The 57,671-nt window shown below is 36.0% G+C and carries 59 protein-coding genes and 1 other RNA gene (2 of these 60 only partly in view); 27 read left to right on the top strand and 33 right to left on the bottom strand.

Features of this window, described 5'->3' with window-relative positions; all coding sequences use genetic code 11:
• Positions 1-1,963 carry the 3' portion of a DNA mismatch repair protein MutS gene (gene mutS, locus FLS47_RS04890; RefSeq protein WP_149913266.1) on the top strand. Its footprint begins 644 nt before the window's first position, so only the last 1,963 of its 2,607 coding nucleotides appear in the window; the start codon falls outside the window, past its left edge; its stop codon occupies positions 1,961-1,963.
• Here the strand turns inward: mutS and FLS47_RS04885 are convergent.
• Positions 1,960-3,084 carry a hypothetical protein gene (locus FLS47_RS04885; RefSeq protein WP_149913265.1) on the bottom strand — a complete coding sequence of 375 codons (1,125 nt, stop codon included), beginning with the start codon at positions 3,082-3,084 and terminating at the stop codon, positions 1,960-1,962. The two genes, mutS and FLS47_RS04885, sit on opposite strands and share 4 nt — an antisense overlap.
• A 72-nt stretch (positions 3,085-3,156) precedes the next feature.
• Here FLS47_RS04885 and FLS47_RS04880 point away from each other — a divergent pair, with 72 nt between their 5' ends.
• Positions 3,157-3,864: a tRNA1(Val) (adenine(37)-N6)-methyltransferase gene (locus FLS47_RS04880; protein WP_149913264.1), complete on the top strand. Its 708-nt coding sequence runs from the start codon at positions 3,157-3,159 to the stop codon at positions 3,862-3,864.
• Positions 3,865-3,868: 4 nt separating this feature from the next.
• Entirely contained in the window at positions 3,869-4,363 is a 495-nt protein-coding gene (locus FLS47_RS04875; protein WP_149913263.1) for a metallophosphoesterase family protein, read from the top strand.
• A gap of 1 nt (position 4,364) precedes the next feature.
• Here FLS47_RS04875 and FLS47_RS04870 read toward each other — a convergent pair whose 3' ends face one another.
• A complete protein-coding gene (locus tag FLS47_RS04870; protein ID WP_149913262.1) occupies positions 4,365-4,700 on the bottom strand; it encodes a MerR family transcriptional regulator in 336 nt (111 codons plus the stop codon).
• 100 nt (positions 4,701-4,800) lie between these two features.
• On the opposite strand from FLS47_RS04870, the gene FLS47_RS04865 reads away from it, so the two are divergent.
• Together FLS47_RS04865 and FLS47_RS04860 are read left to right on the top strand one after the other, a co-directional pair.
• Entirely contained in the window at positions 4,801-5,145 is a 345-nt protein-coding gene (locus tag FLS47_RS04865) for a hypothetical protein (protein ID WP_223225130.1), read from the top strand.
• A gap of 47 nt (positions 5,146-5,192) precedes the next feature.
• Positions 5,193-5,921 (top strand): AAA family ATPase, encoded by a 729-nt coding sequence (locus tag FLS47_RS04860; RefSeq protein ID WP_149913261.1) that lies wholly within the window; start codon positions 5,193-5,195, stop codon positions 5,919-5,921.
• Between the two features lie 44 nt (positions 5,922-5,965).
• Here the strand turns inward: FLS47_RS04860 and accD are convergent, their stop codons facing one another.
• The 5 genes from accD to dprA all read right to left on the bottom strand — a co-directional run bounded on the left by accD (position 5,966) and on the right by dprA (position 9,982).
• A complete protein-coding gene (gene accD, locus FLS47_RS04855) occupies positions 5,966-6,808 on the bottom strand; it encodes an acetyl-CoA carboxylase, carboxyltransferase subunit beta (RefSeq protein ID WP_149913260.1) in 843 nt (280 codons plus the stop codon).
• 111 nt (positions 6,809-6,919) lie between these two features.
• Positions 6,920-7,017: signal recognition particle sRNA small type (gene ffs / locus FLS47_RS04850), an RNA gene on the bottom strand.
• Between the two features lie 82 nt (positions 7,018-7,099).
• A complete protein-coding gene (locus FLS47_RS04845) occupies positions 7,100-7,327 on the bottom strand; it encodes a DUF6814 family protein (protein ID WP_149913259.1) in 228 nt (75 codons plus the stop codon).
• A 2-nt stretch (positions 7,328-7,329) separates the two neighbouring features.
• Positions 7,330-8,868, bottom strand: coding sequence for an MFS transporter (locus FLS47_RS04840; RefSeq protein WP_149913258.1), 1,539 nt, complete (start codon positions 8,866-8,868; stop codon positions 7,330-7,332).
• A 16-nt stretch (positions 8,869-8,884) separates the two neighbouring features.
• Positions 8,885-9,982, bottom strand: a complete 1,098-nt coding sequence (gene dprA, locus FLS47_RS04835) for a DNA-processing protein DprA (RefSeq protein WP_149913257.1) — start codon at positions 9,980-9,982, stop codon at positions 8,885-8,887.
• Between the two features lie 102 nt (positions 9,983-10,084).
• On the opposite strand from dprA, the gene FLS47_RS04830 reads away from it, so the two are divergent.
• Positions 10,085-10,318, top strand: a complete 234-nt coding sequence (locus FLS47_RS04830; RefSeq protein ID WP_149913256.1) for a hypothetical protein — start codon at positions 10,085-10,087, stop codon at positions 10,316-10,318.
• Positions 10,319-10,462: 144 nt separating this feature from the next.
• Positions 10,463-10,960 carry a hypothetical protein gene (locus FLS47_RS04825; protein WP_149913255.1) on the top strand — a complete coding sequence of 166 codons (498 nt, stop codon included), beginning with the start codon at positions 10,463-10,465 and terminating at the stop codon, positions 10,958-10,960.
• 32 nt (positions 10,961-10,992) lie between these two features.
• On the opposite strand, the gene rsmG is transcribed toward FLS47_RS04825, so the two are convergent.
• Positions 10,993-11,628, bottom strand: coding sequence for a 16S rRNA (guanine(527)-N(7))-methyltransferase RsmG (rsmG, locus tag FLS47_RS04820; RefSeq protein WP_149913254.1), 636 nt, complete (start codon positions 11,626-11,628; stop codon positions 10,993-10,995).
• 50 nt (positions 11,629-11,678) lie between these two features.
• Entirely contained in the window at positions 11,679-12,818 is a 1,140-nt protein-coding gene (locus FLS47_RS04815) for a glycosyltransferase (RefSeq protein ID WP_223225129.1), read from the bottom strand.
• 127 nt (positions 12,819-12,945) lie between these two features.
• On the opposite strand from FLS47_RS04815, the gene tgt reads away from it, so the two are divergent.
• Genes tgt through FLS47_RS04800 form a run of 3 tightly spaced genes read left to right on the top strand, consistent with a single transcriptional unit; the run spans position 12,946 to position 16,100 of the window.
• A complete protein-coding gene (tgt, locus tag FLS47_RS04810; RefSeq protein WP_149913253.1) occupies positions 12,946-14,076 on the top strand; it encodes a tRNA guanosine(34) transglycosylase Tgt in 1,131 nt (376 codons plus the stop codon).
• 40 nt (positions 14,077-14,116) lie between these two features.
• Entirely contained in the window at positions 14,117-15,199 is a 1,083-nt protein-coding gene (locus FLS47_RS04805) for an LptF/LptG family permease (RefSeq protein ID WP_149913252.1), read from the top strand.
• A 7-nt stretch (positions 15,200-15,206) separates the two neighbouring features.
• Complete coding sequence (locus FLS47_RS04800; protein ID WP_149913251.1) at positions 15,207-16,100, top strand: DMT family transporter; 894 nt, start codon at positions 15,207-15,209, stop codon at positions 16,098-16,100.
• A 38-nt stretch (positions 16,101-16,138) separates the two neighbouring features.
• Here the strand turns inward: FLS47_RS04800 and mnhG are convergent, their stop codons facing one another.
• From mnhG to FLS47_RS04760, 8 genes are all read right to left on the bottom strand, one after another.
• On the bottom strand, positions 16,139-16,564 hold the full coding sequence (mnhG, locus tag FLS47_RS04795; protein WP_149913250.1) for a monovalent cation/H(+) antiporter subunit G: 426 nt from the start codon (positions 16,562-16,564) through the stop codon (positions 16,139-16,141).
• Positions 16,557-16,829 carry a monovalent cation/H+ antiporter complex subunit F gene (locus tag FLS47_RS04790; protein ID WP_149913249.1) on the bottom strand — a complete coding sequence of 91 codons (273 nt, stop codon included), beginning with the start codon at positions 16,827-16,829 and terminating at the stop codon, positions 16,557-16,559. The genes mnhG and FLS47_RS04790 overlap by 8 nt, the downstream gene beginning before the upstream one ends.
• Complete coding sequence (locus FLS47_RS04785) at positions 16,826-17,302, bottom strand: Na+/H+ antiporter subunit E (protein WP_149913248.1); 477 nt, start codon at positions 17,300-17,302, stop codon at positions 16,826-16,828. The genes FLS47_RS04790 and FLS47_RS04785 overlap by 4 nt, the downstream gene beginning before the upstream one ends.
• Positions 17,303-17,306: 4 nt before the next feature.
• Entirely contained in the window at positions 17,307-18,815 is a 1,509-nt protein-coding gene (locus FLS47_RS04780; protein WP_149913247.1) for a proton-conducting transporter transmembrane domain-containing protein, read from the bottom strand.
• Positions 18,812-19,168, bottom strand: coding sequence for a Na+/H+ antiporter subunit C (locus FLS47_RS04775; RefSeq protein WP_149913246.1), 357 nt, complete (start codon positions 19,166-19,168; stop codon positions 18,812-18,814). Before FLS47_RS04775 ends, FLS47_RS04780 begins: the two co-directional genes overlap by 4 nt.
• Positions 19,168-19,593: a Na+/H+ antiporter subunit B gene (locus FLS47_RS04770; RefSeq protein WP_149913245.1), complete on the bottom strand. Its 426-nt coding sequence runs from the start codon at positions 19,591-19,593 to the stop codon at positions 19,168-19,170. The genes FLS47_RS04775 and FLS47_RS04770 overlap by 1 nt, the downstream gene beginning before the upstream one ends.
• 1 nt (position 19,594) lies before the next feature.
• Positions 19,595-21,910, bottom strand: a complete 2,316-nt coding sequence (locus FLS47_RS04765; protein ID WP_149913244.1) for a putative monovalent cation/H+ antiporter subunit A — start codon at positions 21,908-21,910, stop codon at positions 19,595-19,597.
• A gap of 98 nt (positions 21,911-22,008) precedes the next feature.
• Positions 22,009-22,626, bottom strand: a complete 618-nt coding sequence (locus FLS47_RS04760) for an alpha/beta hydrolase (RefSeq protein ID WP_149913243.1) — start codon at positions 22,624-22,626, stop codon at positions 22,009-22,011.
• Positions 22,627-22,724: 98 nt separating this feature from the next.
• Here FLS47_RS04760 and FLS47_RS04755 point away from each other — a divergent pair, with 98 nt between their 5' ends.
• The gene (locus tag FLS47_RS04755) at positions 22,725-24,260 is read left to right on the top strand and encodes an IS1634 family transposase (protein WP_149913242.1); all 1,536 of its coding nucleotides are present in this window, start codon (positions 22,725-22,727) and stop codon (positions 24,258-24,260) included.
• Here the strand turns inward: FLS47_RS04755 and FLS47_RS04750 are convergent.
• The gene (locus tag FLS47_RS04750) at positions 24,237-24,635 is read right to left on the bottom strand and encodes an alpha/beta hydrolase family protein (RefSeq protein ID WP_149913241.1); all 399 of its coding nucleotides are present in this window, start codon (positions 24,633-24,635) and stop codon (positions 24,237-24,239) included. The two genes, FLS47_RS04755 and FLS47_RS04750, sit on opposite strands and share 24 nt — an antisense overlap.
• Before the next feature lie 283 nt (positions 24,636-24,918).
• Positions 24,919-26,835, bottom strand: coding sequence for an acetate--CoA ligase (gene acs / locus FLS47_RS04745; protein ID WP_149913240.1), 1,917 nt, complete (start codon positions 26,833-26,835; stop codon positions 24,919-24,921).
• A gap of 188 nt (positions 26,836-27,023) precedes the next feature.
• Here acs and FLS47_RS04740 point away from each other — a divergent pair, with 188 nt between their 5' ends.
• Entirely contained in the window at positions 27,024-27,908 is an 885-nt protein-coding gene (locus FLS47_RS04740; RefSeq protein WP_149913239.1) for a UbiA prenyltransferase family protein, read from the top strand.
• Here the strand turns inward: FLS47_RS04740 and FLS47_RS04735 are convergent.
• Genes FLS47_RS04735 through rsmA form a run of 3 tightly spaced genes read right to left on the bottom strand, consistent with a single transcriptional unit; the run spans position 27,870 to position 30,749 of the window.
• Positions 27,870-28,799, bottom strand: coding sequence for an NAD(P)-dependent oxidoreductase (locus FLS47_RS04735; protein ID WP_149913238.1), 930 nt, complete (start codon positions 28,797-28,799; stop codon positions 27,870-27,872). The genes FLS47_RS04740 and FLS47_RS04735 overlap by 39 nt on opposite strands.
• A 4-nt stretch (positions 28,800-28,803) precedes the next feature.
• Complete coding sequence (locus FLS47_RS04730) at positions 28,804-29,967, bottom strand: FAD-dependent monooxygenase (protein ID WP_149913237.1); 1,164 nt, start codon at positions 29,965-29,967, stop codon at positions 28,804-28,806.
• A gap of 2 nt (positions 29,968-29,969) precedes the next feature.
• Entirely contained in the window at positions 29,970-30,749 is a 780-nt protein-coding gene (gene rsmA, locus FLS47_RS04725; RefSeq protein WP_149913236.1) for a 16S rRNA (adenine(1518)-N(6)/adenine(1519)-N(6))-dimethyltransferase RsmA, read from the bottom strand.
• Between the two features lie 391 nt (positions 30,750-31,140).
• Between rsmA and pdxA the strand changes: the two genes are divergently transcribed.
• The 6 genes from pdxA (at position 31,141) to FLS47_RS04695 (ending at position 36,273) form a co-directional block, all read left to right on the top strand.
• Entirely contained in the window at positions 31,141-32,196 is a 1,056-nt protein-coding gene (gene pdxA, locus FLS47_RS04720) for a 4-hydroxythreonine-4-phosphate dehydrogenase PdxA (RefSeq protein ID WP_149913235.1), read from the top strand.
• 97 nt (positions 32,197-32,293) lie between these two features.
• The gene (locus tag FLS47_RS04715) at positions 32,294-33,724 is read left to right on the top strand and encodes a CCA tRNA nucleotidyltransferase (RefSeq protein ID WP_149913234.1); all 1,431 of its coding nucleotides are present in this window, start codon (positions 32,294-32,296) and stop codon (positions 33,722-33,724) included.
• A 50-nt stretch (positions 33,725-33,774) separates the two neighbouring features.
• A complete protein-coding gene (locus FLS47_RS04710; protein WP_149913233.1) occupies positions 33,775-34,365 on the top strand; it encodes an IS1096 element passenger TnpR family protein in 591 nt (196 codons plus the stop codon).
• Positions 34,366-34,368: 3 nt separating this feature from the next.
• Positions 34,369-35,289 (top strand): tRNA (adenosine(37)-N6)-dimethylallyltransferase MiaA, encoded by a 921-nt coding sequence (gene miaA / locus FLS47_RS04705; protein ID WP_149913232.1) that lies wholly within the window; start codon positions 34,369-34,371, stop codon positions 35,287-35,289.
• Positions 35,290-35,440: 151 nt separating this feature from the next.
• Positions 35,441-35,731, top strand: coding sequence for a mechanosensitive ion channel family protein (locus tag FLS47_RS04700; RefSeq protein WP_149913231.1), 291 nt, complete (start codon positions 35,441-35,443; stop codon positions 35,729-35,731).
• Positions 35,732-35,760: 29 nt separating this feature from the next.
• The gene (locus FLS47_RS04695; RefSeq protein WP_262713852.1) at positions 35,761-36,273 is read left to right on the top strand and encodes a mechanosensitive ion channel family protein; all 513 of its coding nucleotides are present in this window, start codon (positions 35,761-35,763) and stop codon (positions 36,271-36,273) included.
• A 78-nt stretch (positions 36,274-36,351) separates the two neighbouring features.
• Here the strand turns inward: FLS47_RS04695 and FLS47_RS04690 are convergent, their stop codons facing one another.
• Together FLS47_RS04690 and FLS47_RS04685 are read right to left on the bottom strand one after the other, a co-directional pair.
• The gene (locus FLS47_RS04690; RefSeq protein ID WP_149913229.1) at positions 36,352-36,777 is read right to left on the bottom strand and encodes a nuclear transport factor 2 family protein; all 426 of its coding nucleotides are present in this window, start codon (positions 36,775-36,777) and stop codon (positions 36,352-36,354) included.
• Between the two features lie 207 nt (positions 36,778-36,984).
• Entirely contained in the window at positions 36,985-38,052 is a 1,068-nt protein-coding gene (locus FLS47_RS04685; protein WP_149913228.1) for a branched-chain amino acid aminotransferase, read from the bottom strand.
• A 156-nt stretch (positions 38,053-38,208) separates the two neighbouring features.
• Between FLS47_RS04685 and FLS47_RS04680 the strand changes: the two genes are divergently transcribed.
• On the top strand, positions 38,209-39,972 hold the full coding sequence (locus FLS47_RS04680) for an OmpA family protein (RefSeq protein WP_188347353.1): 1,764 nt from the start codon (positions 38,209-38,211) through the stop codon (positions 39,970-39,972).
• Positions 39,973-40,084: 112 nt separating this feature from the next.
• Here the strand turns inward: FLS47_RS04680 and FLS47_RS04675 are convergent, their stop codons facing one another.
• Together FLS47_RS04675 and FLS47_RS04670 are read right to left on the bottom strand one after the other, a co-directional pair.
• Positions 40,085-42,625 carry a CHAT domain-containing protein gene (locus tag FLS47_RS04675; protein ID WP_149913227.1) on the bottom strand — a complete coding sequence of 847 codons (2,541 nt, stop codon included), beginning with the start codon at positions 42,623-42,625 and terminating at the stop codon, positions 40,085-40,087.
• 5 nt (positions 42,626-42,630) lie between these two features.
• Entirely contained in the window at positions 42,631-44,643 is a 2,013-nt protein-coding gene (locus tag FLS47_RS04670) for a DUF7849 domain-containing protein (RefSeq protein ID WP_149913226.1), read from the bottom strand.
• Between the two features lie 69 nt (positions 44,644-44,712).
• Between FLS47_RS04670 and FLS47_RS04665 the strand changes: the two genes are divergently transcribed.
• Both FLS47_RS04665 and FLS47_RS04660 read left to right on the top strand, forming a co-directional pair.
• Entirely contained in the window at positions 44,713-45,267 is a 555-nt protein-coding gene (locus FLS47_RS04665; RefSeq protein WP_149913225.1) for an RNA polymerase sigma factor, read from the top strand.
• Positions 45,268-45,279: 12 nt separating this feature from the next.
• Positions 45,280-45,996, top strand: coding sequence for a hypothetical protein (locus tag FLS47_RS04660; RefSeq protein WP_149913224.1), 717 nt, complete (start codon positions 45,280-45,282; stop codon positions 45,994-45,996).
• On the opposite strand, the gene FLS47_RS04655 is transcribed toward FLS47_RS04660, so the two are convergent.
• From FLS47_RS04655 to recJ, 3 genes are read right to left on the bottom strand one after another with little or no spacing between them, the layout of a single operon-like run.
• On the bottom strand, positions 45,993-47,510 hold the full coding sequence (locus FLS47_RS04655) for a GH3 auxin-responsive promoter family protein (RefSeq protein ID WP_149913223.1): 1,518 nt from the start codon (positions 47,508-47,510) through the stop codon (positions 45,993-45,995). The two genes, FLS47_RS04660 and FLS47_RS04655, sit on opposite strands and share 4 nt — an antisense overlap.
• 26 nt (positions 47,511-47,536) lie before the next feature.
• Complete coding sequence (gene lptB / locus FLS47_RS04650) at positions 47,537-48,271, bottom strand: LPS export ABC transporter ATP-binding protein (protein ID WP_149913222.1); 735 nt, start codon at positions 48,269-48,271, stop codon at positions 47,537-47,539.
• Between the two features lie 31 nt (positions 48,272-48,302).
• Positions 48,303-50,003: a single-stranded-DNA-specific exonuclease RecJ gene (recJ, locus tag FLS47_RS04645; protein ID WP_149913221.1), complete on the bottom strand. Its 1,701-nt coding sequence runs from the start codon at positions 50,001-50,003 to the stop codon at positions 48,303-48,305.
• 116 nt (positions 50,004-50,119) lie between these two features.
• Between recJ and FLS47_RS04640 the strand changes: the two genes are divergently transcribed.
• Genes FLS47_RS04640 through FLS47_RS04630 form a run of 3 tightly spaced genes read left to right on the top strand, consistent with a single transcriptional unit; the run spans position 50,120 to position 52,747 of the window.
• On the top strand, positions 50,120-50,902 hold the full coding sequence (locus tag FLS47_RS04640; protein ID WP_149913220.1) for an MBL fold metallo-hydrolase: 783 nt from the start codon (positions 50,120-50,122) through the stop codon (positions 50,900-50,902).
• Between the two features lie 56 nt (positions 50,903-50,958).
• Positions 50,959-51,438, top strand: a complete 480-nt coding sequence (locus FLS47_RS04635) for a cation:proton antiporter regulatory subunit (RefSeq protein ID WP_149913219.1) — start codon at positions 50,959-50,961, stop codon at positions 51,436-51,438.
• A gap of 4 nt (positions 51,439-51,442) precedes the next feature.
• The gene (locus FLS47_RS04630; RefSeq protein WP_149913218.1) at positions 51,443-52,747 is read left to right on the top strand and encodes a cation:proton antiporter; all 1,305 of its coding nucleotides are present in this window, start codon (positions 51,443-51,445) and stop codon (positions 52,745-52,747) included.
• Here the strand turns inward: FLS47_RS04630 and FLS47_RS04625 are convergent.
• Together FLS47_RS04625 and FLS47_RS04620 are read right to left on the bottom strand one after the other, a co-directional pair.
• Positions 52,744-53,076: a metal-sulfur cluster assembly factor gene (locus tag FLS47_RS04625; RefSeq protein ID WP_149913217.1), complete on the bottom strand. Its 333-nt coding sequence runs from the start codon at positions 53,074-53,076 to the stop codon at positions 52,744-52,746. The two genes, FLS47_RS04630 and FLS47_RS04625, sit on opposite strands and share 4 nt — an antisense overlap.
• Before the next feature lie 5 nt (positions 53,077-53,081).
• A complete protein-coding gene (locus tag FLS47_RS04620) occupies positions 53,082-54,242 on the bottom strand; it encodes a glycosyltransferase family 4 protein (protein ID WP_149913216.1) in 1,161 nt (386 codons plus the stop codon).
• A gap of 87 nt (positions 54,243-54,329) precedes the next feature.
• On the opposite strand from FLS47_RS04620, the gene FLS47_RS04615 reads away from it, so the two are divergent.
• Positions 54,330-55,328 (top strand): polyprenyl synthetase family protein, encoded by a 999-nt coding sequence (locus tag FLS47_RS04615; RefSeq protein WP_223225128.1) that lies wholly within the window; start codon positions 54,330-54,332, stop codon positions 55,326-55,328.
• 75 nt (positions 55,329-55,403) lie between these two features.
• Positions 55,404-56,195: a nitrilase family protein gene (locus tag FLS47_RS04610; RefSeq protein ID WP_149913214.1), complete on the top strand. Its 792-nt coding sequence runs from the start codon at positions 55,404-55,406 to the stop codon at positions 56,193-56,195.
• Positions 56,196-56,242: 47 nt separating this feature from the next.
• Here FLS47_RS04610 and FLS47_RS04605 read toward each other — a convergent pair whose 3' ends face one another.
• Entirely contained in the window at positions 56,243-56,620 is a 378-nt protein-coding gene (locus FLS47_RS04605) for a hypothetical protein (protein WP_149913213.1), read from the bottom strand.
• A gap of 107 nt (positions 56,621-56,727) precedes the next feature.
• Between FLS47_RS04605 and FLS47_RS04600 the strand changes: the two genes are divergently transcribed.
• Positions 56,728-57,168, top strand: coding sequence for a MarR family winged helix-turn-helix transcriptional regulator (locus tag FLS47_RS04600; protein ID WP_149913212.1), 441 nt, complete (start codon positions 56,728-56,730; stop codon positions 57,166-57,168).
• 38 nt (positions 57,169-57,206) lie between these two features.
• Here FLS47_RS04600 and FLS47_RS04595 read toward each other — a convergent pair whose 3' ends face one another.
• A protein-coding gene (locus FLS47_RS04595) for an FMN-binding glutamate synthase family protein (protein ID WP_149913211.1) crosses the window boundary here: on the bottom strand, positions 57,207-57,671 show its 3' end. The gene runs 1,095 nt beyond the window's last position; 465 of the gene's 1,560 nt are visible here — the last part of the coding sequence; its start codon lies off the right edge, out of view — the gene reads right to left on this strand; it ends in the stop codon at positions 57,207-57,209.

Here is a 57,671-nt window from a genome sequence, read left to right as displayed (position 1 = left end):
TGAAGTTAATTCCTTCAAAGGTTTTGGTATTGATCGAATGCTAGTTGGTATAGTGGCGGCAGGTGTTGCATTGCATTATTTGAATGAAACAGAACACCGAAATCTGCAACATATTTCCCGTATTTCAAGAATTGAGGAAGATCGCTATATGTGGCTGGATCGATTTACGATTCGAAATTTAGAATTGATTGGCTCAGCCAATGAGAATGCGATTACTTTGTCGGATGTGTTGGATGATACATCATCGCCGATGGGAGCGCGCTTGCTGAAACGATGGATTGTCATGCCACTGAAAGACCGCAAGTCTATTCAAGAGCGATTAAATGTGGTGGAGTATTTTTATAAAAATACAGAACTGCGCGAAGATTTGATTCGAGAAATCAAACAAGTAGGTGATTTAGAGCGATTAATTTCAAAAATTGGTTTGTTGAAAGCCAATCCTCGTGAAATTACGCAGTTGAAGCGCTCGTTATATGCTATTGAAAAACTTAAACTGTTAACAAATGTAGCTGAATCAGAATCATTACGTATGATTTCAGAGCAGTTAAATACTTGTACGATTATCCGTGAAAAAATTGAACATACGATTCATGCAGAACCACCCGTATTATTGAATAAGGGAAATGTAATTGCAGATGGCGTAGATGCAGATTTGGATAAGTTGAGAAAAGTTGCCTTTGGTGGAAAAGGATATTTGTTAGAAATCCAAAAGCGTGAAGCTGAAGCAACAGGTATTCCTTCCTTAAAAATAGCATTCAATAATGTGTTTGGCTATTACCTTGAAGTGACCAATACGCACAAAGATAAAGTTCCTGAAGGCTGGATTCGTAAGCAAACGCTAGTTAATGCAGAGCGTTATATTACTGAAGAACTAAAGGAATATGAAGATCAAATTTTAGGTGCTGAAGAAAAAATTCAAGTCATTGAAAATAGAATTTATGGCGAATTATTAATATCCATATCGGAATACATAAAGCCTATTCAGCTCGATGCACAGTTAATTGCAAAATTAGATGTGCTCTTGAATTTTGCCACTATCGCGCAGAAAAATTATTATGTCAAGCCCGAAATTTCAGATTCTAAAATTTTGGATATTAAAGGTGGTCGTCATCCTGTGATTGAGCGAAACTTACCAATAGGTGAGGATTACATCACGAATGATACGTATTTGGATCCTGATACACAGCAAATCATAATAATCACAGGTCCAAATATGGCGGGTAAGTCAGCTTTACTTCGTCAAACTGGTTTGATTGTCTTGATGGCGCAAATTGGATCTTTTGTACCTGCAAAGGAAGCTTCTATTGGCTTGGTGGATAAGATATTTACGCGTGTTGGTGCTTCGGATAATCTGTCTTCTGGTGAATCTACATTTATGGTGGAGATGAATGAGACGGCAAGTATTATGAACAATTTATCTGATCGTTCTTTGATACTTTTGGATGAAATTGGCCGTGGTACGAGCACATATGATGGTATTTCCATTGCTTGGGCTATAGCCGAATTTTTGCACAATCATCCTTCTGCACGAGCGAAGACCTTATTTGCTACGCACTATCATGAATTGAATGAGCTGAATAATTCGATGCCACGCATCAAAAATTTCAATGTCACTGTAAAAGAGTTGAACAACAAAGTGATCTTCTTACGCAAGTTAATGCCTGGAGGTTCAGAGCATAGCTTTGGTATTCATGTGGCTAAATTGGCAGGTATGCCACCTAAATTAATAGGTCGTGCTTCGGAAATATTGAAGCGTCTAGAACAAGAGCGTACAGGCGGTGAGAAAATCAAAGACAATATGCGCAAAATTCAAAAACAAGCGCATCAATTGCAAATGTTTGCAATTGATGACCCAGTTTTGGAAAAAATTCGCGACATGTTGAATAATCTGGATGTGAATACATTGACACCAGTCGAAGCATTGATGAAATTAGACGAAATTCAGCGTGTATTAAAAAGCTAGAAACGTACAAAAAACTCTAGCGAAGCATATTTGGATGGGATAGGTGATTGCAAGCGGCTATCCCATTGGTAAGGAATTAAGTGTAAATTGCTTTCAAATCCAAAATAAAGATTATCGTATACATGCCTCATAAAAGTAATTCCGATAGTAGAGTGCAGGGTATTTACATTACGTAGTCTTAGAGTTTCAGTTTCATTGCCTTCATCGTCTTCTCCATATTCTTTTTCGGATAATCCTGTCCATATAAAACCCAGCCCAAGATTTACTTTTGGTAAAATAATAAATTTATTCTTATCCAATAATTTATATCCCGCTCCTATGGATATGACATGACTGGTAATAGCGTCTACTTCCCTTATGTTGTCTTTATATCTAAAATCAAATACACGAGACTTGGGGTGAACTCTAAATTTATAGTGTAGGTCAAGAATAAAGTTATTAGAAAATGGACCCATATAAGAAACACCCCCTGTAACAGATTTTCCAAAAAAGTCATTTTCACCAAGAGGCATAAATACCCCTGTATGCAAACCAAATGTAGATTTATATTTGTTCTCAGCCTCTTTAGAACGCATTTCTACTTTTTTCTTCTCGATGTATTGTGCTTCAGTTATACTAGTATACATCTCAATATCATCTTTGAATAAATACAATAAAGCTTTTTCTTCGATATCAATATCATTATAGCCTGGAGAATTTAAAATGGATGAGGCTTTGATTTTTAAGAGTGAATCTACGGGATGTCTCATTGGGATATATTCATAATTTTTCTTGTGCGCAAGAAAAATTTCTTGATGGTCTGAAAGATAGGAGTCGTCCCAACGAATTATAAGTATCCGATCAAATCTATTACGAAGATATTTTTGACGATTTTCTTTTGAGTTTTCTCTGTTTATGATTTGGTAAATAATACGCGTTCGTAGGGTGAACTCCGAAAGGCCACAGGTCGCTTCGATTGTGTTGAGCTTGTTGTCGATTTCCTGATAGTCATTCTTTTTCAAGAGTTGAGGTAATTTTTCTACCGTTATGGTTATAATATTTTCACAGGCATTTTGACCATAAATTACTGGAATGGATGTAATTGAAAAAAGTATGTATGCAAGGATGATTTGTAATTTCATATTGGTTATTTTATACTAAAGTATGCATTAAATTCAAGTTCTTAAATTGTAAATTGGCTACCTTTGTTAGACATGGGATCAGTATTTAGGTTTAAAGAGTTTGAAATAAATCAGGAAGGATGTGCGATGAAAATCAATACGGATGGTGTATTGCTGGGTGCGTATGTGCAAGTAAATAACCCTTATCGCATATTGGATATAGGAACTGGAACGGGTGTAATTGCGCTAATGTTAGCTCAGCGTTTTCAGGATGCAAATATCGACGCTGTCGAAATTGATATAGAAGCATACCAGACTTCGTTGAACAATTTTAAACATTCCCCTTTTGCTTCGCGTATTCAAGGAAATTTAGGATCTTTCGAAGATTTGCAAAAGGCTAATAAATATGATTTAATTGTAAGTAATCCTCCTTTTTATACCAATTCATTGCATAATCCGGATGCACGAAAAAAAATAGCTCGACACGCAGATTTTGATTTTTTTAAAAATCTTATAGATTTTGCTAACGCAAATTTATCGGACAATGGTCAGTTGGATCTGATTCTACCAAATGAATTAGCCGAATACGTCATTAATGAAGGTAAGCGTCAGGGATTGCATTTGATCAAATTGGTTGCTATAAAATCCTTTTCGGATTCGGAAGTTATTAGAAATATAATCTCACTTAGTAGACAAACAACAGAAGCATTTAAGAAGGAAGAGTTTGTGATTTACCAAGAAAAGGGTGTTTATTCGGAAGCATACCGAACAATATTAAAACCATTCTTTTTAGCTTTTTAACACTATGAAAAAAATAGGATTGATTTCCGATACACACAGCTATTTGGATGATGCGGTTTTTACCCATTTCAAGGATTGTGATGAAGTCTGGCATGCAGGAGATTTTGGTTCGTACGATATAGTCGAGAAATTAGAAGCGTTCAAACCTTTTCGAGGTGTGTATGGCAATATTGATGATAAAACTATTCAGTTTCACTGTCACGAACATTTACGGTTCGAATGTGAAGGGGTAGATGTGTGGATGACACATATAGGAGGCTATCCAGGGCGATATTCTTCATTAATAAAAGCTGAGATTATCAAAAATCCACCGAAACTTTTTATCTGTGGACATTCACATATTTTGAAAGTACAGTACGACCAAAAATTGCAATTATTACACCTTAACCCTGGCGCTGCTGGAAAGCACGGTTGGCACAAAGTCAGAACATTAATGCGTTTTGAGCTAAATGCTGGAAAAATCGAAAATTTGGAGGTGATTGAATTAGCAAATAGATAGCCTACAAACTATCGCGTACTTCAATCAAAAAAGATTTCAGACGCTCAAGAGAATCTACTACACGTTGGTTCTCTTTTGCTTCGGATTTATTTGTTTTCAAATATTCACGAGCACCTTGTAATGTATAGCCTTTGTCTTTCACCAGATTAAAGATGATTTTCAAGTTTGCAATATCCTCTTGCGTGAAAAGACGATTACCTTTTTTATTCTTCTTAGGTTGAAGAATATCAAATTCACGTTCATAAAAACGAACTTGAGAAGCGTTCACACCGAACATTTCAGTCACTTCTCCCATTGTATAGTACAATTTATTTATTTCTCGTTCTTTGTAAGGCATACCCGCACGTGTTTTACTTAAAGATAACAAATATACAACCTATGTAGCAAATAATAAAGTTAGGAATAATTGTTGTACATTTTCATCTATAATTGAGTTCATGAAAGGTAAAGTATTTGTAAGTAAGTTTTGGACTAAAGTCTTTTCATTTGGTAAGGCTGAAGCGATTACGATTTTTCCTTTTATTTTTTTAAGAAGAGCAGGGTTGAAAGTTGATAATGTTTTGCTTAACCACGAGCGAATTCACTTGATTCAAGCCTTGGAATTGGCAGTTATTCCTTTTTATTTCTGGTATTTAGCAGAATTTATTGTTCGTTATTTCCAACACAGAAACTTTGATAAAGCTTATCGTAATATTTCTTTTGAGCGTGAAGCTTATGCGAATCAGAATAAAATTAACTATTTAAAACAAAGAAAACTTTGGAGTTTTTGGAGATACATATAGTGGAATAATATTTTGTAGCTATATTTAAATCATATCGTTTTTAAATAATGATTTATATATCCAAAATAAGAAACCTAAAACCGAAAAGGGAACGAAAGGCTTATCCTTATAATATTAAGGCTCTTCGCAACCTTACTGAATTAGAATTTACGAACCCTATTACTTTCATAGTGGGCGAGAATGGTATGGGCAAATCTACATTAGTAGAAGCCATAGCTATTCAAGCAGGATTTAATCCTGAAGGAGGAAGTCGAAATTTTAATTTCGAAACGATGAATTCCCATTCCGCATTATTTGAAGATTTAAAGATTACACGTACAGCGTGGCGAAATAAGGATGGTTATTTTCTGCGCGCAGAAAGTTTTTATAACGTAGCGAGTGAGGTGAGTAGACTATATGGTGATAGTGGCGGTTATTTAGAAAGAGCATATGGACATTCTCTGCACCATTGTTCTCATGGGGAAAGTTTTATGGCATTATTGCACAATAGATTCTGGGGTGATGGATTATATATTTTAGATGAACCTGAATCGGCACTTTCCTTATCTCGGCAAATGAATATGATGGTACGGTTTAAGGAGTTGTTATCACAAAAATCTCAGTTTATCATTGCAACACACTCGCCAATCTTGTTGGCATATCCCGGAGCTGAAATTTGGCAATTGGATGAAAAAGGAATCCAAAAAGTAGCTTATGAAGATACTGACCAATTCCGTCTTACTAAGTTTTTTCTGAATAATCCCGAACGAATATTGAAAGAGTTAGATTTATTATAAAAGACAAAAGGTCATTCAATTCGAATGACCTTTGTTGTAAGTTGTTATTTTACCAACTTCAAGAAAGTGGAAACTTTTTCTTTCAGTTGTCTTCTATCTACGATAAAATCTAGGAAACCATGTTCTAATACGAATTCCGAAGTTTGGAAACCTTTCGGAAGATCTTTCTTAATCGTTTCTTTGATGACACGAGGTCCTGCAAAACCAATTAAAGCACCTGGTTCAGCGATATTGATATCGCCTAACATCGCATATGAAGCTGTTACACCGCCTGTAGTAGGGTCAGTCAATAAACAGATATAAGGTAATTTAGCTTGGCTCAACAAAGCTAATTTAGCTGAAGTTTTAGCCATTTGCATCAACGAGAATGCAGCTTCCATCATACGCGCGCCACCTGATTTTGAAATCAACATAAATGGCAATTTATGTTCCAAGCAATAATCTATTGATCGAGCGATTTTCTCGCCGACTACCGAACCCATCGAACCACCGATGAAGTTGAAGTCCATACAAGCAATCACGATTTCGTGTCCATTCAATTTACCATGTCCCGAGCGCAAAGCATCTTTTAGACCTGTTTTCTTTTGACTTTCTACCAATCGCTCATGATAAGGCTTGCTATCAATAAACTGTAAAGGGTCACCAGCTGTCAAATTAGGGAATAATTCTGTAAACTGATTGTCGTCAAATAAAATAGAGAAATATGCTGCAGAACCAATGCGGATGTGGTAATCACAATATTGACACACGTATTTGTTCTCGATTTGTTCTAGATTTAAAAGAGGTTTTTTACACGAAGGACATTTGTCCCACATCCCATCAGGAGCCTCTTTTTTATTTGCTGTTGCAGTATTAATTCCTGCTTTATTTCTTTTAAACCAACTCATATAATCGTGTTTGTTCGAACTACAAATAAACGAAAAGATATGCTAAAAGTAAAACTAAAAGGCTAAAAGTGATGAAGGATTTTGGGGAAGTAGAAAAGTATAGAAACAAAAAGTGGGCAAGCTCCCTTTATCGCACCGCTCAACCTAATACCCTTGCTATGTTCCCATCCTGGGGGAGTCAAAGGGAGCTGGTCGTAAAGGACTTACCCACCACAAAAGTAGGAAAAATTTGAGATTTTCAAAAGTAAATCGCTCTTATCTTCCTATCATGCTGATGTTCAGTTGGAAAAATTACATTTTGTTGTCGTCGAATTCGCCTTTTAGGGCAAAGTATCCAAAAACTCCCAATCCAATGGAGACTATTGGTGTCAAAACAAACACAATTATAATCCCAAAAACTAGATCTTCTTGGAGACCTGTCTGCAGTTTAGGGAATCCAAATTGTACAATGCAGAAATAAGCTGTCAAAATGGCTAATATAATCCAAACTATTCCTAATATCTTTTTTATAGATTCCATTTTTATTGATTTTTAGCGTAAATATTCTTGTTAATGTACAATGCGCCGATAATAAAACATACGGCTGATATAATTATTGGATACCATAATCCCGCTAAATAATATTCAGCATCGTTCATGGTTTGTGCGTTAGTAGCTAGATATGTGGATATTGCAGGTAATAATCCTCCAAATACACCATTACCAATGTGATAAGGAAGCGACATCGAGGTATAGCGAATTTTCACTGGGAATATTTCTACCAAGAATGCAGCAATTGGGCCATACACTAACGTAATGTATATGATTTGAATAAAAATTAGTAGAATTAAGAATACATAGTTTATTCCAGATAGATGAACTGTAGTTTTTTGTTGAACAATAGGATGCCCATGTAAATCTTTTTTGATTTCACTTTCTGGTTGATTGGTAATGATTTCTTTCGTGATTGTACCGTCGTTATATACACGCTGTGTAATGATTTGCGAAACTAGTTTATCATCTTTTTCTATCGTCTCTTCTCTTACTTCTTTTTGATCAACGAGTTCTATCTTATTTTCAATATTTGTCAATTGATACATTTGCTCATAGATTGGACGATATGTCAAGAGCGCTACCGCCATCCCAGTTAGCATAATCCATTTGCGACCAACTTTATCTGATAGCCATCCGAATACAATAAAAAATGGCGTTCCGCAAAGGAGTGCAATTCCTAATATCATATCCGCTTGATCCGTATGCAAATGCATGACGGTTTTCATGAAACTCATAGAATAAAACTGACCTGTATACCATACCACACCTTGTCCCATCGCTGCGCCAAATAAAGCCAACAACACGAATTTAAGGTTGTATTTATTACCAAAGCTTTCTTTTAGTGGATTTTTAGAAGTTTTTCCTTCTGCTTTCACTTTCTTGAATTCAGGTGATTCATCCATATTTTTACGAATTAAATAGGAAACATACACCATTGCAATAGATAATAGGAAGGGTACACGCCATCCCCATTCGTCAAATTGCTCTTCGCTCATCAAAGTTCGGGTGATAAGAATAACAATTAAGGATACAAATAATCCAAATGTTGCTGTTGTCTGAATCCAAGAAGTCCAATACCCACGTTGGCCTTTAGGACTATGCTCAGCGACATAAGTCGCTGCACCACCATATTCACCTCCCAAAGCTAGACCTTGGAGTAATCTTAGTACAAGAACTAGTACGGGTGCCCAAAAACCGATCGTTTCATAACTTGGTATACAGCCAATAAGAAAAGTAGCCCCACCCATCAGTAGTAGTGTGACCATAAAAGTGTATTTTCTTCCAATAATATCACCTAGGCGGCCAAAAAATAATGCGCCAAATGGTCTTACTACAAATCCTGCTGCAAAAGTTGCTAAGGTCGAAAGAAAGGCTGCTGTAGGATTGTCAGCAGGGAAAAATTTGGTTGAAATTACGATAGATAAACTACCAAAGATAAAAAAGTCATACCACTCAATGAGCGTTCCGAGAGAGGAAGCCCCAATAACTTTCCAAATGCCTTTGGTTTGTTGTGTTTCTGTTGTCATAGATGTTTATACAAGGTTAGATTAATTTATATGTTTTTCCAGGTAAAGAGACGATAAGTGATTTCATCTCCATTTCGAGCAAAACTATTGCTAGCTTGCTTTGTGGCCAATCGCAATATAGACTGATGTCGTCGATGCTTGCTTGACCATTTTCTTTTATGTGATCGTAGACTTTCTTCTCATCCTTGGTCATGTTTTCAGGGATAAGCTTCAATTGTTTAGCAGTTTTATTTTTATCCTCTTTTTCCCAATTCATCAAATACGCTAAATCATCTGTATTTCTGATTAGGTGCGCGCGATTTGTTTTAATTAGATAGTTGCAGCCGGCAGAATATTCTTGGTCAATTCCTCCCGGAAAAGCACATACATCGCGATTGTACGTGTTGGCAATTTCAGCAGTTATCAATGCTCCTCCTTTGAGTGCTGCTTCTACGACTATTGTCACATCTGCCAATCCCGCAATAATGCGATTGCGCATGGGGAAGTTTTGTCTATCAGGATTTGTTCCTGACGGAAATTCTGTTAATAATCCGCCATTTTCTAGCATGCGAGAAGCTAATTCTCGGTGGGTAGACGGATAAATTCTGTCTAGTCCATGCCCTAAAATACCAATTTTAGGAATTTGATTTTTTAAGGATTCACGGTGTGCAAAACTATCAATTCCATAGGCTAGACCACTGATAACTTGTACATCATAGGGCTTGAGTTGTTGAATAAACTCTTCACAAATTCGTTTGCCGTAGGATGTAGAGTTGCGTGTGCCCACTATGCTGATTGCTCTTGTCGGGTTTAGCGAGGCTGCACCTTTATAATAAAGTAGGATAGGAGCATCATCGCAATTTTTTAAACGCTTTGGATAGTTTTTATCTTCTATCCAAGCGATTTTGATTCCATGCTTTTGGATAAAATTGTCCTCATCTTCAGCTTCTTGGAGATAAGATTTGGAAACAATGTTTTCTGCTAAGACTTCCCCAATGGTTGGCATGGCTAAAAGCTGTTTTTTAGAACTTCTGAAAATTTCTTCGACGGATCCATTATATGCCAATAGAATACGGCTCAATTTTGGGCCAATACCTTTGATTTTGGTCAATGCGATTTTCTCAAGAATGTTCATAACTGGTGCGCTAAATATAAGGATTAGTTTTTTTTTATTCCAAACCTTTGACTCTTTTTCTTAACAGGAGTATTACCTTTGTCTATTTAAATTATATTAGTTATGGAAATGCAAGAACCATTTGATATAGAGGTTGGAGAAATCGTTTATTCTGTTTTTCCAGATGAAAAAGATACCTATACAATTTTCAAAGACGGTAAAGAATATGTTCAGATAATAAAAGATACCGATACCACTTGGCTGAAGTTACATCCAGAAACAGGTCTACCTCTTTTTGGGATGGACGAAGAGGTGAATATGATCGGTGTTGAGATATCTAAGGAGTTGGGTGGTTAATTAAAGTTAAATAACTAGAAGTCAGTTTATACGGGGTGTATCTTTAACAGATGCAACCCGTTTTTTATGAAGGCTATCGTTATAACTTCTGTTACTTTTTGCTTACTCTTTTTGAGTAGTTTCAAGCCAAATGGTATTTCAATTATGAAATATTCATTTCAGGACACTGTAAAGAGAGACACGTTAGAAATCGATACTGTAGGGATTAACAAAGGTCTTACGCCAGATCAGAATTATGAAGCTCGTAAGAAGCAATATCGCACCGCCTATATGTGGGGAGATAATAAAAATCCAGTAGGAATAAATCCTCTTGGCGGCATAGCTATTAATATTAACAAAGTATATAGCCATTTCACTAAAAAAGGAAAAAATTCTCGAAGACTGATGAAATTATTCAAAAATGAGTACGACATTGATAGAGCGGAAGTTTTGTGGAAACCTTTAACAGTAAAACTGACTGATTTGAGAGGGGATTCTCTATTCTATTTTCAAATGTATTTTCTTCCAGAACCTAATTTTTTAGAAAATGCTTCTTATTATGAGAAAGTAGAATATGTAGTAAAATGTATGCGTATCTATCGGGATTCAACAGAAAAGATTCATCAAACAATGAAATTGCCGAAATGGGAACATGTAAAATAACAATAGCTTCTTAAAAAGAAGCTATTGTTATTTTACATCGGTATGTAGACCAAATATTTTGTATCGAAGAAATCTTCTTTAAAGTACGAAGACAGGGGATGCAATTCAGCTTTTAGTTTAGATTCTTTTATTTCTTCTTTTAGGTCTCCACCTTTCAGGTAAAATATACCATTTGGAATTCCGTTTTTATCCTTCTTCTCGAATTTATTGCGAATCCACGGCGTGAAATCTGCCAAGCGTGTAACAGCTCTCGAAACCACAAAATCATATTTTTCGTCCAACTGTTCTGCACGAATATGATCAGCTTCCACGTTTGTCAAACCAATTGCGGCAGCAACTTCGCGAACAACCTTAATTTTCTTTCCAATAGAATCTACCAAGTGAAACTGCACTTCTGGAAACATAATCGCCAACGGAATACCTGGGAAACCTCCTCCCGTACCAACATCTAGAATACGGGTTCCTGGTGTGAATTCTTGAACAAACTTAGCTATACCCAAAGAGTGTAAAATGTGTTTTAAATAAAGACTATCGATGTCTTTACGCGATATCACATTGATTTGGTCATTCCAAAAAGGGTATACTTCAGCCAATTTGCTAAACTGCTCTTTTTGTTTTTCCGTAAGACGTGGGAAATAATTGAATATAATATCTACTGATGGATTCACGATTCCTTAATTTAATTTTGAATATTTAATAGCTTACTAAAGAAAAGCTATTACCAAGATTTTTGTTTCTTTTTACGATTAAAAACCCCGTTGAGACAGATGTAAAAATAATAAAAGACATCTAAAACGAGAAGCCAAACTAGCAAATCTCGCACTGCTAATTTTTTGTAAATCGACGAAAAGACGATTAATTGGCAAATATAGCGTAAAAAAAAGATACTGACACCAATATACCACAGTGAAGGAAATAAAGCGATACAAACTATTAGCATAACATAAAAAGCAAATGCCGAAATCAATTGTATGCCTAACATACGCTGATGCGATTTTTTGTAGATAACCGAAGCTCCTGCATGACGCGCTTTTTGTTTGTAATAACTTTTCCAAGTTTCTTTTGGATTAGAATAGATATGCGTATCGGGATGGATAGCAATATTCACGTTGTGACGTGTCGCATTTTGATTGACAAATAAATCATCATCCCCCGATTTGATATGCATATGTGCATTGAACCCCTTTCCTTTAAAGAATAAAGATTTGAGGTATGATAAATTACGTCCAACACCCATGTAGGCGTCGCGTTTGAGTGCGTAGGAGAGATAACTCATCGCGGTGTGGGCGGTTTCAAAACGAATTAATTTATTGAGAAATCCTGTTTTTTTGAAATAAGGAGAATAACCTAAAACGATTTCTTTTCCTTCAGCATAAGCTCCAGCAATCTCTTTTAACCATTGATTACTTTGTGGTTCACAATCTGCATCCGTCATGATCAATACTTCATGTTTAGCAGCTTTAATACCTAATGTAAGAGCAAATTTCTTTGAATTTTTAAGACGAATATGTTCTTTGATGTCGACTACAATAAGGTGGCTATATAGCCGTTTGAAATCTTCCAAAATCCATTTGGTTTCGTCTGTTGAATAGTCATTCACAACGATAACTTCAAAATCTGGGTAGTCTTGCGTTAGGATGCTTGGCAAGAATTGTTTTAGATTTTGTTCTTCATTATGTGCGCAAATGACTACAGATACTGGTGCGTTAATCGGACTCTCTTTGTGCGATTTTATTTTATATATTGCTAACTTGCTGTATACAAATAATATATAATACAGTTGGATAAGGAAAAGTATGCCTAGAATAGCGTATAAAACGTAAGAAATTTCGATGTTTTGTAAATCAATATTCATCATGGAGATTCAAAGATAGAACGTTATTTGCTAAAAGTATCAGAAAAGCGTTAAGAATTACTAATAAAATTCAACCTATGAGGTAGGCTAAGAATTTTATAGTATTTTTGCACCTGATTTTAATACAAATATGAAATTTACGCTTAAAGCTCAAGATAAACTTTCCAGTGCACGTGCAGGGGTATTAGAGACAGCTCACGGAACGATAGAAACTCCAATTTTTATGCCTGTGGGGACGGCTGGAACAGTTAAAGCTGTACATCAACATGAATTAGTCAACGATATTCAAGCCCAAATTATTCTGGGCAATACATATCATTTGTATTTGAGACCAGGGTTGGATGTAATTCAAAAAGCTGGAGGACTGCATAAGTTTAATGGATGGGATAAGCCTATTTTAACGGATTCTGGTGGTTATCAAGTTTATTCCTTGACAGAAGTACGTAAAATTCGTGAAGAAGGAGTAACATTTCGTTCGCATGTAGATGGATCAAAACATTTATTTACACCAGAGAATGTAATGGATACGCAACGTGTCATCGGTGCGGATATTATTATGGCATTCGATGAGTGTACACCATATCCGTGTGATTACAATTACGCGCGTCGTTCATTGGATATGACACACCGTTGGTTGAAGCGTTGTTGCGATCGTTTTGATAACACAGATCCATTGTACGGTTACGATCAGACATTGTTTCCGATTGTTCAAGGTTCGGTATATAAAGATTTGCGTGCGAAATCAGCAGATGTAATCGCTTCATTTGAGCGCGAGGGTAATGCTATTGGCGGTCTTTCGGTGGGTGAACCTGCTGAAGAGATGTATGCGATGACCGAAGTTGTGACGAATATTCTTCCTAAAGAGAAACCGCGTTATTTGATGGGGGTAGGTACGCCAATCAACATTTTAGAAAATATCGCATTAGGTATTGATATGTTTGATTGTGTGATGCCGACACGTAATGCACGTAATGGAATGCTTTTCACCCAAAATGGTATTATTAATATCAAAAATGAAAAGTGGAAAGATGATTTTTCGCCAATCGAAGCAGAAAGCGACTTGATGATGGATCAAGTATATACAAAAGCTTATTTGAGACATCTTATTCGTTCGCAAGAAATATTAGGTGCACAAATTGCATCTTTACACAATTTGCATTTTTACTTGTGGTTGGTTAAGCAAGCACGTGCGAAAATCATGGAAGGCACATTCTATGATTGGAAAGAGAAAATGGTGAAAATATTAGGACAACGTCTGTAAATATTTTTAGTTTTCAATATTTACTATTTACTTTGAATCAATGAATCTCATAGATCGCTATATCTTCAAGAAGTACATGACTACCTTTGTCTTTACGGTAGCTATATTCATTGTCGTTATCGTGATATTTGATATTTCGGAGAAATTGGATGATTTCCTCAAAAACAAGGCATCTTTTGCAGATGTTTTGTTGCGTTATTATGCATTAGGATCTGTTCCCTTTTTCTTGAATATGTTGACGCCGCTTATCAACTTTATTGCAGTGATATTTTTCACTTCTAAGATGGCGGATCAAACGGAGATAGTTCCAATCTTGAATGGTGGAATGAGTTTCAATCGGATGTTGCGTCCATATCTTTATGGTGCTGCAATCATCTTTGGATTTACACTAGTTTCCAATCTCTGGATTCTTCCGGCAACCAATCGTATCAAGGTGAATTTTGAAAATGTCTATGTCAAACCGCATAAAGTAAGTACAAATACGACTTCTACGCACATGCAGATCGACAGCAATACCTATGTGTTCATTGAGAATTTTGATACCAAAACAGCTGTGGGGTATAATTTCGTATTGGAGAAGTTTGATGGTATTGAAATGACGGAGAAATTGATGGCAGATCGTGTGGTTTGGGATTCTACGTTGAGTAAATGGCGAATTGAAAATTATACCAATCGTATTATCACAGGACTGAAGGAGAAGATGGAGAAAGGCGATAAGAGAGACACCACATTGGATATGCTTCCTCGTGATTTTGAGATCTATGAGAATGCCTTTACGGCGATGACCACGAAGGAACTGAATGAGCGAATTGAAAAGGAAGAAACTCGGGGTACGGGATTGATGACGGACATGTTGTTGGAAAAATACAAACGTTGGATTAGTCCATTTGCTGCATTTATATTGACACTAATGGGGGTTGCATTGTCATCCAAAAAAGTACGTGGAGGTATTGGTTTAAGTTTGGGAATTGGTATTGGGTTGAGTTTTACCTTTTTAGTATTGAATCAGTTTACCACAATGTTTGCTTTGAAAGGCGGTTTTCCACCATTACTAGCCGTCCTGACACCAAGCATTATATTTTTAGTGTTAACGATTATTCTGCTCAAAAAAGCTCCAAAATAATTTATCTATGAATTTTTTTACGCGCAATCGTAATTTGTTTATTTTACATTTTACGGTGCTTATCTGGGGATTTACTGGTGTCCTTGGATCTTTAATTTCTACACCCGCACTTCAATTGGTATGGTATCGCGTTCTTATCGCTGCTATTACATTGATTGGTTATCATTTTATCATTCGAAAAAAGATGATAGTCCCGACTAAGGATATCTTAAAGTTTATGGGGGTGGGCTTACTAGTTGGCTTGCATTGGGTATTGTTTTTTCAAGCAATTAAAGTGTCGACGGTTTCCGTTACACTGGTTACTTTATCATCTTTGACACTGTTCACCTCGATTCTTGAACCATTATTTTATCGTCGAAAATTGTCTATTGGTGATATTATCGTGGGAATTGTGATCATTTTTGGTATTTATCTAATTTTCAAATTCGAATTTCAATATTGGTTGGGCATATCATTAGGACTTTGCGCAGCACTGTGCGCAAGTATTTTTTCTATTCTAAATGGAAAAATGGTGCAAAAAACGAGTCCCAGCATTATTACACAATATGAAATGATCGGTGCTTTTATAGGCGTATCAATAGTTTTGTTGGTTACAGGACAATTTGATGAGCACATGATTTTGTCAAGTAAAGACTTTTTCTACTTGTTTATATTGGGTAGTATTTGTACAGCGCTTGCGTATGTATTAGGTGTGGCCGTCATGAAAGAATTGTCTGCTTTCACGGTAGCTTTAGTGACCAATTTAGAACCTGTTTACGGGATTGTACTTGCGTTCTTTTTTATTGGTAGTACAGAGAAAATGAGTGTTGGATTTTACGCTGGGGCGATCATTATATTGAGTGCTGTATTTGTTTATCCTACGTTAAAAACTAAAATTCAAAACTTAAGAGCTGCAGTATAAATAGTAAATAGAAAAGTCAAACTTTAAGTTTGACTTTTCTATTTAGTTTCTTCTTCGGTATCGGCGATTTGATCGGGCTCATCTCCGCATATTTCAGCCATATTTACTTGTTTTTCATTTTTCAACTCATGAGTTTCCTTGTCATACATGCCATTCAACTCATCAATAATTGTCTCTTTCCACAATGGCGTACCTGTGAAGTATGCTGCACGACCTATCATATGCGCAGCAATTGGCGAGGTGATAATTAAGAAAAAAGTTATGGCAATGGCTTTAGTACTTACTGAAATGTCAGGAAATATTATCGCAGCACATAACAGGAGTAAACCTACGCCCATCGTTGCTGCCTTTACCGTAACAGAGAGTCTCAGGTAAAAATCTGGCATACGCAGAATACCCAAAGACGCAAAAAATATAGACAAAGCACCTATTGTGCTTAAAATACCAATTATAATATCAATCATCTTCTCTTTTTTCAATGTAAAACGAAAAGGCTACTGTTCCCAAAAATGCAATAAGCGCCAACATTATCGCAACATCCAATAATACTTTCTGGTTAGAACGTATTGTGAAAATCGTAATAATTCCTATACCAATCGTAATTATCAAATCCAGCGCAATTACACGATCCACTACTTTAGGACCTTTGATTAGTCTTATGAATACCAGAATAACTGAAATCGTCAGTACGGGCAGTATAAAATAATCGAAATATGCTTCTAATGTCATCGTATTGCCTCCAATAATCTACGTTCAAGTCCGGTTTTCATATCCCTCACAAATTTCTCTGGATTATTCAAATACATCACATGGATGTACATTGTCCTTTTGTCATCACTAATATCCACAATTAACGTTCCTGGTGTCAGTGAGATCATTGTAGATAGTAAATTGATTTCTGTATCGGTTTTCGCATTCAGCGGGAATTTTACAATTCCAGGCTTCATAAAATATTTAGGTGTCATTACATCATACGCAACTTGTACATTTGCTTTGATCATTTCCCAAATAAAATAAAACACAAAACTAATAATACGCGGCACTTTGTAGAAGTAACTTCTATCGCCATCCGTACGATTCATGATCCAAAGAATCCCAAATCCTAGCATAAAACCAAAAACAAAATTGGTATAATACATGGATCCCGTTAGTGCTACCCAAATGAACGATAGCAGTAAGTTCATCAAAAACTGTTTAATCATACTACTAATTTTGTTTACCTAATACTGCCTCAACATAAGCTGAAGTGTCTATCAATTGATCCGAAATCTTATCGACCAATTGAACTATAACCTCCGCATTTAAACCTACGTAAATCGTGATTGCACCCAACAAGCCAATAGGCAATACCAATAATATTTTTCTGACTAAAGGCATGGGTTCGAATTTATCTTCGATTTCAGCACCTACCGGAATATCTTTCCAAAATACCTCTGACCACATTCGTGCAATGACGAATAATGTCACAAAACTACCCAATACTAATGCAGCAATAAACGCATACTCTTCTAAATTAAACGCTTCTTTGAATAAAAATATTTTGGGCCAGAATCCCGATAATGGCGGAATGCCTACCAAAGAAAATAGTATAAGGGCGATAAGTAAGGAGATTTTAGGGTATTGCGCATAAATTCCTCCTAACACTTTCATATCCATTGTGCCACGCATTTGACGAATCAATCCAGCTATCAAAAACATGTTTGTTTTTACTAAGATATCGTGGAACAAATAAAATATAGTTCCCATCAATGCTACTTTAGTAAACATACCTATCCCTCCGAGCATAAAACCAATATGACAAACGATAAGGTACGAAAACAAACGTCTAATATTAAGCTTGATTAAAGCGCCCAAACTTCCTGTTATTATTGTTAATACGGCTAATACCATTAACAAATTGCGAGTGAATTCATCTGGTATAAAGATCAAACTGAATACACGCAACATAGCATAGATTCCGACTTTGGTTAACAAACCCCCAAAGGTAGCAGCTACCGCTGAAGGAGGTGTATGGTATGAAGAAGGAAGCCAATAATATAATGGGAATACGGCTGATTTAATACCAAAACCCATTAAAAAGAATGTAGACGTAATACCAATCAAGAATTGGTTGTCGACCAATTTAATCTTTTGCGACAGGTCCGCCATATTCAATGATCCCGTTATTCCGTATAAAATACCGATTCCTGTTAAGAAAAATGTGGAGGCTAATATGTTAAGAGCCATATATTTTACGGCGCCTTCAAGCTGTGTTTTACGGCCTCCTAAAGTCATTAAAACGAAAGAAGATATGATAATGACCTCAAACCACACGTATAAATTGAATATATCACCTGTTAAAAACGCACCGTTCAAACCCATTACCAAGAAATGGAAAATAGGGAAATAGCCATAGAGCATTCGCTGTCTATTGATTCCTGTTGAAGAAAATAACGATACCGCCAATCCCGCAATTGAGGTTATTAATACCAATGTACTGCTTAATAAATCGGCGACAAAGACAATTCCAAATGGAGCATCCCAGTTGGAAGCATTTAATGTCAGGATGCCTTGATCGTAAACTTTTGACAACAAACGTATAGAAACAAGTACACCTAGAAATGAACCTATTCCACTGATGAAACGCTGTGTAACTGTTTTTCGCCATGTAATTAATTGTAAGATGGCGGTGAATAAATGTATAAATACCGGACCTAAAATGTGGTTATCAATCATATATCTTCCTCCTCCGGTGTATTTAAATCGTCCAAATCATCTGAATCAACCAAAGCATAGACTCTTTTGAGTAATACAATAGCAAATGCTGTCAAAGCGAAACTAATTACAATCGCCGTCAATATTAAGGCTTGAGGAATCGGATCTGCATAATTATCTTGAAACATTTTAGCAGCTTCATCGATCACAGGAGGCTTTCCTTTAGTAATACCTCCCAATAAAAAGATGAGGATATTAGCTCCTGTTCCCAAAAACATAATTCCCAACAAGAGTTTCACCATACTTCTTCGCAGAATGAGGTAGACTCCAGCGGAATACAATAAACCTATTAATATGATAAGTAATAACTCCATTAATTTTTCTCTTCTAAATTATTAAGGGAAATGGTAAATAGGATCGTCAAGACCACACCAATAACTACCAAATACACCCCTAAATCAAAAAATATAGACGACCCAATCATTCCTATAAAAGGAATTGGCTCTTCAAACCACAATCCTGTCATTGGCGGATAGCCTAATAATAAGGGTATGGTTACGCTCAATGCTGAGGTGCCTAATCCTATTGGGATCAATGATAGCGGTTTTCTTTTTAAAATTTTCATTGTTGACTCCGTACCATTTGCGAAACTATGTAACACAAAAGCAATAGACGCAACGAGCCCACCGACAAATCCTCCACCAGGATAATAGTGTCCACGCAACAATAAGAACACAGAAAACAAAAGTAAAATCGGGAGCAAGTATTTTGTTGCAGATTGTAATATAGGACTCTTCATATTATTCTTTCTCCGTAGATTTTAAGCGTAAACGAATCAAACTATACACTCCAATTGCTGCTATACTCAATACTACAGTTTCGAACATCGTGTCAACTCCTCTAAAGTCTACTAATATTACATTAACAACGTTTTTACCTTTTGCTAATAAATAAGCATTTTCTCCATAGAAATCTGATATCTCTGCAGAAATAGGTTCTGACCATACTTTCAAAGCAACTAACGATAAAATAATACCGAAGCCCGCTGCTACAAAAGCATCTCTCACCAATACCGCTTTACTTGTTAAATTGATGAATGGAGGAAGTTTATACAATACCAATACAAAAAGTACAGTACTTAATGTGTCGATTGTAAATTGAGTCATCGCTAAATCTGGTGCACTGTAAATCACAAATATCAAACAGATACAATAACCGATGACACTCATCGCTACTACAGCTGTCAATCGGGATGGGGTAGTGACCACAATATACACCGCACCAATTAATATAATAACAATTGCTATCTCATACCAATCTGGATAGGTTAGTGTCCAAATATCGAGTTTGATAGGTCCGCTCAACCAAAGTCTATATGCGATTAATGCTTCCGCAAAAAGAATAATTTTCAGATGATACGATCTCAAATACCCATTGTGAAATAGATTTGTATACCATTCGGAAAATCTTAATATATCATTCGCGTAGCCCGTAATAACACGTTGAGGGGAGATGCTATTTAATTTCTCAACAGCTTGTAGCCTTGACAAACTAGGTTTGTTAATCCAATATACTAATGCACCTATCGCAAGCGTTATAAGACTTAATATTAAAACCGTGTTAAACCCATGCCATACTTTTAAGTGTGATTCTGTGTCTTGTCCCCAAATAGCATTTGCAGCAGCAGTTGTAAGGTAATCACCAGCAAATGCAGGTAAAATCCCGAAGAAAACGCCACCTATAGCCAATATCAGTGGTGGAATCCACATTGCTTTGTATGGTAAATGGACTTTCTCAAACTCTTGAGGAAGAGCACCGACAAATGGTTTTATACCTGCCATAAAACCGGCAGCCACCAAACCAATATTGGTTACTACAGCCAAGCCTGTCAAAATCCAAACCCATTCTGGTAGGCTATAATGTAAAGTAGCTTCGTAAATTAGATCTTTGCCAATAAATCCAAACGTAATAAAGGGTAATCCAGCACTTGATAATGCTGCAAGAATTCCAGCTAACGCCACAGGTGCAAGTACTTTCCGAAGTCCCGAGAGTACGGTAATATCGCGTGTATGTGTTTCGTGATCAACAATACCCGTCACCATGAATAAAGTTGCTTTGTAAAGTGCGTGTGCTAAAATAAAAACAGCTACTGCGACCATCGCTTCTTTTGTGCCCAAACCCAATAAAAAGGTCAATACGCCCAAGGCTGATATCGTCGAATAAGCCAAAATAGCTTTCATATCAATTCTGAATAGCGATTGAATAGCCGCATAAAGCATCGTTATTCCACCAACTACGATTAAGGTTGTATTCCAATAGGGGTGGTCTCCCAAAATCGGAGTAAATCTTGCCAGTATAAAAATACCGGCTTTTACCATCGTTGCAGAATGTAAGTATGCCGATACTGGAGTTGGTGCTTTCATCGCTCCTGGCAACCAGAAATGGAATGGGAATTGTGCTGATTTAGTAAAAGCCCCAACAAACAATAATCCGATTATTAAAGGATATAATTGATGATTTAATATAACGTCGCGATGGTCGATTAGTTCTGAAATAGTATAAGTTCCGGCAACATTTCCCAACAGCACAAGTGCTAGCAGCAATAAAAATCCTCCAAAACCTGTAATTCCTAACGCTGTTAATGCACTTTTTCGTGAATCGGCACTATCGTTATTGAATCCTATTAAGAAAAACGAACTGATACTGGTGAGTTCCCAAAATACAAATAACAATAAAATATTGTCGGAAAGAACTACGCCCAACATAGCGGACATAAATAGCATCAAGTAACCAAAGAATCGATCAAAGTAGGCGTGTCCCTTAAGATAAGCGCGCCCATAAAAGAAAATACAAGCACCAATTCCTGTTATTAATAGGGCGAATAATAGGGATAATCCATCCAGATTAAAGTCAAAATTTACACCTAGGCTTGGTACCCAATTTATTTGTTGCACCAATGTACTACCACTAGAGATCAAAGGGATTTGGTAAGCAAAATAGAGAAATAAAAGTGTAGGAAGTATGGGGAGTAAAATACTCCATTTGGCTTTAAATTGCCTTCCAAAAAAAACTAAAACAAGTGAAAATATTAATCCTGATAATACTGTTAATAGCATTTACAAATTATTATGGATTTACGAATTCCATAAAAATAGTAAAATTACGTGGTTTTTGAAGCGTTAAATTGTCGATTTTTGAATTTTTGTGTCTTAAATTACCAATATTTATTAATAAACTTTAAAAGTTTTGGATACAAATCTGCCAAGTCTGAATCGAAAAGAATATGGAAAGAATTTGGATATCCATGGTATTCAGAAGGAATAGATAATTGTTTGAGTTTATCATCCAAGTCTTTGGAATGGTCTTTGGGAACTACAGGGTCTAAGGCGCCATGAAATGAAATTGTTGGTTTTCCATTGCTTAAATTTATGCTAGCATATGGGCTGAAAGAGCTGTATAAATCCTGATTCCATGGTTTCCCAAAAAGTGGATAAAGTAAATCTTCTACGCTAATGAATAATCCCAAATTGTAAGAATCATACCATTCCTTTGCGTCAAGTCGTGATGGTACGAAATAATTTCCAACAGAACGGATAACTTTCGATGTATCATATTTATACGCATACATCATGGATAGATGTGCGCCAGAACTCGCACCTACCAATGCTATTTTATTGCTTATATTAAATTTTGTGGTGTTTTCTAAAATAAACGAAATAGCCTTACTTACATCAGTAATTTGGTCTTCTATAAAAACGGATTGTCCATCGATGTAACGGTAATTTATGTTAGCAATTGCAATCGTTGGATCTAGTTCCTGACTTTGACACATTTAATTATGTATTTTCTTAATTCATTGAAAAATAAGGTTTTATAATATTTATTGTTGATTTTTTGGGTGACCCAGCTGCAAATATTATATATTGTATAATGTTTGTTCGTAAAAAAAATAATGCAAGTGGTGTAATCAGCATTCAAATTTTAGAAAAACGTAATGGGAAATCTCATTTAGTAAAAACTATTGGTAGTAGTAGCGATTCTGATGAAGTTGAATTACTATTTCAAAAAGGAAAACAATGGATTAAACGCTATAAAGGAGAAATTGATTTATTTGACCAATCGAATATTGATGAGTTAGAAGAGAATGCAGTCAATGATTTCTTATCAAACATCGAAAGTGTACTTATCAATGGCACTCAACTTCTCTTGGAAAAAGTGTATAATTCAATCGGTTTTAATGATTTATGCGACGACATTTTAAAGCATCTAGTTACAGCTCGATTAAGCCAGCCCTTAAGCAAATCAGGCACAGTAGCTTATTTAAAGGCTCATTTTGATGAGGATATCCATTATCAAAAGATATATAGATATATGGATAAGCTATATAATAGCAGACAAGATGAAATTCAAAGAATTAGTGTAGAACATACACGCAAAATATTAGGTGGAAGTATCGGTTTACTGTTTTATGATGTTACAACATTATATTTCGAAACAGATCATGGAGATGATTTAAGAGAAAAGGGATTTTCTAAGGACGGAAAACATGCACAACCCCAGATAGTATTGGGGTTATTAGTAAGCCGAGATGGTTATCCACTTTCTTATTCGATTTTTAATGGATCACAATACGAAGGAAGAACTATGATTCCCATTGTGGATGATTTCATTCGCAAGAACAATTTAGATGATTTTGTTATTGTTGCCGACTCAGGTTTATTGAACAAGCGAAATTTAACTCTTCTGGAAGCATCTGGTTATAAATATATCTTAGGAGGGCGGATAAAAAGTGTATCGGATAAGGAGAAGGAATGGATATTATCATTAGAGAGAAAAGAAGGTGTATTTCACGAGCGCACAGTAAATAATCATCGAATAATTATAGGATATTCAGAAAAGCGAGCAAAAAAAGATCATTATAATAGAGAAAAAGGTATAAATAGGCTAAAAAAGGAGTTTGGTAGAGGCAAACTAACCAAAGACCATGTTAATAAAAAAGGCTACAATAAATTCTTAGAACTATCAAATGATATAAATGTCAAAATTAACGAAGAGAAGATTAAGGAAGATGAAAAGTGGGATGGACTAAAAAGTTATATTACCAATACAGATCTCCCCGCTACTGAGGTTTATGAACAATATTGTGGATTATGGGTTATAGAACGTGCTTTTCGAGTAACTAAAGGAACAATCGAATTACGACCGATGTTTCATTTTACACCCAGAAGAATTGAAGCACATGTAGCTATATGTTTTGTAGCTTACAAAGTATATAAAGAGTTAGAAAGAATAATTAAAGTAAAAAAAATTGACCTTAGCGTTGACAAGGTTATAGAAATAGCGAAAACAATTACAACCATTAAAATAAGGTTACCAAATAAGAATAAAACGCTAAAGAAAACTTTATTGATAACACCATTGCAACAAAAAATTGCATCATTACTAGATGAAAATATAAGTCATTGATTTGGGTGACCCAGTGTCAAAGTCAGGAGAATCATACCATTCCTTTGCGTCAAGTCGTGATGGTACGAAATAATTTCCAACAGAACGGATAACTTTCGATGTATCATATTTATACGCATACATCATGGATAGATGTGCGCCAGAACTCGCACCTACCAATGCTATTTTATTGCTTATATTAAATTTTGTGGTGTTTTCTAAAATAAACGAAATAGCCTTACTTACATCAGTAATTTGGTCTTCTATAAAAACGGATTGTCCATCGATGTAACGGTAATTTATGTTAGCAATTGCAATCGTTGGATCTAGTTCTCTTATGGCAGCGATTGATTCGTTCAATTCTGATTTATCACCACTAATCCATGCTCCCTCCATGTATCATTACAATAACTTTAGTATTGATATTCCTATTCTCAGGTAAGTACAAATCTAACTTGAGACGATTATGATCCCCATAAGATGTGTCTTTGATTTCTTTATAACTTGTTTCAACAAATGGTGCGTCATAATCATCATCTTTACATGAAGAAATTAGAAATACGATAAAGAGAAGATAAAAGATTTTTTGCATACTAGGTATAATGTACACGAATATACATTATTTTAATAAAAGTTTATAAATCAAAAGGATAGCTTTTGGCTATCCTCTCTGTTTTATTTATTTTTTTAAATTTTGAGCTCCTTCAATAATTTTTTCAACCACTGTAGGGTCTTGTAATGTAGAAGTATCTCCCAAACTTCCCAAATCATTTTCAGCTACTTTGCGCAAAATTCTACGCATGATCTTACCCGAACGCGTTTTTGGTAAATCGGATACGAATTGGATAATATCAGGTTTTGCGATAGCGCCAATCAAACGTGTCACTGTTTGCAAAATATCTTGACGTGTTTTCTCTGCATCGATGTGATGATTTGCAATAACATAGGCATATATTCCTTGACCTTTTACTGGGTGCGGATATCCTACAATCGCAGATTCTACAACATCGGAGTGCATATTAATCGCATTTTCAACTTCAGCTGTACCAATACGGTGTCCAGAAACATTCAATACATCATCTACACGACCAGTAATACGGTAGTAGCCTTCAGGACTACGGTAGCAACCATCCCCTGTGAAATACATGTTTTCGTATGTAGAGAAATAAGTTTGTTTACAACGCTCGTGGTCACCCCAAGTAGTGCGCAACATGCCTGGCCAAGGGAATTTGATGCAAAGATTTCCAGAAACATCATTTCCTTCAATCTCTTTTCCATTTTCATCCATCAAACACGGTTGTACACCCGGAAGAGGTAATAATGCATAGCCTGGTACTTCTGGAGTCACACCTGCAATAGGAGTAATTAAATGACCACCATTTTCTGTTTGCCACCATGTATCTGCTATTGGACACTTTCCTTTACCAACTTTGTCTTTGTACCAATGCCAAGCTTCTTCATTGATCGGTTCGCCCACTGAGCCCAATACGCGCAATGAAGATAAATCTTTTGAATCTAAATATTCATCACCAAATGCCATCAACGAACGAATAGCTGTTGGCGCAGTATATAAAATATTTACCTTGTATTTGTCTACGATATCCCAATATCTCCCCGCATCTGGGAAAGTTGGAATACCTTCAAACATCAATGAAGTAGCCCCCTGTGAAAGTGGTCCGTATACTATATAACTATGTCCTGTAATCCAACCTATGTCAGCAGTACAGAAATAAACTTCACCCTGTTGATATTGGAACGTATTAGCAAATGTATAGCCCGTGTAAACCATGTAGCCAGCAGTAGTGTGCACAACACCCTTAGGTTTGCCAGTCGAGCCAGAGGTATAAAGAATGAATAACGTATCTTCAGCATCCATTTCTTCAGCAGGACATGCAGGGTTTCCTTGTGTTTCTACTTTCTTGATTTCATCTTCCCACCATACATCACGACCTTTCAACATCGAGATAGGCGTACGAGAACGTGTCAATACGATCACTTTGTCTACTGATTTACATTGCATTAATGCATCGTCAACAATAGTTTTTAGTTCTAACACTTTATTACCACGGAAACCGCCATCTGCAGTGATAACCAATTTACATTCAGCATCATTGATTCGGTCTGCGATAGACTGTGCGGAGAATCCACCAAATACAACAGAGTGAATTGCCCCAATACGTGCACACGCCAATACAGCAATTACTAATTCGGGTACCATCGGTAAATAAATACACACACGGTCACCTTTTTTGATGTTGTTGTTTTTTAGGACGTTAGCGAATTGCTCAACTTTACTCAAAAGTTGTTTGTACGTCAATATACGATGTGCCTCTGATGGGTCGTTAGGTTCCCAAATAATAGCTGGCGTATCGCCGTTTTTGTAAATATGTCTATCAAGACAGTTTTCGGTAATATTTAATTTACCACCTTCAAACCATTTGATGTCTGGTTCTGTAAAATTCCAATTTAGGACGTTAGTCCATTTTCTTTTCCAAAAAAAGTTGCTTGCAACATCTCCCCAAAATTCCTCTGGATTTTCGACACTTCTCTTATAAGTGTCCTGATACTCTTCAAAAGTTTTAATTTGAAAACTCATCTCTCTTACGCTTAAATTTCTATAGGTTTATATTCTTATTATACTTAGTTATCTATTTCAGACATTCATTTATTCAATGTGGTAAAACGCCTGATATAGAGGCTAATTTAATTTTTTTAGATATTAAAAGCGAATAAAAGCAGTATATAATTAGTAATTATCTGTGTCAAAGTGAATAAATTTATGTCGTGAAATCACATATGGGTGTTTGGAAAATTATCGTATTTACGAATCTTTTGATTGCATGCGCAGCAGGTGCGCAAGTGCTCTTGAGTTATTTAATTTTTCAAATTCCTTACAATTTCAATGTTGTTCTTTTAGAGCTCTCAGCGACTTTATTGCTTTATAATTTGAGCATTTGGATTTCAAAGCCAAATGACCATAAGACATCTCCTTATGAGCGTACGCGTTGGATTTTCGGAAATATTCATGTTTTTTGGACGCTAAATGCAATAGTTTCACTATTGTTAATATATACGCTGACGCAAATTCATTTTCATACCTTTTTATATTTAGGTTTTATAGGAGTTTTAAGTTTGGCTTATGCGTTGCCAACATTGAAAATTCATGGGCAATGGAAAAATTTTCGGCATGTGCCTTATATCAAGGTCTTTCATATTGCTTTAATTTGGTCGTTAAGTACCGTAGGATTGGTTTATATAGAACACAGCAACAATTTACAAGCTGTAGAATGGACAAGCTTACTTTATGTATTGAGTTGCAAATTTTTGTTTATTCTGTTGGTCACGTTGCCGTTTGATATTCGGGATATGAAACAAGATTCTTACTATCATTTGAAAACTGTTCCTTTAGCTTTGGGACAGGTAAAGGCGCAGAATCTATGCTACATGTTAGGATTGGTGCACATTTTATTGGTTTTAGCCATGCCTACTACAAGCGACATCAAAATAGGCTTAATAGTATGTGATGTTTTGGTGTTGATACTTTTCAAAACGAAAATATTCAAAGAGCAAAATAGTTTTTTGAATGTGTATTTGTTGGATTTGGTATTAGTTATTCAGTATTTGTTCTGTTTATTTAGTGTTCAAATAGCTAATAATTTTATCCGCTAAAATATCCGAAAGCTTAAAGTAGCTTTCAAAAGTCCAACCTGCTACATGTGGACTTAGAATAACATTATCGCGCGAAACTAAATCTTGATACCAATCTTGTTCGCCCAAAGCGGGGAATTTCTCAACAGGAAGTACATCTAAAGCAGCACCTATTATTTTACCAGTATCCAAAGCTTTCAACACAGCAGGAACATGGACGATTCCACCTCTTGCACCCATCAGAAAGAAAATAGGCTTGCGGAAATGAAAAAGGTATTCTTCATTCACGAAACCTTTGGTTTCACGTGTCAACGGAATATGAAAACTAACTATATCAGCTTGCTTAACGATTTCTTCCATCGAAACTTCCGTAGCAAATTGGTCTGAGAATCCTGTTTTGTATTTATCGTATGCAATGACTTTTACATCGAAACCCGAAAGTTTTTTTGCCATAGCTTGACCATTATGTCCATAACCAATCAAAGCGACAGTTCGACCCTTGAGCTCATACCCACGGTTTTGTTCACGTTTCCATTGACCTTGACGAATTTCAGCATTACCGCGATTGAGATTATTCATCAGACTTAAGAGCATGCCAATCATATGTTCACCCACGGCATCACAGTTTCCTTCGTTGGCGGGAAAAAGTTGTATTCCTTTTGCAATAGCATATTCTTCTTCGATATTGTCCATACCTGCACCTGACCGTCCAATCAATTGTAGATTTGCGGCTAAATCTATGAAAGCTTGGTCAACTTGAAATTTGGAACGAATAATCAAACCCGAGTAGTTAGAAATGATTTTTTCCGCTTCTAGACGAGTGATATTAGGTTGGTAATTGTAAGCAATTCCAGCCTTATCAAACTTTTCTAAAAGTATCTCGTGTATGTCGTCGACGATAAGAATATTCATATTGTTATTTGCCAATTTTCATAAAATCCACAGACAAAAGTTGTGCTAATCCCGATTGTGCAATGCGTGCAGGTAGTAATTTCATAATGGTATTTCTGAAAGTAACCATAAGTGGATTATCCCATTGCGAAATTTCGCCAATTCTTTTGGATGTATCTGTGATATATTTTGTGCGTTTCAAACGCCTATTTTCAAACTTACGAAATGCCTGCGTTACGGAATCTGTTATTTTCAATTCGTCCATTAAGACAGCAACATCTTCCAACGCCTGACAAGCACCTTGACCAAGATTTGGCGTCGTAGCATGTCCAGCATCACCTAAAAGCAAAATATTACCATACGCCAAATGTGTCAAGGGTTTAATGTCGATGATGTCATTCCAAATCAAATCTACATCTCTGGTTTCGGCGAGAATGGTTGGAATCGTGGTATGGTAATCTTGAAAATGTGTTGTTAAATCTTTTACCGAATAATTTCTATAAATGGGATTATTCGCCTTGCTATTGACGCAAGCATACCAATAAATCCGATTACCAACCAAAGGTGTCATACCAAAACGACCATCTTTTCCCCAAGTTTCAGAACCTTTGTCTAACTTTATACTGCTATTGTCAATGGTAGCGCGCCAGCAAGTATAACCTGAATAACGAGGCGTAGAATGCGGTAGGAGCTGTTGACGTAATGGTGATTTGACGCCGTCCGCTATCAGCAAATATTTGCACTTTACAGTACTTTCATCATCAAAAGAAACTGTGATCGTATCAGCATTTTGTTCGAAACGTATGGCTTTTTTCCCTAGAATTACTTTTTCAGTCGGTATTTGGTTGAGTAGGTAAAAATATAAATCCGCGCGATGAATCGTAAAATTATCTTGATTGTATTGTTGTGAAAGCTTTTTAGTGTCGGGTGCTAACAAGATATTACCACGCTGATCCAAAATATTAAAAGAATGGGTATAAAATCCAATTTTCTCTATACCCTGCTTCAAACCCAATAAATCTAGAGCTAGCATAGCATTAGCTGCCAGTCCAAAACCTGCACCTATGCCTTTTAGCTCTTTTGCTTGTTCGAAAACTACAAATTCACGACCTAACTGGCTAAGACCGATAGCTGTTGTTAATCCTGCTACGCCTCCGCCAATTATCGCGAATTCAGTTTCGATTTGCATGTTTATTTTGTGTTGGTTATCTCATTCGTCAAGGCTACAAAATCCTGTACGGTTAATCGTTCAGCACGTAATTCATATAATGGATTGTCGCTCATTTTGTCTTTTGCGATAACACCAGAAAGGGAGTTTCGTAATGTTTTACGTCTTTGATTAAAACCTGCTTTCACTACTTTCCAGAATATGGCTTCGTCGCAACCTAAGTCAGTAACTTTATTGCGGGTCATACGCATCACACCTGAAAGAACTTTTGGAGGAGGATTGAAAGCACCAGCCTTTACAGTGAACAAATATTCAACATCGTAATATGCTTGCAAGAAAACAGATAGAATTCCATATTCTTTACTTCCCGGTTTGGCTACACAACGTTCGGCAACTTCTTTTTGAAACATTCCTGCCATTTGAACTACACGGTCTCTTTCTTCCAAAATTTTGAATAGAATCTGAGAAGAAATATTGTAAGGATAGTTTCCAATAACAGCCATTTTTTCTCCGAAATATTGGCTGAAATCTAGTTGTAAGAAATCACCATGAATCAAGCGGTCACCTAATTGAGGATATTTATCGGCAAGATATTCAATTGATTCGTCATCGACATCAATCAAAAAAGTCTCGTAATCCTCTTTCTGTAGTAGAAAATCAGACAATACACCCATACCCGGACCAACTTCCAAAACTTGCGTAAAGCCAAGTGAAGTATCTAACGCGTCAGCAATGCGCTGAGCTGCGTTTTTGTCATTTAAAAAATGTTGTCCTAAGTGTTTTTTTGCGCGTACCGTACCCATATTTTCCTGTAAGCCCCAAAATTAAAAAGTAAATGTGACATTGCCACAAAAAGATTTTGCTAAGTTTCTTGTAGTTCTTTAAAGTTAGAATGTTGAATGCATGTGTGCATAAAGTTAAAAAAAATGAAAATGGATTGATACGTTTTTATTTCAAATGAATGTAATAGCAGTTGTTCTGCGGAAAATGTCGCCTTAGTTAGTTGCCAACTGCAGGGATGATGAGTCGTTATGGCAACTCAGTACAGCGACGATTTTTTGGCTACTATTTGAGGGAAAAAGTAGCTGCCTGCCCGGCATAAGGGCTCAAACATTTATTATAGTTGAATTGACAATCATTTACCTTCTTCTTTCTTATTTTTTTCCTATTTTTGAGTTGAAAAACGCTAAAACGATGAGTGAAAAATTAAAAGTTGGTATTAGTATAGGTGACATCAATGGTATAGGTCTGGAAGTGATTATCAAATCGCTCATGGATAGCCGTGTGCTAGATTTCTTCACACCTATTGTATACGGTAACACCAAGAATGCTTCATTTCATCGTAAAGCAAATAATATCAATGATTTCAGTTTTAATGTCATCAATGATGTGGAGCAAGCAAATCCAAAGCGTCCAAACTTAATCAACTGTTGGCAAGAAGATGTCAAAATCACGTTAGGAGAAGAAAATGAAATTGGTGGTAAATATGCATTCATTTCATTAGAAAGAGCGGTTGAAGATTTGACAGCAGGAAAAATTGATGCGCTGGTGACAGCTCCTATCAACAAACACAATATTCAGAGCGACGAATTTAATTTCCCAGGTCATACTGAATATTTACAAAGTAAAACCAATGCAGATGATGTGTTGATGTTTATGGTTTGTGATGAATTAAGAATCGGTGTAGTAACAGGTCACATTCCATTAAACGAAGTTGCAAGTAAAATTACGGAAGAAGCTATTCTAAAGAAATTGCGCTTAATGAATGAATCGTTGAAAAAGGACTTCTGGGTTCAAAAGCCAAAAATTGCTGTGTTGGGATTAAATCCTCACGCAGGTGATAATGGCGTAATTGGAACTGAAGACGATACTATTATAGCTCCGACTTTGGAGAAAGCAAATGAGGAAGGTATATTCTGTTTTGGCCCGTATCCAGCAGATGGCTTTTTCGCAGGCGACGCCTACAAGAAATTTGATGCGGTATTGGCAATGTATCATGATCAAGGTTTAATTCCTTTTAAACATATTGCAAGTCGCAAAGGAGTAAATTATACAGCAGGATTACCAATCGTGCGTACTTCGCCAGACCATGGTACAGGTTATGATATTGCAGGTAAAAATTTGGCATCACATGAATCATTTATGGAGGCCATATTTACAGCTGTGCATATCGTTAAAAATCGTCGTGAACAAGCTGAATTATCGGAAAATCCATTAGCATTTCGAAAACTTTCGAGAGACAGAGATTAGTCATATTGGGATAATACCTTTATATTTTTAACTCATTTTTCTTTTTAATTGAGTATTTTTGCCAACTAAATAGATCGGCAAGATCTATATGTGTGCTATGACTGAAGAATTACAACACCCGATATTTTCTATTATCAAAGAGTTAGCTGACAAGACAAACACAGAAGTGTATGTGATTGGCGGTTATGTGCGGGATAGAATTATGGGACGTCCATTCAAAAATGATGTGGATATTTTGGTAATTGGTTCGGGAATAGATTTTGCAACCAAATTAGGAGAAAGATTGCATACTAAAGTTGCGGTTTACAAATCTTTTGGAACTGCGATGTTGGTGTACGATGGTTTGGATGTGGAGTTTGTTGGCGCACGAAAAGAATCTTATCGTCGTGATTCGCGTAAGCCTATTGTGGAAGACGGTACGTTGCAAGATGATCAAAATCGCCGTGATTTCACAATCAATGCAATGGCATATTCGTTGAATTCTGAAACTTACGGTCAATTGTTAGATCCGTTTGATGGATTAGCCGATATCGAAAATCGTATTATTCGTACGCCTTTAGCACCTAATGAAACTTTTTCTGACGATCCATTACGAATGATGCGCGCTATTCGTTTTGCAACGCAATTGAATTTTAAGATTGATGTGCAAGCGATTGAAGCTATTGTGGAAACTAAAGATCGTATTCAGATTATTTCCAAAGAGCGTATTACGGACGAAATGAACAAAATCATTTTGTCAAAAAAGCCTTCTATCGGATTCAAATATTTGTTTGATACAGGTTTGTTAGCGTTGGTATTTCCAGCTATGGCAAATTTGTATGGTGTAGATTATGTGGATGGCAAAGGTCATAAAGATAATTTTTACCATACTTTAGAAGTATTGGATAATGTATCTGAGGTGTCGGATGACCTGTGGTTACGTTGGGCTGCTATTATGCATGATATTGCCAAACCTGCCACAAAGCGTTTTGACAAGCGTATTGGTTGGACATTTCATGGGCATGAAGACAAAGGAGCACGTATGGTGCCTAAATTGTTTGCAGAGATGAAATTGCCATTGAATGAGAAGATGAAATTTGTTCAAAAACTTGTTCAACTACATTTGCGTCCAATTGTTCTGGCGCAAGATATTGTTACCGATTCCGCTGTTCGACGTTTACTGTTTGAAGCTGGAGATGATATCGATGCGTTGATGTTATTATGTCATGCGGACGTGACGACTAAAAACGAATTTAAAAAGAAGAAATATCGTGACAATTTTGAATTGGTCAAACAAAAGCTGAAGGATGTAGAAGAGCGCGATCATTTGCGCAACTGGCAACCTCCTGTTACGGGTGAAGATATTATGCATGTGTTTGATTTGGGGCCGAGCAGACAAGTTGGTATTATTAAAAATGCAATTCGCGAAGCGATATTGGATGGTGAAATACCTAACGAGCGCATGGCAGCTTATAATTTTATGCTGGACAAGGCAAAAGCTTTGAATTTAGAACCAAAGCAAATATTGTCTTTAGAGACAACAAAATAATTTTTAATTTTATAGTTAGAAACTTAGCTTAATTTAGCGTATAAAGATATATGGCAGTTTACAGATTTAGAGTTACTTTCGAAGATTACGAAGACATTTATCGTGATATTGACATGCCTTCAAAAGCTACTTTTTTGGAATTACATCACGAGATACATAAGAGCACGGGTTATAATGCTGAAGTTTCATCCTCGTTCTATGTAAGTAATGATCAGTGGAAAAAAGGAACAGAAATCGCGCATCTTCCAAATCCACGTAAGAAGGAAAGTGGTGTTTTAATCATGGAAGATATTCGTTTGAGTAAGTTTATCGATGATCCACACCAAAAGTTTTATTACATCTACAATTTTGATAGACCATACGATTTTCATGTGGAATTGGTAAAAATTCTGAAAGAAGAAGATGGGAAAGAATATCCTTCATTATTCAAATCTGTAGGTATTGCACCAAAATCTGCAGCAGCATCTAACTTTCCTGTGTCTACAGATGATGACGACGAGGAAGATGACATTATCGAAGATGTTGCATCGGAAGAATACGGTGTTGATGAAGAAGATGATTTCGACTTGATGGATGACGATGAGGAAGAAGGCGAAGAAGGAGAGAAAGAAGATTTCGGTGGAGGAGAAGACGATTATTAATTGATGTCTTCAACAAAACAAAATAAAAAAACTTTGGTCGTAGTGGTTGGTCCTACAGCAGTAGGTAAAACAGCTACGGCTATTTTGTTGGCACAGCATTTTAATACTGAAATCATTTCGGCTGATTCTCGTCAGTTTTATAGAGAAATGACTATCGGTACAGCAAAACCTGATAATGATGAATTAGCGGCAGTGCCACATCATTTTATCAATTCACATTCTATCCAAGAAGAATATTCCGCAGGGGATTTTGAACGTGATGCGTTAAAATTGTTGGATGAATTATTCAAGACGAAGGATGTTGTTATCATGGTTGGTGGTTCAGGATTATTCGTTCGTGCGGTTTGTGAAGGTATGGATGACTTGCCTAAAGCTCCTGAAGGTATTCGAGATTCATTAAATAAATCTTTTGAAGAAAACGGATTAGAGCCACTAAAATCCCGTCTTAAAGAAATAGATCCTGCTTATTACGCAGCTACAGATATAGACAATCCACAACGTGTTATTCGTGCATTGGAAGTCTATGAAGCTACAGGAAATCCTATATCTTTCTACCAAAAGAAAGATTTATCTAAGCGTCCATTCGAAATTTTGACCATTGGGTTGAATATGGATCGTGAGAAATTATACGAGCGTATCAATTTGCGCGTAGATAAAATGATACAAGCGGGACTATTGGATGAGGTAAAATCTTTAGCCGCCTATCGTTATAAGCCTGCTATGCTCACAGTAGGCTATTCCGAAATTTTTGACTACTTAGATGGTAATTGTTCTCAGCAAGAAGCTATCGACAAAATCAAGCAAAATTCGCGTCGCTACGCTAAACGTCAAATCACTTGGTTCAAAAAATACGGCAATACCACTTGGTTTGAACCTCACCAATTAGACGAAATGCTACAATTTGTAAAGATGAAAATAGTTTAATAAGCGTATAAGGGCACTATTGTAGATAATAATTTACCATTCTATAAATCAGATCTTTATGTAGTATGTGTTTGGCTACAAGTTTGATAATTTTAATAAAAATTAAACTTTTTAATTATGAAGCTGTTGCAAATAGAAACAAATCTTCCAGATGCTAATCAAATTACTTGATAGCATTCAACTCTATGTTTTGAAAATTAAGGATATGGCCTTGGATTATGCACCAAAAATTTTAGGGGCTATTTTTGTGTATCTTATTTGTATTTGGATCATCAGCCGCATTGCCAGTGTAAGTCGTAAGATGATGGTTCATCGCAAATTTGATGTATCTCTTCAAACATTCCTAATTTCTCTTATCAAGGTTGGGCTTACGGTAATGATGTTCTTCTTAGCTATTGTAGGTATGCTCGGTGTTAATATCACAAGTTTGCAGCGTTATTAGCAGGTGCTGGTTTAGCTATTGGAGTAGCATTGAATGGTTCATTAGGGAATCTTGCAGGAGGTGTAATGCTTATGATCTTTAAACCTTTCAAAGTGGGGGATATTATCGATGCGCAAGGTGTAGCAAGCGTTGTCACTGAAATCGGATTTTTTTGTACCACAATTTTATCACCAGAAAACAAAACTATAATATTGCCTAATGGGGCTCTATCTACAGGAGTCATTACAAATTTTAACACACATGGCAATCTTCGCGTTGATTTGAAGATAGGTATAGCATTAGATGCAAATATTGATAGATCAAGAGAGATAGCTATCAAAGCTATGTTAACGCATCCGAAAGTCTTACAAAGTCCTTCTCCAGAGGTTAATGTGCTAGAAGTTGGAAATGGGATGACGACGTTGGCGATTCGTCCGTATACTACACAAGCTGATTATTGGGATGTATATTTTGGAGCACAAGAACTCGTTAAAAAATCTTTCGATAAAGAAGGAATTGATGGGCCGATTCCAACACGGATTATTATCAATCAGAATCTATAGTTAGTTAAATTATATCAAAGAAAAGGCTTCACCATCCCGGAGAAGCCTTTGTTGTTAAAGTGATTTGTTATTGTGGAATTATAGAAAGTTGCTAATAATTCGGTTGATATGCCAACCTTTTGCTGTGTTCGACATATTGATAATATCAACACGCGTAAAGTTCTCAAATTTCATTGTCACCTTAGCTATAGCCGCATTACCCGATTGATCCAAAATTTCGTAAGAAGTCCCGCAATTGTAAGTTAAGTTATCAGTATTTTTCAAAAACTCTGAATACTCTTTTTTCGTAGCTTTAGTTTTACTAGAAGTATTTACGAATTCAAAATCATCTGTTAACATCTCCTTAACAATGTTTTGCTTTCCTAACACCGAAGCGTCAATATAGCTTGCTAAAATTGCCTTTGAAGAGTTATTCGTGCTTGGATTTACTTTACCGTTAGCGAATGAACTTAATGATAAAACCATCATTACTACTGTTGCCATTGTTGTTAAATTTCTTTTCATGGTTGTTTATGTTTTAGTTTTTTAATTTCTATTTGATACCTCAAAGTTAGGTTGAAATGTTACGTCTATGAATCGCTTTTAGACCAATGAAATAGGAAAGTCGGTGAAAATGTAGGTTTTTTCGGTGAGAATTTTCGTCGATGTCTTTACAACAAAAAAGTCTAGACAATTTGCCTAGACTTTTGATATGATGTGCTAAAAATCAATTTATACAATAAAATTCCATCCAAATGGATCTGCAATCTTACCGTAGCGCAATTGATTCAAATAATCCAATACTTTATTTGAAAAATCACGACCTTCAATTGGAGGTAATGTATAATCTGCTCCTTCGAATCCGATTCTGTCAATATGTGTAATGGTAGCAGCGGTACCAGCAGCAAATGCTTCAGATACTTTACCCGCTTCTATTCCTTCAATTAACTCTTGAACAGAAACTTTTCTTTGCTCAGCTTTGAAACCCCATTCTTCAGCCAATTGCATGATTGTACGTCTGGTAACACCGTGCAAAATCGTATCTCCATGCGGCGTAATAATCGTGTCACCAATACGGAAGATCAAGTTTGCAGTACCAGCTTCTTCAATATACTTATGCTCATTGGCATCAGTCCACATGATTTGGTCATAACCTTCATCATTTGCCAATTGTGTTGGATATAATGATAAGGCATAGTTACCAGCATTCTTCGAAAAGCCCACACCACCTTCAGCAGCGCGCGTATAATGCGTTTCTACTTTTAGTGAAATAGGTTTGCTGTAATATGCACCAACTGGACATGTAATAATTACAAATTTATAGGATATCGAAGGATGAACACCTAATGCAGATTCTGTCGCAAACATAAATGGACGGATGTATAGAGATGTGCCCTCTATCGAAGGAACCCAGTCACGGTCAATATCCAATAATTGTTTCAAGCCACCTAAAAATATCTCTTCAGGAACTTCTGGCATCTGTAAACGTGATGCAGATTTATTAAAACGTTCCCAGTTTTTGTCTGGTCTGAAAATACTTACCGTGCCATCTTCGAATTTGTACCCTTTGATACCTTCAAAGATTGATTGACCATAATGCAAAGCAGACATCGATGGACTAATTGTTAAATCACCATAAGGCACAATGCTGACGTCTTCCCATTTGCCATTATTGTATTCAGCGACCAGCATATGGTCTGACATGATTTGTCCAAATTTAAGATTGTTGAAGTCTACTTGCGAGAGTCTCGATGTTGTTGTTGGCTCTACGCGAATTGAAATTTGTTCTGTCGCGCTCATTTTCTCTTATATATTTTAATTGGAACGCAAGTTAAAAAAAAAATCTAGAGCTACTTACTTAAATTTCAAATAGCGGGGTAACAAAGTGATTTTTTTGCTGATATATAGGAAAGACGTTAGAAATCAATAGCAATATAAAACTAAAATAATCAGATTATGAAAAAACTTGTACTCGCATTAATGTTAATTGGATTTGCATTTTTAGCACAAGCACAGCAAAAAGAAAAGGGTGATTTTCAAATGGGAATCTTTGGTGGAGCAACCGCACCTTTAAATAAGTACAAAAGTTATACAAACACAAAAATTGGCTATCATGGTGGATTTTTTATAGATAAATACTTCTCTGGAAACACTTGGGGAATAGGAGTGGACGCACGTTATATTTTCAACTCGATAGCTCAGGCGGATTCTTTTCATTTCGAAAATGGATATTTATCGACAGATTATTTGAACAAATCCAGATTCCAAGACTTAGTGTTCACAATTGGTCCTTCTTACAAATACAGAGTTAATAAATTCCAGTTAGAGGCATATTTGCGCGGTGGTATCATGCTGAAATCTTTTCCAGCATTTGTGTCATCTATCACTTACACTGATCCAAGAGGATCAGTAGTAACTCATGAAATAGAAAAAACACTTAATGATCCTTCCAATAAAGCAAATTCCTGGGTAGGTCTTGGTGGTCTGCGCTTTAATTATATGTTTAGTGCAAATTTTGCTGCATTTGCACATATTGATTATGTCCAATCTTTGGGCACGAAATTCGGTAGCAAACCAAGTCGTTTTATTTCAGAGCGGCTAGAGACAGTAGATTCTAATCCTATAGTTGAGACGACTAATGTAAAGGATTATGTGGATCATTATTTGGTGGATGCCAAAACAATGGAATATACTGTCCATCAAACGCTCAATACAGGTTTAGGAATAAAATATGTTTTTGGAAAATCTCAAAAACCGGAGAGAACTGTGGAAAATGTAAAGTATGATGATATTGTAAAACCAGTCGTGCAAGCTAAAGATTTACAAATCGTCGTAAAAGATAAACAGACAAATATAGCGTTGAGTGGTGTGACTGTACGTGTGACTGCTACAAATTTTGACGAGCGTTCAATATCGGATGCGAATGGTCAAGCTTCAAAAATTACAGACGTAAAGCCAGGAATGTACGAAGTAGTAGGGGAGAAAAATGGTATAAAAACAGCCACTCTTCATTTGAGTGAGGAAGACTTTAAAGGTAATTCGAAAATTATTTTCAAAGAAATATACCACGATGATCCACGATTCACATTGATAGGAGAAACTTTTGATTGTAATGTGGAGCGCAACCTTTCTAACATAAATACTGTTCTAACAAATTCAGAGTCGAAGGAAAATATGAGCCAAATATCGGATGCAGAAGGGAAATTCATTTATCAATTGAATGCACAAAGTGATTTCACTGTGGTGGCAAACCAACAAGGTCGCTATTCTCAAACCGAATTAGTTACAACAAAAGGATTGGATCGTAGCAAAACGCTTTATGTTACGTTAAAGTTAGGTGTTTGTGATTTGCAAAATAACGCGGCATTCGTTCTTAAGAATATTCTATATGACTTTGATAAGAGTACGATACGCCAAGACGCGGCAGTTGTTTTGGATAATGTGGTGTCCATTATGCAACAAAATCCAACGTTGAAAATTGAACTTTCATCGCATACTGACAGTAGAGGTAACGACGATTATAATCTAAAATTATCACAGCGTCGTGCAGATGCGGCTGTAGCTTACATTGTTTCTAAAGGTATTAATCGTAATAGACTCGAAGCAAAAGGCTATGGAGAAACTAGATTAGTCAACAATTGCGGAAATGGTGTGGAGTGTTCGGAAGAACAACATCAAGAAAATCGTAGGACGGAAATCAAAGTATTAGCATATAATTAAAGCCAACTATTATGAAAGCATCACCAAAAATAACTTCCGACATGGAAGATGAAGACTTGAATGAAATAACATTAATTGAATTTATAAAAGGGTATTTTATCTATTTATATACTTACTTTATTCGTCCTCGATAAGTTTTATATAAAATAATTCCCATAAAAGTAAAAAATGTAAATCCCAAAATTGCAATTAGTAGGTTTGAAGATTTCTTCAAGCCTACTTCATTTCCTATACCAGTGTAATTAATATTCGCCCAATACCATGGATTTTGTTGTTGTGGAGATGCTTGATTTATAAAATTCCTTTTGGCTTCTGCTAGTGCAAACATAGGCTTTCGGGAAGTATATAACTCATCGTAAAATTTGGATGTCAATTCCAACATGACCTCATCATTGGCAAACCAATAGGTTGAAATTACTGAAGGCACATTTTTACTCATAAAAACGCGTTGAATACTTTCTGTTCCTTCCGAAGGCAAGGCAATACCGCTGCCCGTATTGCAGGCAGAAAGAAATACTAAAGGTGTATTGATTTCAAAAAATCGCAATTGATCGGTTGAAATGGCTTGATGCAAATACAAATAAGGCGATACAACGCTGTCCAATATGGTATGCGCGGCAATATGAATGATATTTGTGCGAGCAAATGCATCGCGAATTGTTGAATCATTTTGATTAACAGGTGAAATCGCCAAAGTCTTAAATTTTGTGGTTAGATTTTTTACTTCTTGATTTACAAACTTCAGAGATGGAAGTGGTTTTGGAAACTCAGCGCGATAAAGCAATGAAATCTCTACTACATTTGTTGGTGCATTATGGGTGATAAAATGAAACAACAGAAAGGAATTCAAATACGCAAAATTGTAGGACTGGACTAAATAATTTTGATCGTACAACGCATCAAAAGGTAATCCGTACAAATCGCCATCCAAAGACAGAAATATATTTTGTTTTGAATTTTTAAGATTTGGGAGTAAAATTAAACTAAGGTATTTAGCATTCTCCAAATACCTTTGCGGATTGTTATTGAATGCATTTGGTGAATCCGCGAAATAAGTGGATTTAAAGCTTTGCAAGTTATCTATAATGCTAGTATCTACTCTTCTGTATGCTAATTTATCTTGATCGGTATAAACTATACTTAAAGATTTATCTTGATGGATATAAAAGCTGTAATACGTGCTTTTATTGTCTTTTATCTTTTGTAGAAAGTCAGATTTTGAAGGATTGAAATTTATTGTTTCAAAATAGCTTTCGGCGAGTTGAAAATCATTTTTCAAATGTGTTATTTGCTCTGAAATGTATTTTTTCTCTTGCTCTGAATCTGTTGCATCGCGTCTCTGATACAATTGTCTAATCTGATGAATAGCGGATTTAACTTGATCGGATCCCGATGTCCAATTTTCAGAACGATTGATTTCGTTGATCAGCAAACGCGCTTTACTCAATTCAATACACCACAGCAAAGTTTCGCGGTTTTCTTCGGTTTGGATTTCTAGAGAACTATTGTACAATGAAATCAATTCTTCCAAAATATTTTTATTCCAGATGTTATTTCGTAATTGATCGTTTTCGCTGGTTATCAGTTGTTGTGTTCGGAAATCGTTTTCTATGGCCCATTCGTAATACGCAAAGGCTGAATCCAAATTGTTCTCTGCTTTAAAACTTCGTGCAAGGCCCAACAATGTATAGGTATATTTATAATCTAAAATGTATTTCTTGCTTTCCTGCTGGAAATTTCGAAAAGCGATCTTATAAGTTTCAGCGGCAGATTTAAAGTCATTTTTTTCAAAATAAATATCGGCAAGGCTCAAATAGGCGTTTGCTTTATTGCGGTATTGGGTGTTTGGAAATTCATGAGTTAGAATTTGTATAGCCTTTGTAATCTCAGAACTCGATTTATGCAGTTCCGCATACTGTTTCAACGCCGAGCAATACCATATCAACGTGTCAGCCTGTAGTTTATATTTATCAAATTCTGAAAGAGCATGTTTATTATATGTCCTGCTTTCAGGAGTTTTTTCCTGTAATGCATAAGCTGTCGAAAGTGTATTAAAAAGCAGAGCCATAGTTATAGAGGACTCTATCGTATTAATTTGTTCGGAAATTAAATCAATTGCTTTTTCAGGTTCACCATTATAGATGTAAGCATTTGCAAGATTGTTGACCAAACCTAGATGTTGTTTGTATTCGGATGGTTTTAAAGAGTCTAACAAATTTTCGAGGAGTGAAATCGCTTTCTTGTTATCATCGACATGGATATAAAGCGCGGCTAGGGGCTTGAGAATGTACAATGAAATATCAATGTCTGGTATGTTTTTGTTGTTTATATAGTTTAAGGCTTTCTCATAATATTGAATACTCTTAAAAATATTGCCATGCTCTCGTAGGTTGTATGCAATGAAAATTAAACTATTTGAATAAGCTTCATATTCATAATCATCTTGCGGATCTATGTAAAGGCTATTTAAAAATGAATCGGGATTGTTCAGATATTTCCCAGGTTCATTCGCCGCTATTTCTTCGAAGTCATCAACAGAAATATGTGTCTTTGCTTTGGTTGTTGAGTTATTAGAAGTGTTGACATCTTTACAACTCCAGCAAAAAAGAATAAAAGAAAAAAATATAAAACTTACTTGAACACTGATCTTCATTCTGATTAAAAGCGCCAAATTCCATAAATTCCGCTGTACGTTTTTTGAGTCTTATCGTAAGAAAGTCTAAAACCTACTGCCGGTCCCATGTAAACTCTTCCGACATTAATATCTAAAAATGGATTATATTTTAATACACTATTCTCTTTTTCCACATTGACATTATTTTCAGTATACACATTGTCGATGGTTCCTTGTGCGGTTGCGTAATAATAGTTTTTTGAATTGCTGAATTTTGTGTTAAAATCTTTGCGTAAAGCAACTCCAGTGCCGATTGAAAACCAAGAATTGATATTATACCGAATTTGCACAGGCAATTGTACGGATAAAAAATCTCTATTTACCGTACTGTCAGCAGCTTGATATTCATATTTCACATCACGTCCATTTTCTTGGAAGGAGATAACACCTTTTTCGTCCATTCGTCCTGTTGTACTGTTACGACTGTAATAGGACGTGTAGATTTCCGCTTGCCAGAATGTTTTTTTATAAGGTGCCATTGGGGCTAATCCAAAACCCAATTGAATACCCGGTTTGAATTGGTGTTTCAATGTGTTTTCTTTTGGTGTACCAAATGTTGCAGCTGTACCAATAGTGATAATTGGCGACCAGATTTGTCTAAATCTTGAAGAGGAAATATTGGTCGTAATAGCTGGATTCTTATCGAAATAAATATCCGTGTAAGAATTAAAAGATTTGTTTCTGAACTTTTTCTTTTCCATATCAACTTCAAAAAGTATAAAACCTTTGGAGCTATCGGGATCTGTTAACGTTTTAGATGCGGTTCCCGGTAAGGCGATGTCTTTGAAATGAAAGACTAATGCCCCATTCTCTTTGATATAATATTGATAACAGCTCATTGCAGTTGGGGTTGCGCAGGTATCGCATTGTGGATATAGGGATTTCAGTCGGAACGTTTCTTTGCGTATTTCTGGTGGCAAGAACATTTCTAAACGTACCTGACGTGCGTCACCTTCGCCATCATTTTGAAACTGTACTTTGTAAGTCAGCGTCTTATTTTTCGATTGCAAGCGATAGCTCATGCGCGCAGGTCTTACCGACATTTTATTCGGATCGTGTGATTTTACTACAGGGATATCCACTTGATGTACATTAGCTATTCCATTTTCAGGAATAAAAACCCCTGTAATAGTTACAATTGCATTCGTGTCGACCAACATATCTTCGGTCACATCCAAATTGATGAGCGAGAATTGTTGCTCAGCAGTAGCAGGCTCTACGTCATATGCTGAAAGTGAATTATAAGCGCCATACAGTTCTTTAAAATAACTAACAGCTTGCTGGCTAGAACTGAAATCGGAAACTTCCTTAATCCCATAATCTGGACTTCCTGTTTTGGTAAAAGTCGACTGCTTTACAGACGCCCACATGCTGTGAAGGTTATCTTTTTGTAGTAGGCTGTCAATCTTTTCTGCATAATATTGGCTTTGGTGTGCAAGTTTGAAGCCATCCAGACCAGCTATTTTTTCATTCGAGAGAATATAAACTTTCCCTTTTTGTCCATTTGTATTCACACCGACAACCAATTGAATGTCTTCTCCAGGTTTAGCATCCGAAAGTTTGAATATTTGAAAAATTCCATTAGAGGCAAAGAAATTTTGTTCAAAATTATTAGTTTGCACACTGGCTATTGCAGTATTTGCCTTTTTATTATTGACAGGTTTCTTAGTTCTTTTTGGCTTTGGGCCATAATCATAATTATTGACAGCATATACTGAGACTTCGTAATCTCCAGGTTTAGCGTATTGATGCGTAGGTTCGGGTTGCGTATTAAAATGTCCGTCTCCAAAATCCCATAAATATTTGTAGTATGGTGTTCTTCCTCCGGGTATCTGTACCAATGGCCTTAATATCGGCTTAAAATGAAAAACTCCATCTTGTTCGTAGATATCTATATTATTCTGAAATGTGTCGATAGGGGTCGTTGAAGTATCATTTTGCGCATAACACATGTTAGAAATAAAAATGAGTAATATAGGGAGTATTTTGGTCATCATATTTTTAGGTTCATTAAGATAATGAAGTTTTAGAAATATTATTAAATTTACTAATTAATAGCCAATTAAATGCATATTGATCAAATATATATTCAATACCTAAAAGAAAATAATAGTACTGGTATTCAATTAATATATAATAAATATTCTAAACAAATTGTTACCCTCATTCAGCAAAATAGTGGGTCAGAAGATGATGGTTACGATATTTTTCAAGAATCTTTAGTGGACATTTACCATATGGTAAATAAGAAAGATTTTGTGCTTACTATAAATTTTGGGTCTTTCTTAAGTTTGGTATGTAAACGCAAATGGCTGAATGTGTTGAAGAAAAATCAACGTATGCCGGTAACAAATCTAGAACAAACTGTATTATATGTTGAAGATGAATCAACTCGAGATTGGGAGGAGATGTTGGAAACAGTAAATCGCGAGAATGCTGTGATGTCTTTACTTAACACTTTGGGAGAAAGCTGTCAGCAAATAATCAAAAGATGTATGGTCGAAAAACATCAAGAGAAAATAGCTGAATCTATGGGAATATCCTATGCCTATCTTCGGAAAAAGAAAAGTGAATGCATGGCATCACTGGTTAAGAAGATTAAAGAAAGCGGATTATTTTAAAAATTAATTGTGATGGAACATTTAGCAGACAAAATACAAGATTATATAGAAGGGCAATTGCAAGGAGAGGAGTTGCTGGAATTTGAACAGCTGATGGAGAAAGACACTGATTTTCGAAATCTTGTTCATTTGCAAAGTGAGGTACATGAAATCATCAACAGACGTCTTTCATCCAATGAAACTGATCTACGAAAGACTTTGTTTCATGCAGAAACAGAAGTACGTTTCAAAAGGAATAGACGTTTTCTTGTGGCAATAAGGCCATTTTTAGCTGTTGCAAGCGTTGCATGTGTCCTTTTATTTGGATATTTATTTTTCTTCAATACCAACAATGCCCTTTACGAGTTGCCTGATATGCAATCTGAAATCGTTCGTGGTCAAGAATCAAATAATCAATATGAAGAAGCTGTAAAATTATATAATGAAAAATTATATTCTCAAGCTAGAGCTATATTAAATTCTTTGATTCTTGCAGAACCCGAAGTTGTACAATATCAGTATTATGCAGCTTTGACATATTTGGGTGAGGAGAATTGGGCTGAATCTAAAGAAAAGTTAACACCTATTGTTGAAGGTCATTCTGTTTTTAAGGATGAGGCGAAATATTATTTAGCCGTAAGTTTGGAAAAATTGGGCAATAAACAGGAAGCAATTGCACTATTAAAAACTATTCCATCACAAGGTCAACTGGGAGAAAAAGCTCAACAACTGTTAAAAAAATTAGATTAAATTTGATGAATAAGCTTCAGCAATGGCTCTAAATAATCTCTATTATTTGCTAGTCTAGGCACTTTGTTTTGTCCACCCAATTTACCTCTTGATTTCATCCAAGTGTAAAATGTATCCTTTGGTGCGTTATGGATTAAGGGCTGAACCAATGCTAAATTTTTAAAACGTTTGGCGTCATAATCCGAGTTGATTTCGCGCAATGTCGTGTCTAGGGTTTCACAGAACTTATTGAAATCTGAAGGCTGTTTTTCAAATTCAATAATCCATTCGTGTGCTCCAGCATCTTTGTTGCTGAAATATACTGGTCCAGCTGTATAATCTTTGATTATCGCATCGGTAGCATTGCAAGCAGTATGTAATGCTTGATCTGCATTGTCGACTATGACTTCTTCTCCGAAAGTATTAATATATTGTTTAGTACGTCCAGAAATTTGGAAACGATAAGGAGATAGAGACGTAAATTTGATGGTGTCTCCAATTTTATAACGCCACAAACCTGCGTTGGTGGAAATGATGAGTGCATAATTTTTACCTAATTCCACCTCGTGTAATCCTAAAGTTTTCGGATGCTCATCGTCTAAATTTTCCATTGGAAGGAATTCGTAATAAACTCCATAGTCCAACATCAACAATAAATCTTCGGAGTCCGATTCATCTTGAATACCAAAATAACCTTCTGAAGCATTGTAATTCTCCAGATAATACATGTTTTCAGATGGAATCAACTGCTTAAATTGTTCCCTATAAGGTTTGAAGCTTACACCACCATGACCATAAAACTCAAGATTTGGCCATACTTCCAATAAGTTTTCTTTGCCTGTTATCTCTAAAATACGCTTAGCCATCACGATATTCCAGGTTGGCACACCTGCAAGGCTCGTCACATTTTCTTTTATCGTGAGTTGAGCGATTTGTTCAATTTTTTCTTCAAAATTGGGATTTAGCGTGACTTCTAAATTTGGCGTACGCATGAATTCTGCCCAAGAAGGAAGATTTCGCAGCAGAATTGATGATAAATCACCATAATATGAATCGGGACTAAAATTGTTAATTTGCGAAGATCCACCAATAACAACTGATTTTCCGGTGAATAGATTGTTATTAGGTTTATTATGGCAATAAATCGTTAACATGTCTTTTCCACCCTGAAAATGGCAGCCTTCTAAAGCTTCTAAACTGACAGGAATAAATTTGCTGCGATCTGCAGTTGTACCCGAAGATTTCGCAAACCATTTGATATCCGATGGCCACAAAATATTTTGTTCGCCTTTTATCATACGGTCGATGTAGACTTTTAAATCGTCGTAATCACTTATTGGTACTCTACTCTTAAATTCTTCAGGCGTCAAAATACTTTTGTAATCGTATTTTTTGCCCCATTCAGTTGCTTCAGCAGCGGAAATTAAATTTTGGAACCATTCTTCTTGTACATCGTGCGGATATTTGATAAAGAGTTCAATCTGATGAATTCTTTTTTGCATAATCCAAGTAAAGATAGAATTGAGTAGCGCCATAACTTAGTTAGTAATCTAGCTTTAAGTTAGAGTTTTTTTCTGCGTAATACAAAATTCTGACCTAAGTAGAATTTACGTGCCATCTCGTTTTCTGCAATATCTTCTGGCTTGCCCGTTAGCATGATTTTACCTTCTGTCAAGAGATAAGCTCTGTCGGTGATCGAAAGAGTTTCTTGCACATTGTGATCCGTAATCAATACGCCAATATTTTTGGCTTTCAATTTCGAAACGATAGACTGGATTTCTTCTACCGCAATAGGATCGACACCAGCAAAAGGTTCATCGAGAAGAATAAAGTTGGGGTTTGCGGCTAAAGCACGCGCGATTTCGGTACGACGACGTTCTCCTCCAGATAGTAAGTCACCACGGTTTTTACGTACGCGGTGCAAGCTGAATTCGCTAAGAAGCTCCTCCAATTTTGCCATTCGCTCTGCTTTATTCGGGTAATGAATTTCAAGAACAGCGAGAATATTATTTTCTACAGAAAGCTTACGAAATACAGAAGCCTCTTGCGCTAAATAGCCAATGCCTTTTTGAGCACGTTGAAACATCGCATCTTTGGTGATTTCTTCATCATTCAGATATACAGCGCCTTCATTAGGTTTGATAAGACCTACAATCATATAAAACGATGTCGTCTTTCCAGCACCATTAGGACCTAATAATCCAACGATTTCACCTTGTTCCACATGAAATGAAACATCATTAACAACAGTACGTTGTTTATATTTTTTGATGAGATGTTCTGCTCTAAGTATCATGAATTAATATTTCAGCTATTGCAAATATATTTTAATATCGGATTGCTTTGATATTTAATTGCAAATTCTTTTTGCCTCTCCAATTGTTTTCTTCTATCGTATAGCAAATGTCGAAGGGCTTTTGATTTTGTATGTATGGCAATTGTTCGGCTAATCCGAAGGCTATACAATCAAAACTTGGTGAACCTTCATGATGAACAGACAATTTTAAGTGATTGTTTCCAACAATATATGCTGAGCCGAGAATTTTAACATTTTTTGACATGAATACCGGAGCTTCATTTTGCGGACCAAATGGTTCAAATTGTTTTAAAATCCGGTTAAGTTTGCCATCAATATCTTTCAATTCTATTTCCAGATCGATTGTTACTTCTTGCTGAAGCATCTCTGGTTTGATGGATTTTTGAACGACATCTTCGAATTTTTGCTGAAATAAACTGATGTTTTCTTCACGCATGGTCAAGCCAGCAGCATATTTATGTCCACCAAATTGATCGAGTAAGTCACTGCATTCACTTAATGCTTCGTATAAATCAAAGCCAATTACTGAACGCGCCGATCCAGCAATATGTCCATTTGTCTGTGTTAAAATTACAGTAGGACGGTAATATTTTTCTGTCAGTCTCGATGCAACAATTCCTATTACACCTTTGTGCCAATCTGATTTATATAAAACGGTAGATTTTCGCAATTGATTCTCTGCAGACGCTTCTATAATGGATAGTGCTTCATTCGTGATATTCAGATCAAAATCTTTACGCAGATTGTTTTGATCGTCGACAGCCATTGAAAAGTTCTTAGCTTCTTCTTCAGATTTAGAAATCAAAAGTCGCACAGCGTCTTTGGCATGTTCAATTCTTCCAGCAGCATTGATTCGAGGCCCAATCTGAAAGACTATATCATTTACAGAGAAAGTACGTGTGCGGTTGGTGGATAAATCAATCAAGGCTTTAAAACCTACGGATGGATTTGTGTTTAATTTTTTAAGACCAAAATGTGTTAGTGTCCTATTTTCTCCAGTGATGGGAACAATATCTGACGCAATGCTTACGGCCACCAAATCCAAATACTGATAAGCAGCTTCCATATCCATATTGTTTTTCTTGATGAAAGCTTGGATAATTTTAAAGCCTATGCCACAGCCTGAAAGTTCTTTGTACGGATAGTCGCAATCTTCGCGCTTTGGATCTAATACAGCAACAGCATTTGGAATATTTTCACCTGGTAGATGGTGATCGCCAATGATAAAATCTATGCCTTTACTATTCGCATAATCGATTTTATCCAATGCTTTAATACCACAATCTAACGCAATGATTAACGAAAAGCCATTTTCTGCGGCGTAATCTATTCCTTGTGTGGAGATACCATAACCTTCCGCGTAGCGGTCCGGAATATAAAATTCAATACGGGAATGAAACGCCCGAAAAAAGCTGTATACAACAGAGACTGCTGTAGTGCCATCAACATCGTAATCTCCGTAAATTAGGATTTTTTCTTTGTTGCCGATTGCTTGCTCAATGCGGGTTATCGCGACGTCCATATCCTTCATCAAAAAAGGATCATGTAAATGATCCAACGAAGGTCTGAAATAAAGTCTTGCTTGTTCGAAGGTGTCAATAGCACGGCTGACCAAAAGGTTTGCAACGATGTCATTGACACCTAGTTCTGCTTTTAAATGATTAACTTTGTTGCTATTATTTTTTGGTTTTAGGACCCACCTTTTTTGCATATCTTTGCACAGTATTTGTATGTAAATATACATTTTATAGGTGTAGTAACCTAATACTCGCAGTTGATAATTAAATTGTTGTTTCCTAACTATCATATTTACAATAAAATAAAAGAATGATTCAAGCGTATTCTTTATTCGAAGGTTCCTTCTCTGTTGATGCATCGAAAAAATTTGTTCCTTTTGATCCTGAAAAGGATGATCCTAAAAGCCGTCCAGCATCTTTATTTGTTCACGTTCATCCTTTTTTGATTGAATCAACTAATGGTTTAATATTGTGTGACGCAGGACTCGGATTTCGTACAGATGAGGACGAATTATTGATTCATCAGAATATTCGTAAATTGGGGTTTGAACCTGAAGATGTGAAATACGTATTGATGTCTCATTTGCACAAAGATCATACAGGAGGTTTGGTTGATTTTAAAGATGGAGTTGGGCGTGTAGCATTTCCCGAGGCGGAATATATTATTCAGCGAGGCGAATGGGAGAATGCATATTCTACGGAATCAGCTTCTTACCGCACGGAAGTGTTTGATGTTATTCAACGTTCTGGAAACTTGACTTTAGTCGAAGGAGAAGGAATTGTAAATAATGAAATTCGTTACGAAATAAATGGCGGACACACAGAATATCATCAAGCCTTTCATATTGAGACGGGTGGCGAACATTTCTTCTTTGGTGGTGATGTATTGCCTGAGCCCGAAGAGTTGTTCAAAAATTTCATAGCGAAATATGATTTTGATGGAAGAGCATCGCGCGATAAGCGTAAAGAATATTGGGAACAAGGTGCTCCAGAGGGTTGGATTTATTTATTTTACCATGGCAAATCTTTGGCTATGGGACTACCGAAATTGAAAGACGATGGGACTTATATGTTAGTTGATCCTAACAAATAGCCCATTTTTATTATATTTGAATAAATCAGTTGTTTTAAAACTAATAACATAGTACTATGTCAGTAGTTAGAGAAAGTGATCTTATTGGTATTGGTAAAAAGTTTCAGATTGAAACAGAAGCTGGTGACAATATGGTCGTAGTAATTCATGATGATGGTCGTCGTGAACTGTACCGTCATGATGACGAAGATAATGAAACACATTGTGTGATGACATTATCCGATGAAGAATCGCGTCAAGTAGCTGGAATTATTGGAGGATTATCCTACAAGCCAAAAGCTTTGGAAACCATTGAGGTCGCGTTGGATGACTTGCGCATCGAATGGTATAAAGTAGAAGCTTCAAATGATGGCGTGAACAAAAGCATTGGTGAATTGGGCGTACGTCAAAAAACAGGTGCTTCTATCATTGCCGCTATCAAAGATTCGGATACCATCATCAATCCAGGGCCAGATTATGTAATCGAACCAGGAGCAACGTTAGTAATCGCAGGTAAAGCAAAAAACATCAAATTACTCAAAGAATTATTAGTGTAAAAATATGTCGCATATCATAATTTTAGAAATAGGAATAGCTGTCTTACTGGTCGCATCAGTTGGTTTACTGGCGAATAGATTACGTTTTTCTGTCATTCCATTTTTTATTATTATAGGCATGTTATTAGGCAATAAGGAATATCCTGACTTTATTGCGAATTTCCTCTCATCTATCAATGTTCCCGCTGTCACTACAACAGTGGATAGCGTTTGGTCTTTCCTTACTTTTTCCGAAAGTAAACCATTCATCGATTTTATGGGTAGGCTGGGTGTGCTGTTTCTCCTGTTTTACCTCGGATTAGAGTTTTCTGTAAGTAGATTGATTAAATCTGGGAAATCCATTCTTACGGGTGGAACGCTTTATGTAATCCTGAATTTTGTTTCGGGGCTGCTTATTGGCTGGTTGATGGATTTGCCTTTCAAGGAATTGATGGTACTCTGCGGTCTGATGACCAGTTCTTCTACTGCTATTGTAGCCAAGGTATTAACTGATTTGAAGCGTACAGCAAATGCAGAAACGGAAGTAATCATGGGTATGATTATGTTTGATGATTTGTTTATTGCAATGCACATTTCGTTCCTATCGGGACTTATTTTGACAGGAAGTACGTCGGTTTGGGCAGTTGCAGGAACATCTTTGCTGGCACTTGGATTTATACTTACATTTTTAATTTTAGGGCGAAAACTCGTTCCTTTTATCGATAAGATACTTCACGATAAATCATCTGAATTATTTATACTCATCATTTTTAGTTTACTTTTTGTAATAGCGGGATTTTCCGAAACCATCCACGTTGCTGAAGCTATCGGTGCGTTAATGGCTGGATTAGTGTTTGCAGATTCAAAATATATAAAGAAGATTGAAGCAATGGTTCTTCCTTATAAGGACTTCTTTGGCGCCATGTTCTTCTTTAGTTTTGGACTTTCGATAGATATTTATTCACTAGGTGGTGCAGTAGGTTGGGCGGCTATAGCGGCAGTATTTACTGTTATTTGCAATGTGGCTTCTGGATATTTCGCCGCTCATTTTGCGAAAATGAAACCGCGCGCTTCATTTGATATTGGTTTAACGTTATCCGCAAGAGGTGAATTTTCTATTATTATGGCAAATATTGGTAAAGCAGGTGGTTTGTTGCCTGTCATTCAATCTTTCGTAGTAGTATATGTTTTGATATTATCTATTGTCTCTCCATTACTGACTAAAGAATCAAGAAATCTTTGGAATGTATTATTTGGTGAAGATAAAAAAGCTCCCAAACCCAAAAAGACTTTAGCTGAGTTGGAAGCTTCAGTGGCGGAGAAAGACTAAAGAAAACCTAATTCTAATTTAGCTTCTTCGCTCATCATATCTCTATTCCATGGTGGATCGAATGTTAGTTCTACTAATGACTCATTTACACCTTCAATAGACGCTACCTTGCGTTGTACTTCGTCCATGATTTCACCCGCAACAGGGCAGCCTGGCGCAGTCAACGTCATTACGACTTTTGCTATACCGCCTTCTTTCGTGATTATTTCATATACCAATCCCAAATCCACAATATTCGCAGGTTTCAACTCTGGATCGTAAATGCTTTCTAATACTTCTCTAATTTTGGGTGCCAACCCCAAATGATCTATAATGATTATGTTGCTCATCGTTTTTAATTATTGTTTAAGACTGTTGTATAAATCATCTCAAGTGATTTGATATTATTTTCCAGTGTATATTTTTTATTATATTCTTTTATACAATTTTTACTGATTTCTTGTTTTGATTGATCCGACAAACCAGAAAATTTATCTAGTATTGTTATCAAGCTTTCTACTTCTCCAGGTGCGAAATGAAAGCCTGTCTCCCCATTTATTATCATTTCATCTAAAACCCCAATCTTACTCGCAATAACAGGAGTTCCTGCTGCATACGCCTCCAAAACAGTCATTGGCATTCCTTCAAACCATACGGATGGAACAATCAACGCTTGACTTGACGCTAATGCTTGATTTAATACTTCTTTATTTTGAAAACCCCGATATTGAATATTGTTGCTATTATTTGAGGTATTTTTTACTTCTTCGATAAGAGGACCGTCTCCGTAAATTTCAAGATTATAATCTGGTCTATCTACAAATGCAACTAATAAGGTTTTTATACCTTTTTCGATAGAAAGCCTACCTATAAATACAAAACTATTACTTTCAGTATGATTTTTTAATGCTGTTGGTTCAATCGCATTAACTTTTAACGCAATTTGATTCTCTTCTATATTTTTGGAAGATTTTAAAATCAAGGTTTTCATGAATTTGGAGAAAACCAAATACTTATTAATTTGCTTCCAAGTTCCTAATTTCTTATGTAAATAATATGTGAAAGCAACCCAAAAAGTTTTGAAAAAAGAATTGTCTAAAGATTTCATTTTAACAGACTTCCATGGGAATTCTTTGTCAATCGTATCCAAGAAGATTTCATCATGTGCAAATAAAGTTGCTGAAGGATCAAGTAGTCGATAGTTATGTAAAGTATTAACCATTTTGAATCCTGACTGATGTAATCGTCGAATTACCAAAGGTCCAATCGCATAATGTAAATTATGAATATGAACAATGTCTGCTCTGAATTCTCTCGCTTTTCGAAGTATTTTGGCTGCGGCGAAGATGTTCCAAGGATACAAGGAAAACTGAATTAGTCCTTCCAATCCTTTGCGATTTTGAAAAGTAATAGTCTCCACTTGATGGTCTTTTTTCAAAGCTTCCACCTCTTGGTGAAACACCACATCTTCACCACCCTTATGTTGGTAATAATTATGGACAACCAAAATTCGCATGAGATTTTTTTCTACAAATATACTATTAATACCACCGTCAAATTACAAGGAATTGTAAAACAGTTAAAATATATATAGTATCTTCGTGTGAATATTCACGTACTACATATGTTTGGAAATCCGTACTATGCTGAGAAAATCAGTGATGCATTAGAAAATATACAATTACCTGAATCACCGAAAAATCTTTACGATCCTATTCATTATATTCTGTCTCTTTCAGGAAAGCGTATTCGTCCGCAATTGGTGTTTATGGGAGCAAGTTTATTTGGGTATGATAATATTGAAGATGTTCTTCCGGCATCTATTGCGATAGAATATTTTCACAATTTCTCGTTGATGCATGACGACATCATGGACAAAGCGCCGCTTCGTCGTGGTAAGCAAACCGTACATCAAAAGTGGAATGATAGTGTAGCTATACTTTCTGGAGATGCTCTATTGGTAAAATCATACGAAGAATTATCAAAATGTCCTGCTCAAACGGTGCCAGAATTATTAAAAACATTTAATCGTGTGGCTCTGGAAGTATGTGAAGGTCAGCAACATGATATGGATTTTGAACTTCGGAATGATGTCAGCGAGTCCGAATACATCAATATGATTCGGTTAAAAACCTCAGTTTTATTGGGCGGTGCTTTAGAAATGGGTGCGATTATTGCGGGTGTAGATGCATTGGTGCGGAAAAAACTATATGATTTTGGTGTGAATCTCGGAATTGCATTCCAACTTCAAGATGATATTTTAGATACTTTCGGTGATCCAGAGACGTTTGGAAAGCAAGTAGGTGGAGATATTATAGTGAATAAAAAGACAATTCTACATATTATGCTGAAAAAGGCCTTGAATTCGGATGATCTGGTAGAATTTGAAAGTATTTTATCTTTGAATGAGTCTGAGGGAATAGCAAAGGTTGAAAGAATGAAAAATTTATACACCAAGTATAAAATATTTGAACAAGCAAATGCGTTAAAAGGAGAGTATTCGTCAAAATCTTTGGAAAGTTTATCGGCAATAAATGTTTCATCAGAAAATAAACAAGATTTGATTATTTTGTCTAATAATTTATTGAATCGTAGTAAATAACGGTTAAGAATTATGTTTTTTGTTGAATTTTAGTATATTAGAATATAATAATTGTAAAGAAGGAATCACCTATTAATGGAACCTATAAAAATCACCATATTTCAAGCTTATCTCTTTTGGGAAAATGTTGAAAAAAACCTTCAGAATTTAAGCTTGCGCCTATCATCTTTGCGTGAAAAGACAGATTTGATTATTTTACCCGAAATGTTCAATACTGGTTTTACGACGAATGTGGAGAAATGTGCAGAAGAGATGGACGGGATGACGATGCGATGGTTGTACGAGACAGCAAAGAAATTTGATTGTGTTGTAGCTGGAACTCTTATAGTACGGGAGGGCGGTAATTATTATAATCGTTTTGTGTGGATGTCTGCCGATGGTAGTTATGTACACTATGACAAACGTCATTTATTTGGAATGGCGAAAGAAGGCGCGCCGAAGGAAAGCGATTTGTTTTCTGCTGGAAAATCGCGAATCATGTTGCAGCTGAAGGGGTGGAAAATTTGTCCGATGATTTGTTATGATTTAAGATTTCCAGTTTGGTCTAGAAATGCCGAAAATGGCTATGATTTGTTAGTGTATACTGCAAGTTGGCCAGACAAGCGTTCGTCACATTGGCGTGCGTTGATTCCTGCACGTGCTATTGAAAATCAAGCTTACGTGATTGGGGTAAATCGTGTCGGGCATGATGGCAATGAAGTGTATTATTCAGGCGGATCAATGTGTATTTCGCCACTAGGAGATGTAATATATTACAAGCCTGAGGATGAAGATTTATATACTTTTACATTAAATCCGCAAGACCTTCAAAAATCGAGAGAACAGTTTCCATTCTTGCAGGATGGCGATAAATTTAACATTTTGTAAAAAAAATATTCTAAAAAAAATGCTCGTAATTTATTTACGAGCATTTTTTATTTATAAGGTCTTTCCAATATAGCTGCTTGAATTACCGCTTGTCTCAAATCAAAATCAACTACATTTTTTTCTGATTGTTTCTCTTCAATACGTGGTGTTGGTAATGGATTTTTTATTTGATTTTGCCTTCTTCTTTGTTGTGCAGCGATTACTTCTGCCGGAATTTCCTCTGGATAAGTTCTCTCCAATGGGGCAGTATATGTTTCCTGACGTTTGGCTTTTTCTATAGTTTGTTGAATCGGAGGAATACGAGTGGGTTGCGGACGCACATTCGGTCTACGAGATTTGGATTTCTCCATTTCTTTCTGATAGTTTTTATATACATTATATATTAACCCTCCAATTGCAATTAGCACTATAATGAAATTTTCCATAGCTAAATATATTAAATATTAAATATTTAATTTGAAAAATGATAAAAATTTGCAAAATTCACATATTCTTCTTTAATTGCATAAGCAACCTAAATTATTACTAAATAATGAGTGACGAACTACTACAATCAGATGAATTTTTTTCTTTCCTTACAGGGAAAGTTTCGACCGCTATATCTCGGCGGCTTCAACGTAACTTGAAGCTCGCAAAATTGAATATTACTTCTGAACAATGGACGATTTTATATCATTTGTGGCAAGAGGAAGGATTGACACAACAAGAATTAGCAAACTTAACATTTCGCGATAAGCCAAGTATAACGCGATTAATTAATAACTTAGAGAAAATATCGTTAGTTATTCGTGTAAATGATAAACAGGATCGTCGTTCAAACTTAATCTATTTAACCAAAGAAGGGCGCAAACTGAAAGAGGAAGGTATGAAGCAATCCACTATTACATTAAATGAAGCTGTAGCTGGATTGAATTTGGAGGAACTTCGTGCTGCACAACATATTCTAGATAAAGTATTTCAAAATATTAAATAAAAAACTAAGGTCGACTATTTAGTCGACCTTAGTTTTTATTAGTCATCCAAAAATTCTTCTTTTTGGAATGAATTTTCTCTCTTATTATATTTTCCAGTTTTGTTGAAATATATATCGTGGAAACTTACTGTATTCACGGCGTCAACTTTTCTGAAGAATTTTTCTGCTTTGATATCATCCACTGTTTTGAATCCACATGCTTCCATGATTTCTACAGTTGCACGTAATGTATTTCGGTGAAATTGCGCAACGCGCACATGTTTATCAGCAACATCTAGTCCTTTGTATAAGTGCGGTTTTTGCGTTGCAACTCCTACTGGACATACGTCTTCATTACATTTCAAAGCTTGAATACATCCTAAGGCGAACATCATTCCACGGGCACTGTAACATGCATCTGCTCCCAAAGCTAGTGCTTTCATTAAATCAAATCCTGTTACAATTCGGCTCGAAGCGATGATTTTTATATGTTTTTTCAACCCATAATTGATTAATGTAGTTGT

Source organism: Sphingobacterium cavernae, from assembly GCF_008520265.1.
Taxonomy (GTDB): Bacteria; Bacteroidota; Bacteroidia; order Sphingobacteriales; family Sphingobacteriaceae; genus Sphingobacterium; species Sphingobacterium cavernae.
This window is presented reverse-complemented; position numbering and strand designations above follow the sequence as displayed.

Coding starts and splice junctions, on each gene's coding strand:
- FLS47_RS04640 (WP_149913220.1), top strand. CDS start 50,120: ATGATTCAAGCGTATTCTTTATTCGAAGGTTCCTTCTCTGTTGATGCA.
- FLS47_RS04880 (WP_149913264.1), top strand. CDS start 3,157: ATGGGATCAGTATTTAGGTTTAAAGAGTTTGAAATAAATCAGGAAGGA.
- FLS47_RS04825 (WP_149913255.1), top strand. CDS start 10,463: ATGAAATATTCATTTCAGGACACTGTAAAGAGAGACACGTTAGAAATC.
- acs (WP_149913240.1), bottom strand. CDS start 26,835: ATGAGTTTTCAAATTAAAACTTTTGAAGAGTATCAGGACACTTATAAG.
- FLS47_RS04700 (WP_149913231.1), top strand. CDS start 35,441: ATGCTAATCAAATTACTTGATAGCATTCAACTCTATGTTTTGAAAATT.
- FLS47_RS04870 (WP_149913262.1), bottom strand. CDS start 4,700: ATGCCTTACAAAGAACGAGAAATAAATAAATTGTACTATACAATGGGA.
- FLS47_RS04785 (WP_149913248.1), bottom strand. CDS start 17,302: ATGATTAAACAGTTTTTGATGAACTTACTGCTATCGTTCATTTGGGTA.
- FLS47_RS04750 (WP_149913241.1), bottom strand. CDS start 24,635: ATGGAGGGAGCATGGATTAGTGGTGATAAATCAGAATTGAACGAATCA.
- FLS47_RS04690 (WP_149913229.1), bottom strand. CDS start 36,777: ATGAAAAGAAATTTAACAACAATGGCAACAGTAGTAATGATGGTTTTA.
- FLS47_RS04790 (WP_149913249.1), bottom strand. CDS start 16,829: ATGACATTAGAAGCATATTTCGATTATTTTATACTGCCCGTACTGACG.
- FLS47_RS04765 (WP_149913244.1), bottom strand. CDS start 21,910: ATGCTATTAACAGTATTATCAGGATTAATATTTTCACTTGTTTTAGTT.
- accD (WP_149913260.1), bottom strand. CDS start 6,808: ATGAGTTGGTTTAAAAGAAATAAAGCAGGAATTAATACTGCAACAGCA.
- lptB (WP_149913222.1), bottom strand. CDS start 48,271: ATGATACTTAGAGCAGAACATCTCATCAAAAAATATAAACAACGTACT.
- FLS47_RS04630 (WP_149913218.1), top strand. CDS start 51,443: ATGTCGCATATCATAATTTTAGAAATAGGAATAGCTGTCTTACTGGTC.
- FLS47_RS04675 (WP_149913227.1), bottom strand. CDS start 42,625: ATGAAGATCAGTGTTCAAGTAAGTTTTATATTTTTTTCTTTTATTCTT.
- FLS47_RS04840 (WP_149913258.1), bottom strand. CDS start 8,868: ATGACAACAGAAACACAACAAACCAAAGGCATTTGGAAAGTTATTGGG.
- FLS47_RS04770 (WP_149913245.1), bottom strand. CDS start 19,593: ATGAAGAGTCCTATATTACAATCTGCAACAAAATACTTGCTCCCGATT.
- FLS47_RS04755 (WP_149913242.1), top strand. CDS start 22,725: ATGTTTGTTCGTAAAAAAAATAATGCAAGTGGTGTAATCAGCATTCAA.
- recJ (WP_149913221.1), bottom strand. CDS start 50,003: ATGCAAAAAAGGTGGGTCCTAAAACCAAAAAATAATAGCAACAAAGTT.
- FLS47_RS04600 (WP_149913212.1), top strand. CDS start 56,728: ATGAGTGACGAACTACTACAATCAGATGAATTTTTTTCTTTCCTTACA.
- FLS47_RS04730 (WP_149913237.1), bottom strand. CDS start 29,967: ATGCAAATCGAAACTGAATTCGCGATAATTGGCGGAGGCGTAGCAGGA.
- FLS47_RS04775 (WP_149913246.1), bottom strand. CDS start 19,168: ATGGAGTTATTACTTATCATATTAATAGGTTTATTGTATTCCGCTGGA.
- FLS47_RS04665 (WP_149913225.1), top strand. CDS start 44,713: ATGCATATTGATCAAATATATATTCAATACCTAAAAGAAAATAATAGT.
- tgt (WP_149913253.1), top strand. CDS start 12,946: ATGAAATTTACGCTTAAAGCTCAAGATAAACTTTCCAGTGCACGTGCA.
- mnhG (WP_149913250.1), bottom strand. CDS start 16,564: ATGATTGATATTATAATTGGTATTTTAAGCACAATAGGTGCTTTGTCT.
- FLS47_RS04875 (WP_149913263.1), top strand. CDS start 3,869: ATGAAAAAAATAGGATTGATTTCCGATACACACAGCTATTTGGATGAT.
- FLS47_RS04805 (WP_149913252.1), top strand. CDS start 14,117: ATGAATCTCATAGATCGCTATATCTTCAAGAAGTACATGACTACCTTT.
- FLS47_RS04610 (WP_149913214.1), top strand. CDS start 55,404: ATGGAACCTATAAAAATCACCATATTTCAAGCTTATCTCTTTTGGGAA.
- FLS47_RS04605 (WP_149913213.1), bottom strand. CDS start 56,620: ATGGAAAATTTCATTATAGTGCTAATTGCAATTGGAGGGTTAATATAT.
- FLS47_RS04680 (WP_188347353.1), top strand. CDS start 38,209: ATGAAAAAACTTGTACTCGCATTAATGTTAATTGGATTTGCATTTTTA.
- FLS47_RS04865 (WP_223225130.1), top strand. CDS start 4,801: ATGAAAGGTAAAGTATTTGTAAGTAAGTTTTGGACTAAAGTCTTTTCA.
- miaA (WP_149913232.1), top strand. CDS start 34,369: ATGTCTTCAACAAAACAAAATAAAAAAACTTTGGTCGTAGTGGTTGGT.
- FLS47_RS04635 (WP_149913219.1), top strand. CDS start 50,959: ATGTCAGTAGTTAGAGAAAGTGATCTTATTGGTATTGGTAAAAAGTTT.
- FLS47_RS04845 (WP_149913259.1), bottom strand. CDS start 7,327: ATGGAATCTATAAAAAAGATATTAGGAATAGTTTGGATTATATTAGCC.
- FLS47_RS04815 (WP_223225129.1), bottom strand. CDS start 12,818: ATGATGAATATTGATTTACAAAACATCGAAATTTCTTACGTTTTATAC.
- pdxA (WP_149913235.1), top strand. CDS start 31,141: ATGAGTGAAAAATTAAAAGTTGGTATTAGTATAGGTGACATCAATGGT.
- FLS47_RS04710 (WP_149913233.1), top strand. CDS start 33,775: ATGGCAGTTTACAGATTTAGAGTTACTTTCGAAGATTACGAAGACATT.
- FLS47_RS04780 (WP_149913247.1), bottom strand. CDS start 18,815: ATGATTGATAACCACATTTTAGGTCCGGTATTTATACATTTATTCACC.
- FLS47_RS04735 (WP_149913238.1), bottom strand. CDS start 28,799: ATGAATATTCTTATCGTCGACGACATACACGAGATACTTTTAGAAAAG.
- FLS47_RS04625 (WP_149913217.1), bottom strand. CDS start 53,076: ATGAGCAACATAATCATTATAGATCATTTGGGGTTGGCACCCAAAATT.
- FLS47_RS04685 (WP_149913228.1), bottom strand. CDS start 38,052: ATGAGCGCGACAGAACAAATTTCAATTCGCGTAGAGCCAACAACAACA.
- FLS47_RS04800 (WP_149913251.1), top strand. CDS start 15,207: ATGAATTTTTTTACGCGCAATCGTAATTTGTTTATTTTACATTTTACG.
- rsmA (WP_149913236.1), bottom strand. CDS start 30,749: ATGGGTACGGTACGCGCAAAAAAACACTTAGGACAACATTTTTTAAAT.
- FLS47_RS04760 (WP_149913243.1), bottom strand. CDS start 22,626: ATGTGTCAAAGTCAGGAACTAGATCCAACGATTGCAATTGCTAACATA.
- FLS47_RS04885 (WP_149913265.1), bottom strand. CDS start 3,084: ATGAAATTACAAATCATCCTTGCATACATACTTTTTTCAATTACATCC.
- FLS47_RS04620 (WP_149913216.1), bottom strand. CDS start 54,242: ATGCGAATTTTGGTTGTCCATAATTATTACCAACATAAGGGTGGTGAA.
- FLS47_RS04655 (WP_149913223.1), bottom strand. CDS start 47,510: ATGGCGCTACTCAATTCTATCTTTACTTGGATTATGCAAAAAAGAATT.
- FLS47_RS04860 (WP_149913261.1), top strand. CDS start 5,193: ATGATTTATATATCCAAAATAAGAAACCTAAAACCGAAAAGGGAACGA.
- FLS47_RS04670 (WP_149913226.1), bottom strand. CDS start 44,643: ATGATGACCAAAATACTCCCTATATTACTCATTTTTATTTCTAACATG.
- FLS47_RS04660 (WP_149913224.1), top strand. CDS start 45,280: ATGGAACATTTAGCAGACAAAATACAAGATTATATAGAAGGGCAATTG.
- FLS47_RS04715 (WP_149913234.1), top strand. CDS start 32,294: ATGACTGAAGAATTACAACACCCGATATTTTCTATTATCAAAGAGTTA.
- dprA (WP_149913257.1), bottom strand. CDS start 9,982: ATGAACATTCTTGAGAAAATCGCATTGACCAAAATCAAAGGTATTGGC.
- FLS47_RS04830 (WP_149913256.1), top strand. CDS start 10,085: ATGGAAATGCAAGAACCATTTGATATAGAGGTTGGAGAAATCGTTTAT.